Consider the following 57,671-nt stretch of genomic DNA (forward strand, 5'->3'; position numbering starts at 1 on the left):
GTCGAGGAGACTGCGCAGCTCGGAGAGCTTGTTTTCAATCGGGGTGCCTGTCAGCGCGATACGGTGGCGAGCTGGCAGCGCTCGCACGCTTTTCGACGCCCTCGTCCCCGCATTCTTAATCGCCTGAGCTTCGTCGAGCACCACATGGTCCCATTCGATCAAAGACAAGTCGATCACATCGCGCGATGCGATCCCATAGGAGGTGATGGTGACGTCATGCTTCTTGAGAGCCTCACGCAGTTCCTCTCCTTTGTACCGGGCACTGCCGTGGTGGACATATATAGAAAGGTGCGGCACGAACTTCGCGGCTTCGCGTGCCCAGTTGCCCACCACGGAGGTCGGCGCAACAACGAGGGTTGGTCCGGTGCGCTGCCCGCGTTCCTCTTCGACGGCAAGCAGGGTGAGCAGCTGGAGCGTCTTACCGAGCCCCATGTCATCGGCAAGCACGGCACCTAGGTGGTTGCGGGACATGTAGTAGAGCCAATCCACGCCACGACGCTGGTACTCGCGGAGCTCAGCATGCACAGTTCTTGGGATGTCGACGCGCTCCGGCGCCGGGCGGTCCATTCCGCCGACCAGAGACGTAAACCAACGGGAACCAGTGAACTCAAGCGGCGAGTCTGGCCCACTCTCCAGCGCAAGCTGACGCAGCTCCTCCGCGGTTACCGCACCGTGTTCCTCTGACGCTTCGAGTTTCTGGTACTCCTCCTCGAGCTGGTCGGCGCGGGCAGCGAGCGCTTCGGCGTCATCTGCTCCCGCATCAGCTGCGAGCTGCGCAGTCGTCCGGGCTTCTTCTGCTTCACGCTTGGCCCGCGCAAGCGCCGTCCCGTGGAGTTTCTCCATGTACCGCTTCGTGCGCTCGAGGTGCCGTGTATCGGCGAGCACCCACTCGCCACGCAACTTGATCAGCCCAGACTTCGACTCGACGAGCCGCTGCATTTCGTCATCCGTCAGTTCAGTGCCGCCGATGCTGACGCGCCAGTCGTAATTGACCAGCTGGCCGAAGCCAAGCCGGGTCACCGCTGTTGCGTCGTACGGGTTCTTCGCTTCCGAAAGGTGCAGCTTCGATGTTGTCTCTGCAGTTGTCCAGGCGCGTGGCAGCATCACCGCGTAGTTCGCAAGCCGAAGCTTGCTCACCTCAGTCTCCACGAATTGCACAATCTCTTCCGCGGACAGGTACACGTCCCAGTCGCCATCGAGCGCAGAGCCCGGCGTTGTCGCGGCACGCCGGTGCGTCGATGGATCAATCAGGTCGGAGACCCTGATGGCGTCGCGAAGCACGGAGTGGAGCTGCTGCACCGTATAGGCGTCATACTCCGACAGCCGGATGGGCCGCGGCGACTCGTCCCCGGAGCGCACGTTCACCCGAATCGGCCACTGCGTGAGCGCCTCATCGCCCCCATCTTCTGCGTCTGCGGGCTGCTCCACGATGAACACCAGTTGGAAATTCGTCGCAGTGATTGAGCCGTTCCACTGGCTCATCTGTCGCGAAAACGCGCTAGAGCCTCGCCGTAGCGGCGTCCCGTTAAGCAGCGACTGTACAAAATCGTGCCACGGAAACGGGCGCTCACCACGCAGCATAGGGGAGTTACGCAGCTGGGCAGACGCGATCCAGTGCACAAATGTGCGCGAGCAGTCTTCGTCGAGCCGTCGGTTGTTCTCCGTAAGTACTCCCGGCGCAGCCGCAATCATATCCGCGAGCCAACCGCGTTCCTCCACCCCGGTGCCGAGCTGCCACTGCGCGAACCACTGAAAGTCCTGAGACGGCACGTGAATCGATACCCTGCCAGCCTGTACAAACCGCTCAAGCCCGAGAAACATCTGGATGAGCCACAAAAGATCCGGGGCTACCGACGCCCGCTGTTGCTCCGTGAGCCCTTCCGGTGCCGGAACGTCTGGGTCCAGGAGGAAGGACATTGCTCGTAGAAACTGTACTGCCTCATCGGGGGCGAATGCTGCCGTCGGCACCCGGAGCCGCAATAGTTTGCCTTTCGGCGTGCGCAACATGACCTTGCCGCGGTGGCGGAACTTGACCCCTTCGAGCAGTGTGTGGACTGGTTCGGGGAAGGTCCCCTTCGGCACTTCGTCGAGTGTGATGATTTTATGGCCAGCCACCTGCTCGACCCAGACCTGCAAGCCAGAATCTGGCAGCCACAGCCCGTGAAGAAGGAATTTTGGCAAGCCCACCCTTATACCATCCTTGATTTCGCTACATCGACTACGGTTCTAACGGTAATCTTTAAAACTCTACTCGCTTATTTTTTCTATTGCTTTAGGGAGGCAAACATGGCCGATAGCTTCTGGCTTGTCCTTGCCATAGTGTTGTACTTCGGTGTCATGGTTGCCATCGGGTTTTATTCGTGGATCCAGACGAGCAAGTATGACGACTACGTTCTTGGCGACCGTGGACTGCACCCATTCGTAGCAGGCCTATCCGCGGGCGCATCAGATATGTCGGGCTGGCTGCTGATGGGGCTGCCGGGCGCATTGTTCGTTTCCGGCATGAGCGAGCTGTGGATCGTTATTGGACTCTTGGCCGGGTCGTGGGCGAACTGGAAGTTTGTCGCACCACGCCTCCGCGCTTATACGGAAGTATCAAATAACTCGATTACCTTGCCGTCCTTCTTCGAGAACCGCACCCGTGACTCCTCACACGTCCTGCGGTTCGTCGCCGCCGTGATCATTATTTTCTTCTTCACGTTCTACGTTTCGTCAGGCATGGTCTCGGGTGGCCGTTACTTCGAATCCACTTTCCACGGTGACTACCTCACAGGCGTACTCATCGTCGGTTCGATTACTGTGCTGTACACGTTCATCGGCGGCTTCCTCGCTGTGAGCTATACCGACGTTGTCCAAGGGGTCTTGATGTTCTTGGCGCTGGTCACGGTGCCACTGATGGCACTGATCTCGCTCGATACCCCCTCTGATATCTTCTCGTTCGCTTCCCACAACGCCTACGGCCCGTGGGAGGCCGGCAACCCGGACTACTTCAACATGATCGCCGGTGTCTCGTTGGCAACCATCATCGGCAACTTGGCGTGGGGCTTCGGCTACCTGGGACAGCCACATATTGTTACCCGCTTCATGGCGCTGCGCTCCCCGGCTGAGGCAGCCAGCGCACGCCGGACCGGAATCAGCTGGGTCACCATCTGCTTTGCAGGTGCGGTGTTCACCGCGCTCGTATCGACGGTCTTCTTCGCCGAAACACCGCACAGTGTCACTGACCAAAGCGGCTTCGAAACCATCTTCTTGGACCTGGCCCGCATCCTCTTCCACCCACTCATTGCAGGTATCGTCCTTACAGCGGTGCTCGCGGCGATTATGTCCACAATGTCCTCCCAACTATTGATCACCTCCTCCGCGCTTATTGAGGACATCTATCGGGCCGTGGCGAAGCAGCGTCCGAGCCAGACGGCGCTGCTGGTGCTCTCGCGCACGATGGTGGTCTTGGTTGCAGCGGTCGCGATGGTACTGGCAATCAACCCATCGGACACGATCCTGGGCCTGGTCGCGTTCGCGTGGGCAGGCTTCGGCGCAAGCTTCGGTCCCGTTGTAATTGCATCGTTGTACTGGCGTCGTCTCACTGCCCCGGGCGCCATCGCTGGCATGATCGTCGGTGCAATCACGGTATTCGTGTGGGGCTCCTCCGACACGCTGTCCGGCATCATCTACGAAATCGTTCCGGGTATCGCATTCGCGACGATCGCGCTTGTCGCTGTCTCCTTGCTGACCAAGCCGAAGCAGGGCGTCGAAGACGAGTTTGACCATGCTCTTGCAGTGACAAACTTTGCGCTGACCACTCCGGACGCAACGTTCGCTGACGCGCTCAAGGCGACTGCGGGAACCGAAGGGGCCTCCCACGCGTCTAACTAGACGTGCGTGTTTACCTCACTCTGTTACTTATCCTGACCATCGCGTACGCCCCGTTTCCAACGGGGTTTTCGCGTATCGACGCCCCCACGACCCGCCAACGCGTTACTATCATCGGCTACGAGCGGGACAACTTCGGACCAGGCTGGCAGCGCCATGCCACCGGATGTACGACTCGCGAGCATGCCATGGCGTACGCGTTTGAGCAGCCTAATTGCAACGTTCCCCACCGGCAGTGGGAGCCGGTTGACGCTATCGATCCGTACACCCGCGAACGCATCAGACCTAAGGATGTGGAGCTCGACCACCTCTTCCCCCTCTCCGCAGCATGGGACATGGGTGCTTTCGCCTGGAGCGACGAGCAGCGACTCCGGTTCGCGAATGACCCCCACAACCTCATCGTGACCTCGAGCAAGGCGAACCAACAAAAGTCAGACATGCTTCCGAGCGAGTGGATGCCTCCATCGATCCCGCAGCAATGCGCATACGCACGGCAGCTGGCACGCGTTGCAAACATGTACGACCTGCGCGTAACCACCAATGACCTTCGCACAATGCGCCGTGCATGCAAGGGATGGCGAGGCGTCGCCGCCCACCTCATTGGAATTGGTATGTTCCCTACCACCAATTCGCCTAGGTGATGGTGGACGTATCAAGTACAGTGGTTGCCTATGACTACTCTGTTAACTTTCCTTCACGTCGCAGCCGCCATCTTGCTGCTGGGCCCGATCGTCGTATCCACCTCGATGTTCCCGCGCCAGGCCGCCGAGGCACAGGCGGGCGATGCGGCCGCTGCCGGTCGCGCGTCGATCCTGTACCGCATCTCGCGCACTTACGGCATCGCGTCCTCACTCGTTCCGCTGCTCGGTGTCGCCATCCTCTTCGGCGACTGGGCTGCGTACAAGACGAACTACTTCCTGCACACCTCTATCGTGTTGGCAGTCATCGCCTGGGCACTGCTGCTTTTCGTGGTCATCCCGACCCAGCGCAAGATGGTCGGTACACTCGGTGAGCTGGAGCCAGCCGAGGCCGACCCAGCCGATGTCACCGCGAACTTTGAAAAGTCGAAAGCTAAGGCTTCCGCGTTCGCTGGTGTCTTTAACCTTTTGTGGTTCATCGTGTTGGTGCTGATGTTCTTGCCAGCACCAACTATGTAGTCACTAAAACTTTATCGACGACGCCAGGCTAAGCAGCGCCAACACGATCGGAACAACGATCGCGGCAATCTCACCCGGTGTCATATCGCTGGAGCTTTCGGACTTCGACGAGGAGTCCCGCTCCGAGCTCTTATCAGAGGACAGCAGCCGGTCGTAGAGACCGGCTTCATTTATTCCGGCAGCTCCAAAAACCAGGTCCGACGCCTCGGACTGGCTGACTGCCTTTCCTTGAGCGATTGGTGCTCCCCAGAGCCAGTCTTTCCCGTCAATCTTTATGCCATTGATCCGAGTGTAGGTGGAGTTTTCGAACGCAGGACCTATAGAAATGACACCAGCGAATTTCTTTGCCCCGTCCTGTTCTTCGATCCAGATCGGTCCACCGGAATCGCCTGACTTTGGTGACCGTATCGTGGCAGAAAACCCGCCTCCACCACGCGCAGCGCGGTGGAACTTCCCGCACGTGACATCGTTTGTCCCCGTATGGGATGTTTCCCCGTGGTAGCACGTCTTCGCACCCCGCTTGATGGAAGTGGCATCCGCTTTGATGTCACCTGAGTAGATGTTCTCGCCCATCGTGACGCCCCGGTCCCACTCGATCCAGGCGAAGTCGTTCGAGTACTGCCGGTCGTAGCCTGGTGAAATACGCAATGTCCCAATGTCTTTCGACAACGGACGGCTCGTTTTTCGGTCGACCAACAAGATCCTGTCGCCATCGCGTCCACAGTGCGCTGCGGTGTAGCTGACTCCGGCTTCGTGGTCGTTAAAGCCTAGCGTGCATGAACTATATCCAGTGCTAATAGCATCACCCTGGGTCGGCTGGATTGGTGCCGCGGTAGCGCTTGGCACGAGGACTGCAGTCGAGCATGCTGCGACGGCCAGCGAAGATATGAATTTCCTTGTCAACATACTTCTATACTGGCACAGTTCTGCAGGAATGCTAATGAGCTAGCTGTAATTCACTACGCCTGGTAGGAACCCTGCGAGTGCACTGAACCCGTCAGTCACAGCGCCACGAACCGCATCAGCAGCCGGGCCAACGGCCGAGCCCGAAGCCGGCATCATGAGGTTCTGCGCATACAGGCCCAACAAGCGTGACTCAGCGACGCGAGGCCCATCAGTAGCGTGCACGCCAACGACCAGGTCGCGCGAGCCCAGCAGCGGTACCTTTTGTGCAACCCACTGCGAAGAAACAACGCCAACAAATCCGCGGCCCGGAATCCACAGCGGGCCACCGGAGTCGCCGGGACGGGTCATCGGCGCTTCGACGAAGAACGTATTTCCTTCTGCTCCGCCGAAGCGACCGCACGTGGGGGCGCCCGTCGGCCGGTTCGAGGTTTGCCCGAAGTAGCACACGCGCTCACCGACGGCGATTGTGTTTGGGTTTACCCACGCGTCACCGGAGAACCGGTTGCCACCGATCTGCACCGGCGCGTCCCACTGGATAGCGGCCCAGTCATTGCCAAGGCGGCCGTCGTACGCCTTCGAACGATACAGGGTGCCGAGCTGTGGCGAAGCAACCCTCGCGTTGTGGTCCACGATGCGCACACGCGCACCGTCCGGTCCACAGTGCGCCGCAACCAGGCTTCGCCTGCGAGACGGTTCATTAAATCCGACGGTGCAGTAACCGCCGCCTTCAACCATCACGGCTCCGCCCTGCTCTACGCGCTGCAGGTTCTGTGCCTGCGCAGTCGGCAAGTTCGTTACGACGCCCACTCCGAGCGCAAGCGCCCACCCCAGCGTGAGCAAACGGCGATTCAACTTCATGCCTGTGCAGTCTACTGCACAACCAAGCAATGAAAAACGCACCCGTCGAGTAGTCATTACTCAGCAGGTGCGCTCAGGATCAAGGGCGCTTAGTCCCAGCTGCGGTCATGCCCGCGGCCACCGCGGCGATCGTCACGGTCGTAACCGCCACGTCCCCGCCCGCGGCCACCGCGGCGATCATCGCGGTCGTAACCGCCACGCCCGCGCCCGCGTCCACCGCGGCGATCATCGCGGTCGTATCCACCGCGCCCGCGCCCGCCGCGTCCGCGCGGAGGTGCACCGTGATCACGCTGAATATTGATCAGCTGACCGGAAATACGGGTATCCGTCAAACGATCAAGGACCGCGCTGTCCAGGTTCTTCGGCAGCTCAACCAGGGTGAAGTCCCCACCGATAGTGATGCGACCAAAGTCCTTGGAGCTCAAGCCCCCCTCGTTGGCGAGCGCACCAACGATTGCACCCGGGCGAACATGCTGGCGCTTGCCAACATCCAGGCGGTAGGTGTCGAAGTTCTCCGAATCGTGGTCGAAGCGGCTGCGGCCTCCACGACGGTCATCACGGTCACGCCCGCGGCCACGGCGGTCGTCGCGATCCCACCGATCACGGTCCCGCCGATCGCGACGGTCCTTCGGCGGCTCCTTCATCAGGAACTCGTCACCCTCCAAAGCCTGCGTTGCCAAAGCAGCGGCGATGTCGTCCATCGGCACGTTGTTGGCTGCGGAGTATTCGCGGACCATGGACCTAAACACCTGCACCTCGCTCGCCTCGAGCGACTCGGTGATGGAGTCCATAAACTTCGTCTTGCGGCTCTCGTTGACCTCGTCGACCGTCGGCAGATCCATCTCTTCGATGGTCGCGTTGGTTACGCGCTCGATGGAGCGCAGCATGCGACGCTCACGTGGAGTGACAAAGAGGATCGCCTCACCTGTACGGCCTGCACGCCCGGTGCGGCCAATGCGGTGCACGTATGACTCGGTGTCATTCGGGATGTCGTAGTTCAGCACGTGGCTGATGCGCTCAACGTCCAGGCCACGAGCAGCGACATCGGTAGCGACCAGGATGTCAAGGCGGCCGTCGCGAAGCTGATCAACGGTACGCTCACGCTGCTGCTGAGCGATGTCACCGTTGATCGCAGCTGCGGAGAACCCGCGGGCACGCAACTTCTCAGCCAGCTCCTCAGTCTCCTGCTTCGTACGCACGAAGACAATCATTGCCTCAAACTCAGTGACTTCAAGGATTCGGGTGATCGCATCGAGCTTGTTGCGGTGCGCCGTGAACAGGTAACGCTGGGTGATGTTCGTATTGGTGCGCGTCTTCGACTTCACCGTGACTTCAGTCGGGTTGTCGAGGTACTGCTTCGAGATACGGCGAATAGCGTTCGGCATCGTCGCAGAGAACAGCGCAACCTGCTTCTCTTCCGGTGTGTCCTCCAAGATGCGTTCCACGTCTTCCTGGAAGCCCATGTTCAGCATCTCGTCTGCCTCATCGAGGACAAGGAAGCGCAGGTTGGAAATGTCCAACGAACCCTTCTCCAAGTGATCGATGACGCGGCCCGGAGTACCCACGATGATCTGGGCACCGCGGCGCAGACCGGACAACTGGATACCGTATGCCTGGCCACCGTAAATCGGAAGCACGGAGATCCCGCCAAGGTGGTCTGCAAACGACTGGAAGGAGTCTGATACCTGCAGCGCAAGCTCACGTGTAGGCGCGAGGATCAGTGCCTGCGGGTAGCGCTCCTTGCGGTTGATCCGCGAAAGGATCGGCAGCGCAAACGCGGCCGTCTTACCGGTACCCGTTTGCGCGAGGCCGACAACGTCGCGGCCTTCCATCAACAGTGGAATGGTTTCAGCCTGAATCGCGGATGGCTGCTCAAAGCCAACCTTCTTCACGGCATCCACGACTTCTTCAGGCAGATTCAGGTTCTCGAACCCGTTCACTGGCTCTTCAGCGGTCTCGTCTGCCTCTGTGGCCTCGTCCGCCTCGCTCCCAGCGAGGTCCGCCACGTCGCCACCGACGACGTCGGCAAGGCTCAAAATCTGCTCAGTCTCATTAGTTTCGGCATTGGCTGCGTCTTGCGCAGCGCCGGTTTCCTCAGAAACTCCCGCATCCCTGGTGTCCTCACGTGCAGCATCCGCTGCGACATCCTGCGGGTTTTCCTGATTTTCCGACACATTCATATCCGGCTCTTTCTCGCCGCCGGTGGCGTTTTCGGAAGTGATCATTGTTTCCCCACAGTACGCCACCCTGCAGTGATTTTCCTATTCGCCACTGGCAATGTCATCCGCGCCACGAGTCCGCCACCAACTTCAGCGCTTCGCGCCTCGAGCTCCAACTCCCCGTGGTGCGCACGCGCAATCGTATCAACCAGCGCCAGCCCTAGTCCGTGCCCCGGACGCGCACCAGCAACGCGCGCATTCGCCCTGCTAAATGGCTCTACGAGCTGGCTGACTGTGGCAGGGTCCAACACGTCCCCATCATTGACGACGCCCACTTCGACCCCATCACCGGATCCAGTCCGGCAAACACGCACCTGCACAGTCCCGTCCACGCCGTGGATACGAGCATTCTCGATGAGGTTTTGGATCGCGTGGCGCAATAGCACGACATCGCCGAGGACGTGAATGTCTGGCTCGATGGTGGCGTCGATACCTTCGTCGATCGAGGCGACAGTGGTAATGAGCTCTGAGATGTCAATGTCGCGCGCCTCGAGTACTTTGGCCTCGGCCTGGCTGAAGTTCAGCAGCGACGTGACCATCTCCGCAGACGACGCATTCACGGTGCGGATGTCGCGGATGGCGTCGCGTAGCTCCTCTGCAGGTGCATTCGGGTCTAGTAGCGCGACATCTGCGATGGTCTGAATGGTAGCGATCGGGGTTTTCAGCTCATGGGACGCGTTTGATGCAAAGCGTTGCCGTGCCGCGATGGAGTGCGCGAGGGACTCCAGCATCGAGTCGAGTGCGTGCGCGAGGTCAGCGACATCGTCAGCGGGGCCTTCGTAGTCGAACCGCTGATCAAGATCGCCGGCAGAGACCAGACGTGCAGTCGCCGCGATGGTACGTACGGGTTTGAGCAACACACCCGCGACGAACCAACCGATGGCGCCGGCGAGCGCCGTCAGCACGCACAGCGCGACGAGCGAGGCGCCGAGCATCACGTTGAGCACCTCGTGTGAGATGGGCACGGACCCATCAATAAATGCTCCGTCACTGCCGGGAACGCCCCCGACGCCCTCGATGACAGCTTGCACAGGTACCGGAGTCAGGCGCAGATAGAGGTACACCACCGCGGTCAGGCTCAGCCCTGCGGTAAAAACCGTTGCCACGAACAACCACGACGTACGCGCACGAAGTGAAAGCCTCATTGGTACGGCTCCTCCGCAACGTAGTAGCCAGCGCCGGGCATTGTTTGCACAATCCAAGGCTGCCCCAGCTTGCGCCGCAAGTGCGAGATAGTGACCCGAATCGAATTGGAGAACGGGTCCGCGTTCGCGTCCCATGCCTCTTCTAAGAGCTGCTCCGCGGAAATAACGTGCCCCTGTGCTCGCATCAGCGTTTCAAGCACCGCGAACTCTTTCGGCGACAACGCAATCGACGCGCCGCTTCGGTGGACTTGGTGAGTGCCTCTGTCGAGGATGACGTCGCCGCACGTGAGCGTCGAGGTTGTTTCAGGTGCGGCTCGTCGCAACAAGGCTTTGACGCGAGCCAGCAACTCGGGCAGCTCGAACGGCTTGGTCAGATAGTCGTCCGCCCCAATCTCGAAGCCTTGGAGACGATCCTCGAGCGTTGCGGACGCCGTGAGCATCAGCACCCGCGTGTTTGGGTACAGCTCACGGACGGTTGCACAGACGTCGTCGCCGTGAACCTCGGGGATATCTCGGTCGAGCACGATCACATCTATCGGTTGTGATTCCAGGCGGTCGAGCGCGGAGCGGCCGTCGTAACGCACATCAACGAGCATGTCCTCACGGCGCAGTGCTTTGCCTAACGCATCGGCGAGCAGCGTCTCGTCCTCAACGATCAAAATCTTCGGCGGTGCAGCCACAACAGCCCCTTCCACGTTGGAGTTCTTGTATTCTGCTGTGATTCTAATTGGGGCTTCTTACGGGGTCGCAATGTTAACGCTCTCGCAACATCGCCCTGCATAGCGTGAGGAGCATGTCAAAGACTTCCACACCGGATCTGCGAGTTCACGGTATTGATTACGCGCGAGCCGTAGCACTCGCAGCCATGATCTTCGCGCACCTCACCCATCCTGCTGGCGTCACGGGTCAGTTGCTCTACGGCTTCCCCGCGGCAACGTTCGCGTTCCTGGCTGGCATCTCGATGGAGCTGATGGCCCGGCGCGCCCAAGCGGTAGGCGGCGAGGCTGTCGCGCGCTGTCGCCATGGCTTTTATGTTCGTGGGACGCTACTGATTGTGCTGCATGTGCTCCTCGTGCCGTTCGCTGGCGACATCGAGGTTGTGCTCCTTGTCTTTGGCATCTGCTACCTCTGCTTAGCGACGCTTCCCCACTGGCCAACTGCGCGTTTGGGCTTACTGCTTGCGGGGTTGCTCTTTGCTTCGGCTGCAACGACGGCGCTCGGGACAGTTGTTGCACTACCGGCCGCAGTCTTCGGCGCCCCCTACCCTGTCTTTTCGTGGGCGGCACTCATGGTTGCGGGCATGGTGTCGTGGCGTGTCATCCTCCACCACCCATGGCGCCGTTGGGTCGCAGTCATTATCGCGGCGGCGGTGCTGCCTGCGGTGATTGCAGCTCGGCTGCACCTCAACACGGCAGGTGCTGGCCTATTCATCGCCGCGATCGATCCGAATGGGCACACCGGGGGACTCATTTCAGTGATCAGCGAGTGCGCCGTCGCGGCTGGTATCACTGCGCTGTGTCTCATCCTCGCACAGTTTGTTCCGTTTGGTTGTGACATGGGCCGGATGCCTCTGACGGTGTACTGCGCACACGTTGTCACGGCCAACGGCCACAGCGGGGTGGTATACGCAGTACTCACGCTGGCAGTTGCTTTCGCCTTCGCTGTGCTGTGGCGCAGCTTCTACGCCCGTGGACCACTCGAGGCCGCGATGCGCATGGTCGTGGCTCGCGCAACCCGGACCGATCTTCCTCCGCTCCAACACTAAAGAAAAGGAAAACTCATGAAACTGCACACCTCCACTCGTATTCTTAGCTCCTGCGTCGCTGCCACGCTCGTAGCACTCCCGGCAGCACCTGCATTGGCAATGCAGTCCGATACGTTCGCTGAGCCTTCGGCAGAGTCCAACGCAGTAGTCTCCGTCCGCACCGCGGACGATGACCCGGACACTGGCGTGTGCACCGGCACCGCAATTGCGTCCCACTGGGTTATTACTGCGCGCCATTGTATGGACCACCTACCACAAGCTGGCGGGTCCGTGCGTACTGGCCAGGGTGATAACCAGAAGTTTTATGACGTCGATAAGTGGATGACCACCCCGAAAGGCGATATTGCGCTGCTGCACACCTCTGAGGACCTCGGACTCGATGCTTATCCTGAGCTTGCTCGCGATATCCCGGCTGCAGGCAGCGACGCTACTTTCTACGGCTGGTCCTCTGATGGCTCTGGTGCCGGACGCACCCTTCCGTACGCAGACGCTACCGTCGACGGCCCAACCCCGATGATTCTGTTTGACGGCACCGACGGCGTCGAAGCCACCATGAAAGGTGGGGCAGCAACCCAGCCCGGTGATTCCGGCGGCGCGCTCTTCAGCGAAGGCAAAGTCGCAGCCATCGCGTCCGCATCACTATTCATGGATCCAGACAACCCGGACTCCGCTGAGGAGGGAGTGAGCCCGAAGGTCGCGTTTGCGCCGGTTGCTTCGCAGGCGGACTGGATCCGTGAGCAAATCTCCGCCAAGGAAGACTCGGCCGAAACGACCGCCACAGAAAATGACGGCGGTACGCCGACGTGGATGCTCATCACTGCCGGTGCCGCCGTCGTTATCGCACTGGTAGTTGCCGCAGTTGCACGCTCACGGAAGCGTGATGCTGATACTGCACAGTAGCGCTGCCTGAAAACGCGACCGAACTCACAGAATTACCTGTGAATAATTTACAGAGCAGCGTAATTAAACGTTATGATGTCTGCCATGACTTCCCGCTCGTCGAAGCCCAAGGGGCTTACACACCGCCATATCCACTTCATCGCCCTCGGCTCGGCGATCGGCACCGGGCTCTTCTACGGCTCCGCCGGCGCGATTCAGGCCGCCGGCCCCTCGGTGCTCCTCGTATACTTACTCGGAGGGGCCGTCGTCTACTTTATGTTGCGCGCCCTGGGCGAGATGAGTGTGCAGCACCCGGTTCGTGGGTCGTTCGCGGTGTACACCAGGGAGCACCTTGGTGGCCTGGGCGGATACATTACCGGGTGGATGTTCGCATTCGAGATGATGATCGTCTGCCTTGCGGACTTGACTGCCATCGGCATTTATATGAAGTTCTGGTTCCCCGACACCCCAGCATGGGTATGGATTACCACTACTCTGTTGGTCATTGGTGCGGCGAACCTCGCATCCGTGCGCTGGTTCGGCGAGCTGGAGTTCGCATTCACGCTCATTAAGGTCGTCGCCGTAATGGCGATGATCGTCGGCGGTGCTGCCATCCTCGCATTTGGTTTGGGTACCGACCCAGATACGACCGGAATCTCTAACCTCTGGAACGACGGTGGCTTCTTCCCGAACGGCATCGAAGGCATGATCGCAGCGTTCATCCTCGTGCTCTTCGCATTCGGCGGAACTGAGATCATCGGCGTCGCCGGCACCGAAGCAGACGATCCGGACCGCTCGATCCCGAAGGCCGTCAACACCGTACCGCTGCGCATCCTGCTGTTCTATGTCCTCGCCATCCTGGTTATCTTGATGCTCAACCCGTGGCGTGCAATGACTGGTGAAGAAAGCCCCTTCGTTCAGATCTTTGACACACTTGGCGTGAACTGGGCCGCTGCACTGCTCAACTTGGTGGTCATCACTGCTGCCCTTTCTGCAATTAATGCAGACCTGTTCGGCACTGGGCGCGTTCTTACTGGCCTGGCGAAGGAAGGCCTAGCCCCGAAGATCATGAAGCGCACCATCCGCGACATCCCAGTAATGACGACCATTACCCTGTTGCTCGTACTCATCATCGGCGTGGTGCTCAACGCGCTCTATCCGAACATCTTCGAGACCATCGCAGCGCTGGCCACCTTCGCAACCGTGTTTGTGTGGCTGATGATCCTGCTGGCACACGTCGCATCTCGCCGCAACATGTCCGCGGCAGAGCGCGAGACCTTGAGCTTCCCTGTACCGTTCTGGCCCTACGGGCAGTGGTTCGCGATCATTTTCATCTTGTTCACATTCGGCATCATGGTGTGGCTGCCGCAGTATCACATGGCGCTCGCCGTAGGCGTTGCATTCGTGGTCATCATGACTGTGCTCTACTTTGTCACCGGGCGCCCAAAGGCAGTTGCGGCAGCGCACGTTACTTACGAGATGAAGTAGCACATATTTTCGAATAAAAATATCCATTGTCTGCTGTGCACGCTATCCTATGCCTACACATTCCAAGTTTTAGCCAGAAGGAGACGCGATGCGCCTGTCTACGGTTACTTCCGAGCCCACGTTGACCTCTATCGAGATCTGCGCTGGCGCTGGAGGCCAAGCACTTGGGCTCGAGCAAGCAGGTTTCCAGCATCTAGCCGTGGTGGAAATCGACAACTGGGCAGCAGAGACACTGCGAGCCAATCGCGGCTGTGACCATCCCCATCCGTGGCCAGTACACGAAATGGATGTACATGACTTCGACGGCACCGTATGGCGCGATCAGGTCGATCTCTTTGCAGGTGGCGTTCCGTGTCCGCCCTTTTCCATCGCGGGAAAACAGCTCGGCGCAGACGACGAGCGTGATCTGTTCCCGCAAGCCCTACGACTGGTAGGAGAAATCAATCCAAAAGCCGTCATGCTGGAGAACGTCCGAGGCCTTGGCCAAAAGCGGTTTGATTCCTACCGCAATGAAATTGTCAGTGAGCTCGATCGGATGGGTTACACCACCTACTGGTCACTGTTTCAATCGGCAGACTTCGGTGTCCCCCAACTGCGCCCACGGTTCATTTTGGTAGCCCTGAAACACGAGTTTGCCGAGTACTTCGAATGGCCGACCCCGAATATGCATCACACATCCGTTGGTAGCGCACTTCGCCACCTAATGGGAGAAAATGGCTGGCCGGGAGCGGACGCATGGGCAGATCGAGCCGATACGGTAGCACCGACGCTCGTTGGCGGATCAAAGAAGCACGGTGGACCAGACGTTGGCCCGACTCGAGCAAAGGCAGCATGGAAGAAGCTCGGCGTCCGAGGAACTTCGATCGCAGACAGCGCACCAGGCCCCGACTTCCCTGTCGATGACCCGGACAACCTTCCCCGCCTTACCGTGCGGATGGGCGGCGTTATCCAAGGGTTCCCTGAAGATTGGGATTGGCAAGGTGGCAAGACCGCCCAATGGCGCCAAGTCGGCAATGCATTTCCGCCACCGGTTGCGGCTGCAATCGGAACCGCAATCAAGGACGCACTACTTTCCTGCAATGCCGTAACGAAAGCCCCCGAGGTGGCCCCACAACTGGCGCTTCAAACGCACGCATAGGATCTGCCCATGACACACAACCTTGATGGCGATTTTTCCCATGAACTCGCCGAGCTCTTCCGTAACGAGTTTCCCGACGGCGAAGCAATGGGAAGAATATTTCGACAAACTTTCGACCAGGCCTATGACGGCCAGCACACGGGCCGGTTCGACCCAGCGCAGCTGAGCAAGACAGAACTTGCCCACATTGGATCGTTGGTTGAAATTAACATTCGCCGAGGGTTTGACGGCACTATCATGGACGGCGACAAGATGGATTTCAAGATCCTCGGCCATGAAGTTGACTGTAAATACTCCAAAAACCCCTACGGCTGGATGATCCCGATGGAAGCAGTTGGCCACCACGCCATGCTCTGCCACGCAAATGAGGTTACTTCCACTTTCCGAGTAGGCTTCGTCAAAATCACCGACGACATCCTCACCGCAGGTGGAAACCGTGACCGCAAGCGAACCATCATGGCAGCAGCACGCAACAAAATTGCGTGGGCCTGGTTCGATCACCCGTACCCGAATAACGTGCTCCTCCATGCGGATGAGGAAACTGTCGCCAAAATTATGGAATTGCCTTCTGGGCAACAGCGCCTCGACATGTTGTTTCGCTCAATCCAGCAGGTGCTCATTCCGCGCGGCATCATTTACACTGTCGCTCAGCAGAAAGACCCAATGAAGCGCATTCGATACAACGGCGGATCAAGGTCACGCCTCCAGGAGGAAGGCATCTTGATCCTTGGGGACTACCGGCGCCACCAAGCTATCGCAGAGGCCCTCTGCCTTCCGATTTGCAAGAATGGCGATAGCCTCGCCGTACGAGTAACTCCAGCTGAACCGCATTTTGTTGGTCCTGCAGTAGATATCGAAGGTCAAACTTGGCGAATCGCCACGGGCGCCGACTCACTCCATCGTGCGCCACGCCTCCCCTTTTAATACCCCAAAGCCATCAATGCCCGGTTATGCCCGCCTATTTCCGTTATCTTGGTTACATATTTCGATTGGTATTCCCATTGTGGTGGAAAATCTGCAATGATGGGTAGCGGAACATAGTTTTACTGGATTCAGGAGAGATCACATGACTATCACCAATCCGTCTACCCCGTCGAACAACATCACGCCAGGCAACAAGATTGTCTTGATTGGTGCTGGTGATGTCGGCGTCGCGTTCGCATACGCAATCCTCAACCAGGGTATTTGCGACCACCTCGCAATTATCGACCTGAACGAGAAGAAGACGTGGGGTGAGGTCGAGGACCTCAACCACGCAATGCCGTACTCAGGCCACAACACCAAGATCACGGTCGGCACCTACGAGGACTGCCGCGACGCAGCGCTCATCGTCAACTGTGCAGGTGTTGCACAGCGCGACGGCGAAACCCGCCTTGAGCTCGTGGGCCGCAATGTGAAGATCTTCGAGTCCATCAACAAGGAAGTGATGGCCAACGGCTTCAACGGCATCTACCTGGTTGCAACCAACCCTGTCGATGTCCTGACCTACGCCACCTGGAAGCAGACCGGTCTTTCCTCCGCACAGGTCGTGGGTTCCGGCACCATCCTGGACACCGCACGCTGGCGCTGCAACCTCGGCAAGTACTTCGGTGTTTCCGCAAGCTCTGTCCACTCCTACATCATCGGTGAGCACGGCGACACCGAGCTGCCTGTCGTGGCATCCGGCTCCGTCGCTGGCGTTTCGCTACGTCGTCGTCTGGAGAAGGAAGCAGAAACCGATCCGAAGATCTACGAGCGCATCGACGAGATGTTCGTCGCAACCCGCGATGCCGCCTACAAGATCATCGAAGCCAAGGGCTCCACGTCCTTCGGTATCGGTGCTGGCCTTGCACGCATCACCCGCGCAATCCTGATGAACGAGGACGTCGTACTGCCAGTCTCTGCTCTCCTTGAAGGCCAGTACGGTCAGGAAGACATCTACATCGGCACCCCGGCTGTTATCAACCGCAACGGTGTCCGCGAGGTTGTCGAGCTGCACCTTGAAGATAGCGAGAAGGAAAAGTTCGATCACTCCGCCAACACCCTTCGTGGCGTGATGGTCGAAGCTGGCCTCACCGAGGCATAAGCCTTTCCCATACCCTTCGATTGCGCCCGCCGGACACACCCCGGCGGGCGTTTTGTCTGCGTTAGTCCTCCGCCCGGAGGTGCCTCGTTACGTCCAGAGCATCATCGCCGCGTGCAAGAGCGTCAAACGTGGCGCAGCAGGCGTCGAAAAGCTTGACGACGTCCTCTTCGTCTACATCTGCGGCGTCAAGCACTAGCGCGTTCGGGTCATCATCTTCCTCGGCAGGCGCGAGCGTCACACACTGCCCACCAGCCTGGATATCACCTAACGCGACCTGGGCCGCGAGTAGCGACACGCCAGTAACCGCGGTGGCCCCGATTTCTGCCAGCGGTGCGCACCGTTGCACATCTACCTGTCCCAACGTTTCCGGTGCTGCACAGACAGTGATCGCCACCGGGGTGTCCTGCAGCACCACATCGGAGGCTTCTCGGTCGAGTAGAAGGCTGGATTCAGACACAACGATGTGCTCAAGTGCGTCGAAGTACTCGGGGTAGCGCCGTGAAAACTCGGCGAGGTTTGTCAACGGGCCCGTGCAAATCAAGCATAGGTCCCGTGTACCTCGTGCGCACGCGTCGGCCCACAACAGGTCCCAGTCATTCGCGACGTAGCGATCTGGGACTTGGGCGTCACCCAGGCCAGCATCGCGCGTCGGTTGGTGTTTTGGCACGTCACAACCTGCTGCGACCGCAACAGCGGGCAGGCCGCAGCGTGCCAGCACCCACGCAGCATGCTGGGCACATTGCGCAGCTGAGGCGCTACCGCTTGAGGTTGTCACGCACTCCAATTCAGCCCGTCCATGATGGTGCGCAGCAACGACATATGCCAACGCAAGCGTGTCCTCGACCCCTGGGACGCAGTCAACAATTATTCGCACCGTGCTCCTTTACGCAGTGGACCTGTGCAGAGATTCCTTACTGTACATTGCCCAGAGCAATAGAGCGACCAGAGCAACTACTCCGCAGGCGCCAAACGCGATAGCAAAGCCGAACACCTCCGCCAGAAAGCCGATCACAATCGGTGCCGCAATCTGGCCGGAGTCCTGCACCATCTGATAGGTAGAAATCACTTTGCCACCCGAGCGGTCGTTGCCGATGATGTCAGCTAGCGTCGCCTGCGAGGCAGGACTCATCAGCCCACCGCCAACACCCGCGCACACTGAGACCAGCAACAGCACCCACACAGTCGTGGCAAGTCCGAGTGTGCCCGTGAATATTGCCGAGACCGCAAGACCTGCGAGAATGCAAGGACGACGTCCGATCCGGTCAGCCAGCCGACCAGAAAACTGCAGCGTGACACCCGTGCCCAGCGCGAACGCAGTCAACGCAAGTCCGGATGCCGCGCCACCATTTGCAAATATCGCCGCAGCGAACAGCGGAAGGACCGAAACGCGCGCACCAAAGTTGACAAAACCATTTGTAAAGGCAACAGCGAGCAACGCACGGTACGTGGGTTGCTTCCAGGCTCGGCGCAGGGGCATTGGCGGCTGCTGTATTTTCGGCGCCTCTGGCTTGTGTTGCCGAGACGTAGCAACCCACACGATAGTTGCCGCAAGAGCGACACCAACACCGTAGACTGCGAACGGAATTCGGTATCCAAGGAAACTGAGGCCAGCGCCGATGATTGGCCCGAAGATGTTGCCAAGCAAGAATGACGATGCATAAAGTGCATTCGCTCGCCCACGGATGCCAGGAGGAATCACGCGAACGATGAAGGCCTGTGCTGAGAGCGTAAACATCGTGGATCCAAAGCCAGCGATAAAGCGCAACGCCAAAATATGCCAGTACGCCTGAGCAAACGCCACGGCAAAGGTTGCAGTCGCAACAATGCTCAGCCCGGTGAGGTACACCGGCCGCGATCCGAGCTTATCCACCAGAGCGCCAGCGCCTGGCGCACCAAGCAAGCGAGCTGCCGCAAACGCGGAGATCACCGCTGCAGCGGCCGCCATGGACACGTTGAAGCTGGCGGCGAACTGTGGCAACACCGGGGCGATGAACCCGTAGCCGAGCGCAATGATAAACGCTGCGGTGCACAGCACCCATATCACTGATGGCAGCTTTGGTGACGCGCCGCCCTTATATGTTTGTTCCGTCATACCAGCGACAACACTAGTCTTTCTTCGCGTTCGCGTCCCATTACGCAATAACATTAGCACTGTTGTTCGAATACATGGCCAATTTCGCTACTCCATGTCTAGCTGCTCTCGTACGCTTCGAAGCATGTTCTACGAATCAACGATTGCTCAAGAAATTATTCATCGCTTTGACGACACCGTCCAAGCCCTCAGCGCCACAGTCAAGCACCCTCGCTCTCTTGCACGACCAACTGGCTCGTGGCGCCCGCCGGTCATCGCATTGCCGCGAGTCATAGACAAGCAACACATCAACCTTGCGCTTACGCGGCGGAGAGTCGGCCCGCGGGCTCAGGCGATGGTGCAAGGTTACGGAGCGTCTGCACGTCCCGCGTACATCATCGAAGCACGATTCACCGCCCAGTCGGGTGCGCCGGTCAACCCCGCGGTAGCTGAGGGTTGGATGCGCGCGCTCTACCCCGACGCGACGGAGGACATGCTTCATCTTCTGCCACACCCATACGCGGCAACGTATGTCTGGCTAGTCGACGGCCACTTCGATCCCGTCCGCTCTCCTTCATCCCTGTTCGCTGGACTGAACGTAGCGTAACCGGTTGGCTACTGCCCTGGTTCGTCGTCAAGCGGAAGCATCTGACTCTCCCAGTCTTCAGCCTGGTCAGCAACCAGATTCAAGACATCAAAAAGCCTGTCGATGTCGGTGAAGCTACCCAAGTTAAGTTCTTCGGGATCTGCTTCCTCATCGTCTCCAGGAACCACAAACTGCACGTGGGCAGTGGCTGTGGCGTCGATAACTTCGACCTCCACGTGGACTTCAGCCTCTGTACCAACTTCTGCGAAGACGAGTTGATGGTTTTCGGCGTCCGGAAAGAATTCAAGCCCGGCGATACGTTCATCTGCAGCCTCGAGCAGGCTGCGGAACACGGTAACCACCTCGTCAGTGGCTATATGCTCAGCGACAGCGGACACAGCATCTTCGGCAGAAAATATAACTGCGACCAATGCTGCTTCAAAGTCCTCATCGTCTTCATCAACGTCAGCAGCCGCGATATACACGTTCGCCGCTGGCAGTTGCTCGTCGATAACAACGAACTGGATCTCAATCTCGGGGGTGATAGGAACAAACATCGTGTCGTCGTGCACACGAGACTCAATACCTTCACGGTCTAGAGCCGCGGCAATGTCTTCTAAAAAGCTCACGAAGAATCCTCTACTCTTCCTCATCGTGGTTGTCACCGGCGGACGATGCCAAGCCTACTGTTCTGGCCCCATGATGCGCATCCACGCTTCGCGGCCCTGCCAGCTACGCATGTCAAAAGCCTCCCATGCCCGGCGTTTGTGACGTTTTGGGTCGTACACGATTGACGGATGTTCGTTGATGATTGCGGTCGCGCGCCCGGGGTGGTCGTCGCCACGAAAATCGTAGCGGGGCCAGTTCGGCCCTGGTTCGCCGGTATGAAAGAACGACCCCCAGTTGCGCTGCATCACTTCAACTACTGCTTCAAACGCAACGGTGGAGCCAAATCGGTCGATCTTCGATGAGCGTGTACCTTCCCGATCGCCAAACACCGCCATCAGGTCGGCTGTGTGCATTGCCCCCAACCCGAGCCGCCGCATTGTCGCCGATGCATATTCAAAGCGGTACATCCAAGTCGGAGCCACCTTACGGTGCTCCCCTGCAGCGATCACCGACGGTCCCCAGAACACGGCGTCTGCGAGAAACTCGGCGAAGTCCGTACGCTGGCTCACGTCGCTATACGCCTGGATGACCGCTGTCGCGTTCTGCGCGTCATATGCCTCGAGCAAGCGGCGTGCTGCACGCTGACGGGCTTTCGTCCGCTGATACAGAGCCTTTGCAAAGCTGGCCTCATCCGCATTGGTCCCGATGATCAACGGCACCGACGCCTGTTGCCCGGCGCGGAACATGTCCAGCGGGTGAGCTGGCAGCGTGGTGCCATCGACCGTCGGCATGAAGCTCAAATTCAGTTCGCGCAGCTCGCGGCCAGTAAACAGCATGGACTGCCCCACTCTAACCAGTTCCTCGGCCGGTACCTCCCGGAGGTGCTCGAGGGTAGATAGTCGCGATAGCCCCATGCCGTCAAGAAGTGTCGACGTCCACATCGCGGCCTGTGCCTTCGTATGAACGGAAGAAAGCGGAGTGGACTGGGCGATTGCCCGGTGGAACAACCCCCGAGCTGCCGGAGCGCACATCATATGGATTACTGAAGCTGCCCCGGCTGACTCGCCCATGATGGTTACGTTATTCGGATCCCCTCCGAAGGCCGCGATGTTTTCGTGCACCCACTGCAGCGCGAGGATCTGGTCCAAAATGGCGGGGTTGGCAGCGCAGTCCTCGCCGATACTGCGCAGATCCAAGTACCCAAGCACCCCGAGGCGAAAGTTTAAGGAGACATAGACGATATCGGTGGCATTAGCCAGAAAGTGCCCCTGGAGTACTTTCTCATGACTCGATCCGCTTACGAACGATCCACCGTGAAAATAGATGACGACGGGGAGTACGTCGTCCGTATCAGGCCGAACGATGTCTGCGTGTAGGCAGTCCTCGGTGCCGATTACTGTGTCTTTCCACCCGAAATTCGTCTGCATCGCAGGTGGCCGATAGTTGGTTGTGGTGCGCACACCTGACCACGAAGGCGCAGGCTGTGGGGCCCGAAATCGGTTCTCACCGCCCATATCTGCACCGTAGGGTACCCCGCGCCAAGTGCGAACCCCGGTTTGTGGATCAATAGTGCCAGCAACGATTCCCGAGGTGGTCTGCACCTGGAGGTGCTCCTGCGGATTGTTGCTGTTGAGATGCATGCCTTTTAGCCTAGCCCGGAATTCTGTCTATTCTCGTGGAGTTTCTAAGGCGGGTACGATGAACGCTCGTACCAATAATTAATAAGGAGAAAAACACACAGCATGTTAGAAAAGTTCCGCAAAGACAAGCACGAAGACGACGAACCTGTAGTCGAAATTATTGAAGACGCCCGTGCTGAAGACTTAAGCTCCCTCGAGGAGAAAGCAGGCCCAGCAGGCCGAGCGTTTATCGCAGCAGTAGATAAGGCTGTCCATCTTCAGTCCGGTGCCATTCGGGCTTACGTGAACTGGCTTCGCCGTCAACACCCGGAGCAAAGTCCTGCGGAAATCCAGCACACGATGGACAAGCATTTTAAAAACGTAGTCTCCGCAACAGGTGCAGGCGTGGGCGCAGCAGCCGCGGTTCCTGGCGTAGGGCTCGTCACCGGCGCAGCAGCCGTTGCTGGCGAATCGGTAGTCTTCTTAGACCTCGCCGCGTTTTACACCCTCTCTTCCATGTACTTGCGCGACGTCAATATCGAAGACAAAGAGCGCCGACGCGCAGGCGTGCTCACGGTCATGATGGGCGCCCAGGGCGTTGCGATTGTTGACACGTTGCTCGGCGCGGACCGAGCTCGGCCGAGGGAGTTGGCGTCGAAAAATGTCCTGACGCGCTTTGCTGGCCCGGGCCTCGCCGAAGTCAATGGCATCCTGTCTCGTGTGGCCATGAAGTCGTTTACGAAGCGGTTCCGCCGAGCATGGATTGGCAAGATGCTGCCTCTGGGGCTCGGCGCGATCGCGGGCACCGCCGCCAACCGCAAGCTTGCCGACCACCTGATGGATAACATCGCCGTCGCCCTCGGCACTCCTCCCTCCCAATTCTTGAGCCCTCTTCCGGAAAAGCCTGACCAGGAGGAGGCTGGCCTCAGTGCGAATCCAAAGAACCTTCTGCGCTGGGTACTCCGACTCTTTGGTGACGACGACAAAGTACGCGACACCAATCAGCAAGAAATTACCAAATAGCTTCGGCTCCGAAGTTCATTCCCGCCTCCCCCAAAACTGAGGCGGGAATCACGCACTTCCATCTTTCGCCTACCCCCGGTAGCACCTCTGCTTTAGTTGGAGATCCACACCCTGCACCGCCGCCGAAACACAGCGCCCCCTCAAATACGCGAGCCTGCTTTGGCCCCACCTTCTTGGTCCCCCCGAGACTGCACACGAGCGCTTCTCGACAGCTGCCACCGTGAATACTGCTCGACGCCCACTCTGCACTTCCCCACGCACCAGGCCAAAGTCGACGTGCCCGCCCCACCTCTTCAAGAGTTCGAAATCAATCAATCACGAGCAAGCAACCGTTCAAATACTTGTTGTCGAATGAGGACGTATCATTGATAACGGTTCTCATGAGACCCTTCTCACTCAAAACGGAAGATATGCCCATTTGTGGTCTATCAACCGCTAAAGGGGGTAGATCTCACAAGTACGAGGGCTTTTCGGGAATGTAAGGTAGCACTACCTAATCCCAGACAATTAAAGTCGTTGAAAAGTTACATACAACCCAAGAAGAGAGGCGAGCACCTGCCGTGAGCAGCGAAGATACGTTCGGCCAGAACGACTGGCTGGTTGAGGAGATGTTCCAGCAGTACAAACAGGATCCCAACTCCGTTGACGCGGAGTGGCGCGATCTTTTCGAGAAGAAGGGCACCCCGCCGACGGTGACAAACACCCCGGCGCCAAAAGGTTCCTCGAAGACTGCGACGAGCGTCACCAGCTCCACGAGCGCTCCTACCCAGGACGGCCGTCAAACCCAGGTAGACCGCGCAGCCGCCGAAGCAGCTCCAAAGCGCACCAAGAAGCCGACCGCTTCCCCGTTGGACAAGCTCGATAGTGTCAAGGTCACTCCAGGCGAGGAACAGCTCAAGGGTGCGTTCCGCGCTATCGCGAAGAACATGAACGAATCGCTCGAGGTGCCAACCGCCACCACCGTGCGCGATATGCCGGTCAAGCTCATGTTTGAAAACCGCACGTTGATCAATGAGCACCTCAAGCGCACTCGCGGCGGCAAGGTTTCGTTCACGCATATCCTTGGCTACGCAATCATTCAGTCCACCAAGCTCCACCCGGACATGAATAAGAACTACAAGGAGGACGGCAAGAAGTCCTTCGCAGTTCAGCCTGAGCACATCAACCTGGGTCTAGCAATCGACCTGCCGCAGAAGGACGGGTCCCGCTCCCTGGTCGTCGCTGCGATTAAGGAGTGCGAGAACAAGTCGTTTGCGGAGTTCGTCGAAAGCTACGAAGACATTGTGCGTCGCGCGCGCGACGGCAAGCTCACGATGGACGACTTCTCTGGCGTAACCATTCAGCTGACCAACCCGGGTGGCATCGGTACCCGCCACTCGATTCCGCGTCTGACAAAGGGCCAGGGCACCATCGTTGGTGTCGGCGCAATGGACTACCCTGCAGAGTTTGCAGGTGCCAGCGAGGACCGTTTGGCGGAGCTGGGCGTCGGCAAGCTTGTGACACTGACCTCCACCTATGACCACCGCGTCATCCAGGGTGCAGAGTCTGGCGAGTTCCTGCGCGATATTTCGCAGCTCCTCGTCGACGATAAGTTCTGGGATTCCATCTTCGAGTCCCTCGAGATCCCGTTCCTCCCGATGCGCTGGGCGAAGGACCTGCCGAATTCCGGCGTGAACAAGGACACCCGTGTCATGCAGCTCATCGAGGCGTACCGCTCCCGCGGCCACCTCATTGCTGACACGAACCCGCTTCGTTGGCGCCAGCCGGGCCTGCAGCAACCGGACTCCCGTGACCTGCTGATGGAAACCCACGGCCTGACGCTGTGGGACCTCGACCGCACGTTCCACGTAGGTGGTTTCGGGGGCAAGGAAACAATGACGTTGCGCGAGGTGCTTAGTCGCCTACGTGCTGCCTACACCCTGCACGTCGGTGCTGAATACACCCATATTCTCGACCGCGATGAGCGTGAGTGGCTGCTCGAGCGCATCGAGGCTGGCATGCCGAAGCCGACGAATGCTGAGCAAAAGTACATCCTGCAGAAGCTCAATGCTGCTGAAGCATTTGAGAACTTCCTCCAGACGAAGTACCTCGGCCAGAAGCGCTTCTCCCTCGAGGGTGCGGAAACACTCATCCCATTGATGGACGCGGTGATTGATACCGCCGCTGGCCAAGGCCTCGACGAAGCTGTCATCGGCATGCCACACCGTGGTCGCCTGAACGTGCTGTTTAACATCGTGGGCAAGCCTGTCGCTACGATCTTCAACGAGTTCGAGGGCAACATGCAGTCCGCACAGCAGGGTGGCTCTGGCGACGTGAAGTACCACCTCGGCTTCGAGGGCAAGCACATCCAGATGTTCGGCGACGGCGAGATCAAGGTCTCGCTGGCCGCGAACCCGTCACACCTCGAGGCTGTTGACCCAGTGCTCGTCGGTATTGCCCGCGCAAAGGCGGACACGCTGCGTGAAAACGGTGTTCGCGACGACAATCCAGTGGTTCCGATTATGCTGCACGGCGACGCCGCATTCGCTGGCCTCGGCATCGTACAGGAGACGCTGAACCTGTCTCGCCTCCCTGGCTACTCCGTTGGTGGCACCGTCCACATCGTTGTGAACAACCAGATTGGTTTCACCACTACCCCTGACTCTGGCCGCTCCTCCTACTACGCCACCGACCTGGCCAAGGGCTTCAACTGCCCAGTGTTCCACGTCAACGGCGACGACCCGGAGGCAGCCGCCTGGGTTGCTCACCTGGCAACCGAATACCGCCGCGCCTTCGGCAAGGACGTCTTCATCGACCTCATCTGCTACCGTCTGCGCGGCCACAACGAGGCAGACGACCCGACCGTGACGCAGCCAGTGATGTACGACCGCATCCACTCCCACGACTCGGTGCGTACCCGCTACACCAAGGACCTCATCGGCCGTGGCGACCTCACGCAGGAAGAAGCCAAGATCGCGGCACAGGACTTCCACGATCAGCTTGACGCAGTCTTCTCTGACGTCAAGTCCGCTGAGGGCAAGCCAAGCGAGCAGACCGGCATCACGGACTCGCAGAAGCTCACTCGTGGCCTGGACACCTCGATCAGCGAGGATACGTTCAAGCGCCTTACGGATTCGTACGGCAAGCTGCCTGAGGAATTCGAGCCGAACAAGCGCCTGAACAACGTGCTCAAGAAGCGCGGTGGTTCCTTCGAAAACGGCGACATCGACTGGGGCTGGGGCGAGCTGCTCGCTTTCGGTTCCCTTGCAGAGCAGGGCAAGTTTGTCCGCCTTGCAGGTGAGGACTCACAGCGCGGTACGTTCACGCAGCGCCACGCGGTGCTCTACGACCCGAATAACGGCACTCCGTACAACCCACTCGACGCAAACGCGGAAGAACAAGACAACGGCGGACGCTTCGAGGTGTTCAACTCTGCACTGACCGAATATGCAGGTATGGGCTTCGAGTACGGCTACACCCTTGGCAACAAGGACGCTGTCGTCGCATGGGAGGCACAGTTCGGCGACTTCGCCAATGGCGCACAGACCATCATCGACGAGTACTTGTCCTCCAGCGAGACCAAGTGGGGCGAGCTTTCCAGCATGATTGCCCTCCTGCCGCACGGCTACGAAGGCCAGGGCCCGGACCACTCCTCCGCCCGTATCGAGCGCTTCCTCCAGCTGGTCGCCGAGGGCTCGATGACGATTGCCCAGCCGTCTACCCCGGCAAACCATTTCCACCTGCTGCGTCGTCAGGCGCTCGGTGAGATGAAGCGCCCGCTCGTCGTCTTCACCCCGAAGTCGATGCTGCGTAACAAGGCGGCGGTCTCGCAGCCTGCAGACTTCATCGAGGTGGACAAGTTCCAGTCAGTTATCGACGACCCCGAGTTCGTACAGCGTGGCAACGTCAAGGTTGACGGCGCAGATCACGACAAGGTCACCACGATCTTGCTGTGTTCCGGCAAGATCTACTACGAACTGGAGAAGCGTCGTAAGAAGGATAAGCGCGACGATGTCGCCATCATCCGTATCGAGATGCTGCACCCGATTCCATTCAACCGCATCCGGGATGCGTTCGAGAACTACCCGAACGCGAAGGAAATTCGCTGGGTTCAGGATGAGCCCGCTAACCAAGGCGCATGGCCGTTCTACAACGAGCACCTGCGCACACTGATTCCGGATATGCCTGAAATGGTCCGCGTCTCTCGCCGTGCGCAGTCGACCACTGCAACCGGCGTGGCGAAGGTCCACCAGGAAGAGGAGAAGACTCTGCTGGATGAGGCGTTTGCGAAGTAAGTAGCGCTTACACGCAATGGCGCCCCAACCGCTTACTGCGGTTGGGGCGCTTCCCTTTTGCGGATTCACTCATTTGGCTTGCGCCTAGGGAGTAGTAGTCGCTTCGGCTTCCCCGCCGTTGGCATCTGGGTTTTCAACGTTGATGCTGGCGTATTCACGGAGCCAATCCGCAGTAACAACGCGCGGTTCTTTGCCCTGCGCGACTTCCTCGCTCATCTCTTCCAATTGCGCTGTGCTGAGCACGCGCGTCATCGCGTTGATGCGCCTGACTTCCTTGCGAGCAAACTTTGATTTGTAGAACAGCGGGATGACGCTGTTAGGAAGGTGCTCGAGCTCCACGTGCGATGCACAGCCCTGCGCAGGGGAAGGGTCAACCGATTGGATGTTGCCGGGCAGCGCACCCGCGAGGAGAGCGAACGTCGCTTCTGACGGATCCGCACCGTCGAGACGATCGTGCGCTATATCGTTGTCGAGCTCTTTCGCTCCGTGTGCGTCTAGTGCTTGCAACAGAACACCAGAGCACGCAACGACCATATCGACGTCTTCTTCTTGCAGCAGTTCGGCTGCATTTCGGGAGTACACGTCATTGAACGGGACTACTCCGGCAGGGTGCCCCATCGCTGTAATGATCTCGTAGTAGATCTCCCCCAGCACTACCTGTTCAGGTTCTGAGGTATCAATCCCGATTTTGACGATGTTGCCGCGGGATTCGCCGTTGACAAACTTCACCGGTGAAAGCGAGTCATCTGTGCAGCCAGTCAACCCGCCAACAAGGCTCGTTGCCAGTGCCGCAGCAATCAGTGTACGGAGAGGACGCAGGGACACCATAAATACCTTCTTCGTAGTGTGCTCAGACGAGCCTGGAAAACAGAGCTAGTCTAGCGCGCTGCGTTGTCTTCGGAGGCGTCGCTATCGGTGGACGACGGCTCAGTTGGCCGTCCAGTGTCGCGCTGTGGGCGCATTGCGGCGATCATGTCGCGGGCTCGACGCGCAGCGTCAGGTGCACACAGCACATCGTATCGACGCGCGACGATGCTTGTCGCTGAGGCGAAGTCACGCTTGCCACCTGTAAACGCGTAAGCGATAGCTGCGAAAATTGCTCCGAACACGCCACCCATCGCGACGCACGAGGCGAAGATGCCCCACCCACCTTCTTCCGCGAACAGCGAGAAAATGATGCCGATGAACATGCCCATCCACAGGCCCGATAGTGCGCCGCCACCAAGTACCTTGCCCCACGTGAGGCGGCCCGTAATACTCTCAACCTGCATCAAGTCCACACCGACAATTGTGAGCTTCTCTACCGGAAATTCCTTGTCCGACAGCGTGTCAACAGCTTCTTGCGCCTCCTGGTAGGTATTAAAACTGCCTACCGGCCACCCTGTTGGCACTTCGCGCGCTACCAGGCGGTTGTTATTGAGTTGGGCCATTCGTTGTCACTCCTCTGCTCGTATGAACATCCAGCTTCTCTGACTATACTGAAGCCCGTTATGGCAAACGCAGAACTCATTTCAGAATCCCAGGTCCGCGAAGCGCTTGCTCGCGTTGACGATCCCGAAATTGGAAAACCCATTACCGAACTCGGGATGGTGGAGTCCGTACGTATCGACGGCCCCAACGTCACCGTCGGCATTTACCTCACCATCACGGGCTGCCCGATGCGTGACACCATCGAGAGCAACGTCCGCGCAGTCGTAGAGGAAATCGACGGCGTGGAGAACGTGACAGTCACGCTTCACACTATGAGCGCGGAGCAGCGTCGCGAAATGGCTTCGAAGCTGCGTGCACAGCAGCCCGGGCCCGACATCCCTTTCGCTGCCCCGTCGTCACGCACCCGGGTGTTCGCGGTAGCTTCAGGCAAAGGTGGCGTCGGCAAGTCCTCGATGACAGTGAACTTGGCCACTGCAATGGCAGCACAGGGCCTCAGCGTCGGAATTGTCGACGCCGACATTTACGGGCACTCCGTCCCTGGTCTCCTCGGCTCTTCCGACATGGGGCCGACTGTGGTCGAAGACATGATCATGCCGCCGATCGCACACGACGTCCGCCACATCTCTGTGGGGCAATTTGTGGAGGGCAATGCCCCTGTGGTGTGGCGTGGACCGATGCTCACCCGCGCAATCCAACAGTTCCTGTCTGATGTGTACTGGGGCGATCTTGACGTACTCTTCCTTGACCTTCCACCGGGGACCGGCGATGTGGCGATCACAGTGGCGCAACTGATTCCAAATGCCGAACTGCTCATTGTTACCACTCCGCAAGCAGCCGCAGCTGAGGTCGCTGAGCGTGCCGGCACAATTTCTCAGCAGACTGAGCAGCGAATTGCTGGCGTCATCGAGAACATGGCCGGGATGGTCATGCCTGACGGCTCCGTCATGAATATCTTTGGTGAAGGTGGTGGCCAGCAGGTTGCGGAGCGCCTGACCGCGCTCACAGATAGTGACGTGCCGCTGCTAGGTTCCATCCCGTTGGATCCGAAGCTACGAGAAAACGGTGACACCGGAACCCCTGTCGTCACAGCAGAACCAGACTCCCCTGCCGCTGCGGCGATCCAGGAGATCGTCACCAAGCTGAAGATTCGCCGTAACTCACTTGCTGGCAAGTCCCTCAACCTTGGTGTGAAGCACACTGACGAATAGATCGGTGGAAACTAGGTAACGTCAGCCCAGGAGAATCCCCCTCCACTGGGCTGCCCCCCGTCCTCCGGCCCTTTCTTTGCTCTGGACTGTGGCTTTGATGGTTGGCGAGCCGGAGGCGCATCGTCTTCCATCATTTTGCGCGGATCAAAACTTTCGAGAAATTCCTCGTCATCTTCGAAGAAAAACTTCGCCATCGCGCGCTTTGGCCCCATAGACGCGTACTGCGACACCGTATCCAGTGGCTTGCGTAGCTCCTCAAACTCCTCGAGCTCACCGTTGAGCTCCCGCTTCGCGTTGTTGATCGCCTTGCGCGCAGCGTAAATGGCTGCGCGGACATCCTCGATAACGCTTGGGAGCCGCTCCGGACCAATCACAATGAGGCCGATGATCAGGATGAAAAAGACTTCACCCCAGCCAATACTGGAAAACACGGATCACATCCTACTCTCGGTGCCGCAGCGCCCGAAGCGTGGCGTCAACGGCGGCCACAATCGGTGATCGTTCCTTGTGATGAGCATCTTCACCGCAAGGCTCGGCAGGTTGCATCTCGTGGCACAGGCCGCTGAGCTTCGCCACCAGCGAATCTGGGGCTCGCAGGTCGTCATCCTTGCAGGCCTTTACACGTGCGGACGCTCGCCGCTGCACAAGAACATCTTGGAAGCACTCTGGGCACTCCAACATATGTTTCATAGCGCGACGGCTTGCAGAGCGCGAAAGTTCACCGTCTGCGAAAGCTGCAATTGCTTCAGGGTTCAAATGCTCAGTGGAACAAAACGCTCGCATCGGTAACGCTCCTTTCGCATCCGTAGTCAACCACTATCTCGCGCCCTAGCGTAGTCGAATTAACTCTTCGGTGGCGACGTCATGCCGCGCCTGCTCCTCGAGCGATTCACGCAGCTGAGTTCTACCGCGATGGATGCGTGAACGGACGGTACCCATCTTGACTCCAAGCGTCTCAGCGATTTCTTCGTACGTCATACCGACGACATCGCAAAGCACCACGGCAACGCGGAAGTCCGGACTCAATTCATCGAGTGCGTGCTGCAGGGCAGGATCGAGGTGCGCGACGTTATACGCCTGCTCCGGAGTCATATCAGTGCCGGGAACGCGCTCATAGTCTTCCGGGAGTGCTTCCATCCGGATCTTCGCCCGGTGGCGCACCATATCAAGGAACAGATTCGTTGTAATCCGATGAAGCCAGCCACCGAACGCACCCGGTTGGTAACTCTTTAAGTTACGGAACACGCGGATGAAGGTTTCTTGCGTAAGATCTTCCGCGTCGTGCTGGTTACCTGAAAGACGGTACGCAAGGCGATACACACTGTCGGCGTGCTCTGCGACGAGCTCAGCCCACGAAGGCATCGCCCCCACCCCGGCATCAAATGCAGCCGTACCGCGCAAATCTTCGGGCGCGACGGAATCATGTTGGGCGGCAGCATCATCAGGTTGCATGCTTCATATTGTGGCAGATTGAAATCGCATTCACCAAAGGAAAATCCGTAAAGGTTACTGCATGCGCGTAGCGCACACGCTGTGAAGACAGTTCTGGTTATGATGTTGGCTGTGAGTGCGACCGCTTTTGATCAGTTGACGAATTACATCCATCAGTCTTTCACTGATGCCGAGCAACAGCCGTTCCCTGCTGCTTTCCGCGAAGCGTTGAAGTACGCCAGCGTAGAAGCGCAGGAGAACGGAGTCCGTGCGCCGTCGGTCATCGTCGGCACGTTACTTTCGACGCTCGCTGCAGCCTGCCCAAGTGGTCAGTCGCAAGGCGCAGTCGCCATCACTCCGGCTGCGGGCGTCGTCGGGCTCCACCTGCTGCGTGGTCTTCCAGAGCGCGCATCGCTTACCTGCATCGAACCCGAGGTCACGCTACAAACCGGCGCAAAGGAGGCATTCCGTGCCGCCGAGTACCCAACTTCCCGCACACGTTTCCTCACCGCGCGCCCGCTTGAGGTTATGGGCAGGCTTGCGAACGACGCCTACCACCTCGTTTACGCGGATGTCTCGCCGATCGAGTTCACCGCGGTTATTGATGCCGCGTGGCCGCTCCTCAGCGAGGGCGGCACGCTGATTCTCGCCGACTCTCTGCTGGACGGTACTGTCAGCGATTCGACACGCAGGGACCGCGAAACCGAGGCAGCACGAGAGGCAGATAGGTATGTGAGCAGCCTCGCCGCCGACCACGGAGCGCTCGTAGCTCGCCTGCCTCTCGACGGTGGCCTGACCATCATTACGAAGCGCTAGCTCTACGTACGCACGAACAAGGCCCGCTCGAACTTCGCTGAGCTTCGAGCGGGCCTTGCCTATGAGTGTCAGTTATTCCTGCACCACCTGATTTTTGCCGACGACCACTACGCCGTTGTCCGAAACAGTGTAGCGTTTGCGGTCCTTTTCAAGGTCGACGCCAATAATTTCACCGTCAGCTACGTAGACGTTCTTATCGAGGATGCAGTGGCGGACCACCGCCCCTTTACCGATGCGCACACCTGGCATCAGCACAGAACCTTCAACGGTCGCGCCTTCCTCAACACGCACATCCGTGGAAAGCACTGAATTGCGTACGGTAGCGCCCGAGATGATTGATCCCGACGCCACCATCGACTCCTGTGCGATACCGCCCACGACGAACTTCGCTGGTGGAAGGTTGCCGTCCTCTGTGGAGTGAATCGGCCACGCCGAGTTGTACAAGTTGAACACTGGGTACGAAGAGATGAGGTCCATGTGCGCCTCGTAGAAAGAATCAATCGTACCGACATCTCGCCAGTATCCCTTGTCGCGCTTTGTCGCGCCGGGTACTTCGTTCTGCGAGAAGTCGTACACGTTTGCTTCGCCCTTGCGCACGAAGTACGGGATGATGTCGCCACCCATATCGTGATCAGAGTCCTCGTTCTGCTCGTCCTCGAGCAGCGCTTGAATCAGTGGTTCCGTAGAGAATACGTAGTTACCCATCGAAGCGAACGTCATATCCGGATCGTCCGGGGTTCCTGGTGGATCCGCGGGCTTCTCCAAAAACTCGGTGATGGTGCCGTCCTCTTCGGACTGGATGCAGCCGAACGCCGTAGCTTCTGATCGAGGCACGCGGATACCGGCCACCGTTGCAGCCTTGCCTGACTTGATGTGGTTCTCCACCATCTGCGAAGGATCCATCCGGTAGACGTGGTCTGCACCAAAGACCAGCACGTAATCCGGCTTATCGTCGTAAATGAGGTTGAGCGACTGCACAATCGCGTCTGCAGAGCCGTTGTACCAGCGCTTGCCACGACGTTGCTGCGCCGGCACCGATGCGATGTACTGCGGAGTCGGGCCAGATACGTTCCAAGCCGTCGCCACGTGCCGGTCCAGCGAGTGCGACTTGTACTGTGTCAACACTGCGATTCGCATGTACCCAGCGTTGACCAAGTTCGACAGAACAAAATCAATTAATCGATAGTTGCCTCCAAAAGGAACGGCCGGTTTAGCTCGGTCCGCGGTCAACGGAAACAGGCGCTTCCCTTCGCCACCGGCAAGGACAATTGCAAGTACTCTAGGCTGACTTCTCACGCTTCCGAGCCTATTGAAAACTTCGTGACCTTGCAGCCTTTTGCCTCCTAAAGTGGGCAGCGCTACATTTCAGTTTTTGCTTTCCTGCACCGACGTGAATTCGTCACTATGCTCGGGCGGTATGAGAGTCGGAATGATGACCAAAGAGTATCCTCCCGAGATTTACGGGGGAGCCGGAGTCCACGTCACAGAGCTCACTCGCTTTATGCGGGAGATCGTTGACGTCGATGTTCACTGCATGGGCACTCCCCGCGACATGAAGGACGTTTACGTCCACGGGGTTGACCCTGCCCTTGAAAACGCGAACGGTGCCATCAAGACCTTATCGACGGGCCTTCGGATCGCCCACGCCGCCAACAATGTTGACGTGGCTCACTCCCATACGTGGTACGCCGGGCTCGGTGGCCACCTCACAGGCCTCCTCTACGACATTCCGCACGTTGTCACTGCGCACTCTCTCGAGCCTGACCGCCCTTGGAAGCGCGAGCAGCTCGGCGGTGGCTACAACGTTTCCTCGTGGAGCGAGAAGAACGCTTTCGAGAATGCGGACGCAGTCATTGCCGTTTCCGCGGGTATGAAAGAAGCCATCCTTCGTGCCTACCCGAGCATCCCGGCGGACAAGATTCACGTCGTACTCAACGGCATCGATCCGGCAAAGTGGTACCCCACCGAGGGAACCGTCCTGACAGACCTCGGTGTAGACCCGGCGAAGCCGATCGTCGCGTTCGTCGGTCGAATCACGCGCCAAAAGGGCGTCGCGCACCTCCTCAAGGCGGCGTCGCACTTTGAGGAAGACGTCCAGCTCGTGCTGTGCGCAGGTGCGCCTGATACACCGGAGATCGCCGCAGAGACGAAGGGGCTCGTCGAAAAGCTACAATCTGAGCGCGATGGTGTGTTCTGGGTACAGGACATGTTGCCGGCAGAAAAGATCCGCGAAGTCTACTCCGCAGCCGACGTCTTTGTGTGCCCGTCAATCTACGAGCCGCTTGGCATCGTGAACTTGGAGGCCATGGCATGCGAAACCGCTGTTGTGGCATCTCGCGTGGGTGGCATCCCGGAGGTCGTCGTGGATGGTGAGACGGGTGTGCTCGTTGACTACGACAAAACGCAGCCGGAAGCCTTCGAGCGGAATCTCGCCGAGGCAGTCAACCGGGTGGCTGGTGACAAGGATCTCTCCCGAAGGCTGGGCCAAGCTGGCCTGACGCGCGCCCGCAATGACTTCTCGTGGAAGACAATTGCGCAAGACACCGTCAAGATCTACGAACAACTCACGAAATAACGCAGGGGTGAACACCACTTAACGATGAGTACTTTCCGACCAGAACTTCACGTCACCGCAGACAGTGGCATCCTCGAGGGGCCAGCTGGTGCCATTTTCGACGGGCGCGAAGGAGAAAACAATTGGCATATTTTCTACCAATACCGCCCCACACCCGAAGCCCCGAGCCGCTGGGGCCACAACGTCAGCGACGGCGACCCGTTTAGCTGGGTCGAATGCAACGATGCCATCGTCCCCGCCGGTGGCGAATCCGCGGTTCGAGCAGGTGCCGTAATTGGTGCGCCGGAAGGCATCTACCTGTACTTCACTTCAGCAACTGCTGCTGGCAACACCATCCAGCTCGCCCACGCGCCTGAGCTGGAAGGGCTGTGCGATGAACTCCTCGAAGATACAAACGCCACACCTGGCGTGCAGCGACTTGGCGATATCGTCGAGGACACGCCTGAGTACAACAACTTCCGCTCGCCCTGCGTCGTTCCTGACTGGAAAGATGACGAGCGCGAGGAGCACGATGGCTGGCTCATGCTGGCGATCACGGGCAGCGTCGATACGCCGAAGCCAGTCGTGCTTCGCTCTATCGATGGCGTTGAGTGGCGCTTCGAAGGACCTCTCACTTTTGATGGCGACCCCGGAATCGACCTCGATGAGACGCTGGTAGCGCCACGTATTTGCAGGCTCCGCGATGAAGTTGATTCCAAGATCTACGACGTCTTCTTCTTCACGCTTGAGCGCGGTGGCAAAGACCGTTCGGCCTACATCATCGGCAAGCTGGAGAACAACACGTTCCGGGTAACCACACCTGCACAGGCGCTCGATTTCGGGCACGATTTCACTCGCCCCCGCAACACCAACTACCTCCCGGTTGCGATGGACCCGGCGCAGCGCTACCAAGGCACCTATCTCTTTGGCTTTATGACGCCCTCTGGCCGCCAAGGGTCCCCGACGAAAGAGCCGAACTGGGAAACCGAAGGCTGGGCAAATACGCTCACACTGCCACGCTATGTCACGCTCCAGGATGGTCACCTGTACCAGGTACCTGCGCCAGGGCTCCCCGAGGCGGTGAGCACGACGCGCGGCGCCCATTTGTGGACTGCGCTATGCGAGATCTCCGCAGGTGGCAGTGTCGTCGCTGAGATTGTCGACGGTAATGGTGAGGTCGCAGCTCGGGTCACCCATGCTGGCGACAAGCTCACCGTCGATCGATTCGATGGCCAAGTTGCGGAAGCCGAAATCGGCGAGGACGAGGAAGATACCATCACGGTTATCGTGGACGGTTCGACGCTCGAGGTCTATGCCGACGGCGGTGCAGTAGTGATGTCCTCGCGCATCTGGCCGGAGAACGGATGCATCGGCATCCGCTCCCGCGCAAAGGGCGACGCCAGCATCTTGAACGAGTGGCGTCGTAGTCGCTAGGTGCTTCCTGAGCGGAACGGCTTACGCCTTGCGCAGGCGCACGAGCTGTGCATGCGCGGTTACGGTCATGTGATCCGGCAGGGCGTCAAGACGACGCGCCAACTCGCCCCGCTCAATGTGGCGGGCGGATGGGCTCATTCCGACCTGGGCCGCGATAGATTCGCGGTCCAAACGCATCGGGAAGACAAGTTCCTTTGGGTCTTCGGCCAGCTCCAGGTGGCCCTCTGACTGCTCGACGAGGCGGTCCAGCTTGCCGGGCTCGACGCCTAAGATACCGAGGGGTTCACGCAGCTCATCGAGGTGGCCTTGATCCGCAATGAGCGCTACAACCTGGCCGTCATCCGCAAGCACGCGAGCGAATTCTGCTGGGTTACGCGGGGCAAACACCACGGTAATCGCGTGGATGCTCCCGGTCGCAATTGGAAGCTGTTGCCACACATCGGCCACAATCGAGCCGATTCGCGGATGTGCCTTTGCAAGATACTTCGCAGCTGGAACCGAGATATCAAGTCCGACGCCGCGCGCGCCAACCACGGAGTCCAGGGTGTGCGACAGGTAGTAGCCGGTCCCCGCGCCAACCTCGAGGATCGCCGGGTGGTCTTCCTCAGGCGCGCTGAGGTCAAGCACGTGTTCTACGTGCTCCGTCATCGCTTCAACGAACGGGGCGAAGTGCCCCTGCGACAAAAATGACTCGCGGGAGAGGACCATCTCCAACGAGTCACCGACATGTTGCAGACCTTTTCCGCTCGCCAGCGTAACGTAGCCCTGCTTCGCCACATCGTACGAGTGGCCACTTTCGGAAACGAGGCGTGAAAACTCCTCTTCACCACAAAGAGGGGTAAGGTCTATAGGATCTGCCAGCACATCAATTATGTCTTTGAGCATGCTGGATATATTACCTTAAGTTTAGAGAATTCTTATCCTACGGCTTCAATCAGCAGATTTCCGAGCTCAGTTGCCTCTTCCTTGCTCATCTCGATGACCAGGCGGCCGCCCCCGTCGGACGGAATTCTCATGACAATCTTCCGGCTTTCTTCTGCGGCTTCCATTGGTCCATTACCGGTGCGCGGCTTCATTGCTGCCATCTGTCGCTTCTCCTTCAGTCAAAACGTTTGTATCCAATACTACGCTGTTTTCGGTTAGCTGACTGATAGTCGGAGCAAAGCCGTACTTTTCACCGAGTGCGGTAAGCAGGTCATCGACCTGGTCCATCCGGTAGCCACGGTGCACCACTTCAAGGTGCACGTCTCCAATGTTGCCCTCCTCAACTGCGAGCCGGTTCGCGGACTTGACGTCCTCGGTCTCCATCATGGGTGGCAGCTGTTCGCCGCGCCCAAACAGCTGGCTAAAGAGCAAGAAACCAAGCACGCAAAAAACGGCAATGGCGATAATCAGGATGATCCAAGAAAGCATGTCATCATACTAGCGTTCAGCGCTCAGAATTTCGCACCAGGGCGGCCGTTGCCTCGTCTTCTGTTCGGAACCTAGCTGTCCGGATACCAACGCCCTGTCGAGAATTGTCGACGCCACCACGTCCGCCATCGGCCCCAGCTCCTCAAGCGGGCGGTTGCGGTGTACGCGAGTTCCAAGATCCGCTTCCGCAATAGCATTGCGTCCATACCTGGCGAAGGTGTCGATGAGCAGCCCCGACTCAACGCCGTATCCCGCCACGAACGGCAGGCGCAGCGCTGTATCTCGCCGTATTGCATATTCGCCGGCCAGTGGCTGACCAATATCACTCAATGCTGGGAAAAACCGTCGTAGCAAAGGCTTTGCAGTCAGTTCCGTGACACGCCCGCCGCCAGAAGGCCGCCCGTCCAGGGATCTTTTGTAACGAGCTTTCACAAGGTGGATCTCCGGGGTCTTGAAGGGCTCGATGAGTACATCAATCCACCACGGCTCGAGGGAGGTGACGTCGGCGTCGATAAACACGACGAACTCTCCGCGCGCGGCCTTCACACCGCGCCACAGTGCTTCACCCTTGCCTTCCTGCGGTTCAATCGCGCTGACCTCGCGCCAGTTCACCACACGAGCCCCCGCCCTGGCGGCAAGCGTCGCGGTGTCGTCGTGTGAATCCGAGTCGATGACCAGTACTTCCCCATCGCGCCGAACTGCATCTGCAACGCAGCAGCGTCGCACAACGTGTCCGACGGTTGCGGCCTCGTTCAGCGCCGGGATGACCACACTGACGCGCACTACGCAAGCCCCCGCACGGTATTGATCGGTGGCATATGTCCCTGGATGGCGGCGGTCATTCGGATCACGTCGAGGGTTTCGGCGACTTCGTGGACGCGAAAGGCTGCGACACCGCGTGCGGCGGACCACGCTGTCGCTGCGAGCGTCCCTGCGACTCGCTCGCCAACTGCACGGTCGAGCGTCTCGCCGACGAAGTCTTTGTTGCTCAGCGCCATGAGCACTGGCCACCCTGTTGCGACGAGCTCGTCGACTCGGCGCAGCAACTCCAGTCCGTGGAAGGTGTTCTTGCCGAAGTCGTGCGTTGGGTCGATCATCACGAGATCTTCGGGCACGCCGCAAGCAACGGCGCGCTCGGCGAGCGCTGTGGTTTCCCGGATGACGTCGGCGACGACATCGTCGTAGTGGACGCGGTGTGGGCGTGTGCGAGGTACCGCACCGCCGGTGTGGGAGCAGACGTACCCAACGCGATGCGCTCCGGCGACCTCGACGAGCTCGGGATCGTAGCCAGCCCAGGTGTCGTTGATTAGGTCGGCACCCGCCTCGATTGCGGTCTGTGCGACGTCGGCGCGCCAGGTGTCCACGCTGATGCGTATTGACGGGTGCCGGAGGCGGATGCCCCGGATGACAGGGACGACGCGTTCGATCTCCTCTGCGGGGTCGACTTCGTCGCCGGGACCTGCTTTTACCCCGCCCACGTCGACAATCGACGCTCCCTGCGCGATCACCGTATCGGCTCGATCCAGCGCTTGCTCTATCGCGAACGTTGCTCCTTTGTCGTAAAACGAATCTGGCGTCCGGTTGATGATCGCCATTACCTCTGCGATGCGGCCAGGCATCTGTTAGACGTCCTCGTTGTGAGCATCTCGCAGGCGCGCGTCTGTCATCACCTTATGTGCGTGCACGATGTGCGCGATCGCGTCGTCGACGGAATCGGTGACGTAGAACAGGGATTCATCGCCCGGCGAGATGAGGCCGCGGCCGAGCAGCTGCTCCTCAATCCACGCAACCAGGCCGGACCAGAACTCGGTGCCCATGAGCACTATCGGGAAGTTCGTAACCTTTTGGGTTTGCACCATCACGAGCGTTTCGAACAGCTCGTCCATGGTCCCGTACCCGCCCGGCAGCGCGATGAACGCCTGCGAGTACTTCAAGAACATTGTCTTGCGCGCGAAGAAGTAGCGGAAGTTCAGGCCGAGGTCGACCCAATCGTTAAGCGTTTGTTCGAACGGCAACTCAATGCCGAGCCCCACCGAGATGCCGTCGGCATCGTGGGCACCGCGGTTCGGCCCCTCCATCAAGCCTGGACCGCCACCAGTGATGACCGCGTATCCCGCCTCGACGAGCGCCTTGCCTACCTCGCATGACAGCGCATACTCTTCCGTGCCTTCGTTGAGGCGCGCGGAGCCAAACACAGTGACCGCCTTCGGCAAGTCGCTCAGTGCGTCGAAGCCTGCGACAAACTCAGACTGGATTCGCATCACACGCCACGGGTCCGCGTGTTTCCAGTCGTGGTCGCTGTAGCCCAAGGACTCCAGGAGGCGACGGTCGTGCGTCGTCGGCTGTTCGGTGTCTTCGCTTCGCAGCATGATTGGGCCGCGCAGTTTTCGCTCCTTGTCCGGTCGCGGTGACTTGTGAGGTGCCATGGGTCCTTCCTTCCTCAAAACACGTTGAGTTCGACTCTGCCAAAAACTTATATGCTAGGCCAACCCCTCCCCCGCTTGTCGTCCGAGTCCGGCCCTTTGTGACTGTGCGTTTAAGATGACAAGCATGTTACAAGGAGCGCAGGCCACAGGTATTGCCAATATTTCGCTGGACGGTACGGTACTCGACACCTGGTACCCTTCCCCTTCACTTATCGACGACCCCTCCGGCCTCACTTCCGGATCCCGCAGAGTCAGCGCGCACGAACTTGGGGACGCATTCCTCAGCCTGGTGGGCATGGACTCGGACCGGCTCGTCGAGCACGTGCCGGTGCGCACCACAATCGCGGACCTGTCCCAACCCCCTGTGGATGCCCACGACGTATATCTTCGGCTCCACCTGCTCTCCCACCGCCTGGTGCGCCCCTTCGAAGTCAACATGGAAGACTGCCTCGAACACCTCGAGCCGGTGGTATGGACGAATAAGGGTCCATGCTTGGCGGATAACTTCGAATTCGTGCGAACTCGCCTGCGTAGCAGGGGCAACATCCACGTCTACGGCATCGAGCGGCTTCCCCGCATGGTCGACTACGTGGTGCCGACTGGGGTCTCAATTTCTGAGGCGGAGCGCGTCCGCCTCGGGGCCTACTTGGCTCCGGGAACGTCCGTGATCCGTGAGGGCTACGTCTCGCACAACTCCGGCGCTCTTGGACCGGCAAAGATTGAGGGGCGACTCTCCTCCGCTGTCACGGTTGGTGAAGGTACCGAGGTGGCGTTGTCGGCGGTGCTGATGGCTGCGCGCGGCAGCGGACATAACCGAATCCCGCTACGAGTCGGACGCAATTGCACGCTTCACCCCGCATCGGGTGTAATCGGGGTGGATCTCGGGGACAACTGTGAGATCGGTGTCAATGTGATGCTGGAGCCGTCGACAATTATCTACGACACAAGAAATGAGACACATATTCCAGCAAGTGAGATTGCTGGTCAGAGTGATATCAGCATCCACCAAGAGCCGGCAAGCACCACGCCCGTACTGCGCGCGCGAAGCAGCTAACGCTCTACTTTTACGGGCCGAATTCGCAGTGCACGGGGCGACACAACTGCGAATGATAGGCATGAAAGTACATGAGTGTTTAAGGTAATTGCCATGTCTTTGAAAGCTTCACCGGTTGTTACCCCAACTCGGGCGTCGACATCGTTACAGCGCGGACTGAAGACCCGGCACCTGACCATGATGGGCCTCGGCTCAGCAATTGGCGCCGGGCTCTTCCTTGGCACTGGTGTGGGTATCGCCGCAGCAGGCCCCGCTGTCATCATTGCGTACATGATCGCTGGCGCAATCACCGTGTGCATCATGCAGATGCTCGCGGAGATGGTTGCCGCGCGCCCTTCTTCGGGCACGTTTTCTACCTACGCGGAACAGGCCTTCGGTCCGTGGGCAGGCTTTGCCATCGGCTGGCTCTACTGGTTCATGATGATCATGATCATGGCCGTCGAGATCACCGGCGCTTCCGCCATCATCGCATCATGGCTCGCGGTGTCTCCGTGGATCCCGGCGCTGACAGCGATTGTTATCTTCACGGCGATTAACTTCGCCGCAGTGCGAAACCTCGGCGAATTCGAGTTCTGGTTTGCCCTGATTAAGGTCACCGTGATTTGTCTCTTCCTCGCCCTCGGCGTGGCGTTGTGGCTGGGGCTCCTGCCGGGAACGTCGTTCGTCGGCACAACGAACATTGCCGAGTTCGGGTTCATGCCGAACGGCTGGGGTGGCGTCGCCACGGCACTGCTCGCAGTTGCGTTCGCATTCGGCGGTATTGAGCTGGTCACCATCGCGGCGGCCGAATCCGAAGACCCCGAGGTTGCCGTGCACTCCGCGATCCGCTCCATCATCTGGAGAATCGGCATCTTCTACATCGGATCCGTGTTGCTCATCGTCTTGCTGCTGCCATACGAAGACATCGGTGGGGCGAACGACGCTTCCGAGTCCCCGTTTACCGCCGTGCTGCACTTGGCAAACATTCCGGGCGCGGTAGGCATTATGGAAGCCGTCATCGTCATCGCGCTGCTCTCCGCGTGCAACACACAGATCTACGGTTCTTCCAGGTTCCTCCACAACCTGGCCCTGCGCGGCGACGCCCCCGAGGCTTTCGCACGCACCGACCACCGCGGCGTACCGATGCGCGCCGTCGTGCTCTCCGTGTTCTTCGGCTTCGTAGCTGTCGCACTACAGTACTGGAATCCCCCTGGGCTGCTCGCATTCCTGCTCAACGCGGTAGGCGGCTGCCTGATCGTGTTGTGGTTCGCCATCACATTCTCGTTCATGCGCATTCACCCGCAGCTAGTGAAGCGCAACGAGATCACGCACGTTCGCATGTGGGCTCCAGGAGTCTTGCCGTGGGCAACGGTTGTACTGGCGGGAGCCATCGTGGTGCTCATGCTGACCAACCCTGACGGCCGCTTCCAAATGTTCGCGGTAGCAGTCGTCGTGGGCATCATTTCAATCGCTGGTGTCCTCTGGACCCGCACCGACACTTTCCAACAACGCGCTAAGGACGCCGCCGAGAGGAACATCCGATGACAACTCAACGCAACACTGAATCCGACGACGCCACGCTGGGCACCGGCCTCAAATCGCGTCACCTGACCCTGATGGGTCTGGGCATGGCGGTAGGCGCCGGTCTCTTCCTCGGAGTAGGCGTCGGCATCCGGGCCGCAGGCCCCGCCATCTTGGTCGCATACGCGATCGCAGGCCTGATTGTTATCTCGGTTATGCGCATGCTCGGCGAGATGGCTGCAGCCCGCCCGTCTTCCGGCTCGTTCGCGACGTACGGGCGCCAGGCGTTCGGCCACTGGGCCGGCTTCCTGTTGGGCTGGCTCTACTGGTTCCTCCTCATCATGGTTGGTGGCGCCGAGATCACCGGCGCAGCCGCAATTATGTCTGGCTGGTTTGGCGTCCCCCAATGGGTTCCAGCGCTGGTCACAGTGGTATTCTTCGCTGTCATCAACCTCGCGCAGGTGAAAGGCTTTGGCGAGTTTGAGTACTGGTTCGCCATGATTAAGGTCGCCGTCATTATCCTCTTCTTGGCCATCGGCGCCGCGCTCTTCCTCGGCATCCTCCCCGGCCACGACTTCGTCGGCCTGGACAACGTCCGGGAGTCGGGCTTCATGCCGAACGGCTTCGCCGGCGTCGCCGCTGGGCTGCTCGCCGTGGCGTTCGCCTTCGGCGGTATCGAGGTTGTCACCATCGCGGCGGCAGAGTCGGAGAACCCCGCACAGGCCGTCAAGCGCGCGGTCAACTCCATTATCTGGCGCATCGCGCTCTTCTACATCGGAAGCATCATCGTCATCATCTTGCTGATCCCATATGCTCAAATCGACGGTGCCGACTCCGCAGCAGATTCACCATTTACCCAGGTGCTCAGCATGGCAAACATCCCAGGCGTGGTCGGGTTCATGGAGGCCGTCATCGTGCTGGCGTTGCTCTCCGCGTTCAATGCCCAGATTTACGGCACGTCTCGCCTCGCCTACCAACAGGCGCTCGAAGGCGACGCGCCGCGCTGGCTTCGCGCCACGAACAAGAACGCCGTCCCAATGAACTCCGTATTGGTGTCGATGTTCTTCGCCTTCGCCGCAGTCGGCTTGCAGTGGTGGAACCCACCAGGGCTGCTCGACTTCCTCATGAACGCCGTCGGTGGCTGCCTCATGGTCACGTGGGTAATGATCACGCTGAGCTACATCCGACTGCACCCGCAGATCAAGAACTCCGCAGTGCAGGTACGCGGAGCGACCTGGGTTCCGTGGGCAACGCTGATTGCCCTCGTGGGACTCACCATCCTCATGCTTTTCGACGCCTCCACCAGAGGCCAAATTATCGCGGTCCTCATCGTCTCCGCGGTATTGATCGGCGCATCTTTCCTGGTGCGCCCATCCAAGGAAAGCGTCTAACGGGCAAGCACAACTAGGAAGACGCGGACGTTTTCGGAGCTGTTTTCGGCTTCGAAAACGTCCAAATTTTATTAATGATGTAGTTCACCGGTGTCGCGATCAGCGTCGCCAGGCCCTGCGACCAGTAGGACTTCGTGCGAAGACCGGTGGAGTCGTCGAAAATGCTGTCCGGCAAACCAATTGGGGAGTTCGGGTTCATAAACAACGTCAAGAACACCAGCGAAACAACGAATGCCATCACGCCGGTGGTGAGGAACGGGAAAAACCCGCGGATCCACGAACGCCGCTGCGGGCCCCGGAAGGTCCACGACCTGTTGAGCTGGTAGTTCCATGTGTTCGCCACGAGAAACGCCACGGTAGCAAGCACGTGATACCAGCGGACGTTAAAGCGGGTGCCGAAAAGGTTGAAGAAGATGTCGCCCTCATGCAGATTGAAGCCGACTTCGATCGCTTTCTTGGTGAGGTAGAACACCAAAAGATTGACCAGGACGCCGGAGCCTCCCACAATGCCGAAGCGCAAAAACTCGCGCAGGCTTCGAAGCGCACGCATCCCACGATGCTCTGTTGGAGTGGTCACGTGTTACTCCGAGAGTCGCTGTGCGGCCTCAGCGATGGCCTCGTCGGAAGCCGTGAGGCCAACTCGAACATGCTGCGAGCCGCCAGGGCCGTAAAAGTCCCCTGGCGCAACGAGGATTCCACGCTGCGCGAACCAGTCGAGCGTCTGGCGGGCATCTGCGCCTTCCCTGCGTGTCCACAGGTACAGCCCGGCCTCGGAATGCTCAACGCTGCACCCTGCCGCGAGCAGCGCGCGCAAGAGTGTCACCCGACGGTTGGCGTAGCGAAGCCGCTGGAGTGTTTCGTGCTGATCGTCGCGGAGTGCAGCCAGCGTTGCTGCTTGGATTGGTCCTGGCACCATCATTCCGGTGTGCTTGCGCAACAGCAGAAGTTCTTGCACCAGCTTCTCGTCACCAGCGATGAAACCGACTCTGTAGGAGGCCATATTCGATGTCTTTGACAGCGAATGCAAGACCAAGAGGTTGGTGTTGTCACCACCGCTGACCGCCGGGTCAAGCAAAGATACTGGCGCACGCTCTTCGTCCCACGCCAGACCCATATAGCACTCATCTGAAACGATGATCGCGCCGGTGTCCCGCGCGTAGTCAACCCATACGCGCATCTCCTCTGCGGAGAGGACGCGACCGGTTGGGTTGCTCGGGGTGTTTAAGAATACTAGGGACGCACCATCGACTGGAACGTCAGATCGCACGACCTTGCATCCCGCTATGATCGCGGCCACCTCGTAGGTTGGGTACGCGATCTCCGGGATCACCACTATGCCACCGCGCAGGTTGAGCAGGGTTGGAAGCCACGCGACAGCCTCCTTTGTGCCGATGACGGGAAGCACAGCGTCTGTGTGCAGGTCCTGAATGTTGTATCGGCGCTCCAGCGAGTCGGCAATCGCTTGGCGTAGTTCCGCCGACCCCTGCGTCGGCGGGTAGCCAGGCGCAGCGGCATGCTCAGCCAGGGCAAGCTGGATGGAAGGGTCGACTGAATCTACCGGTGTCCCGACCGAGAGGTCAATGAGTCCGCCGGGATAGCTGGCTGCCTTCTGCTTGACATCGAGGATGGTATCCCAAGGGAACTCCGGTAACTGCTCCCCTAAGCCGGCGCGATAGTGCGTGCTCATGCAGGTTTAACCGTCCTGGTTCTGCGGTGGCAGCGCCTCCACGAATGGGTGGTCGAAATCCTGTGGTCCAAGCTTTGTCGCCCCGCCTGGCGATCCGAGCTCGTCGAAAAAGCCGACGTTTGCGTCGTAGTACTCGGCCCATTCCTCCGGGGTGTCATCCTCGTAAAAGATGGCCTCTACCGGGCAAGCTGGCTCACATGCACCGCAGTCGACGCACTCGTCTGGGTGAATGTAGAGCATGCGCTTGCCCTCATAGATGCAGTCGACTGGGCATTCTTCGACGCAGCTGCGGTCCATTACGTCCACGCATGGTTGAGCAATCACATAAGTCATGCGTTCCAGTATGTCACTTTCGACCGAAAAGGGGCCAAACGCCCCCACCCAAACCCGCAAAAAGGAGCAGCAACGTCAGCGGGCTCGCGGGGAGCACGACCGCTCCCCGCGCCGGGAGAGCAATAAGCAGAACAAAGAAACCTACCACCCAAACAACGAGTGGAACGAGCTTGACCAGCAGATGATCTGACCACAGCGCCGCAGTCTTCGTGAGCACCGCATTAAAGAGCGCAGCGATGACTACCGTAAACGGCACCGCGATTCCAACAATACGTGTGTCCAAGTTGACAGCTTCTAACAAAAGTGAAATGAGCGCGCCGACAGAAAGCCAGATGAGACCTGCTGCTTTCTCGCCGCGGGCAATGTCCGCCTTGCAACGGGTTTCAGTCATCGCTCAAGTCCGCTGAGCACATCCGACGTATCGACGACCGCTTCGCCACCGCCCAGTTGGAAATGCTCCCACGGCTGAATCGGCTGCACAATCAAGTTGGACAGCGCGTAGTACATCACTGGCCCCTTGCCCAGCACCGCGTGCGGGTTCGTCGCGCTGGTCCGCCCGTCCGCAACCCAGATTTGTGTCGCATGCGCCGCCATCGCAGCGATCTTGGCGCTGTACGCCTCACCGTCCAGGCGCACCGAAACATCGACGCTGTCCACGCCGTCGAGCTCGCCAGGCTTTGGCAAGCGCCAGCCTTCAGGCGCGACCTCAGGCAAAAGCGCGTCGGTTTCCTCCCTCTTGCGCACTGCCCACAGGATGCGCGGGATATCAAACTCCTCAGCGGCCTCGTGCACGATCTCGTGCGCACGAATATGATCCGGGTGCCCGTACCCACCGTCGGGGCCGTAGGTCAAAACGAGGTGTGGACGCTCCCGGCGCAGTACTTCCAGCAACGCGTCGACTGCGCGACGCCCGCTATTGACAAATGCACGTGGGTTCTTGCTGGCCTCCGACCCCGCCATCCCACTGTCACGGAAACATCCTGCTCCGCCGAGAAACTCGCCACGAACACCTATTGCCTGGAGCGCGCCGTGCAGCTCCGCAATGCGGAACCCGCCTAGCTGATCACCATGGTCATTCGTCAGCAGTTGATATGGCTCTCCAATGACCTCGCCTTCCTCCCCTAACGTGCAGGTCACCACTAGTACGTCCGCGCCGCGTCGCGCGAGGTCAAACAGCGTTCCTGCCATGGTGATGGACTCGTCGTCGGGGTGCGCGTGCACGGCGAGCACCCGGTAGCCCTGTAGGTCACGGGAGTTGTGCATGATTAATCCGATCTCCTTCGTTTCGTTTCGGTTGCAGGCGCCACGAAGCGGCCGTCGATAAGCCTGCTTTCCAGTTATTCAAATCTGCATCCGCCCCGATGATGCCCTCCCCGAGGGCGATAATACGACGCTCGCGCGCAATCGGCATCCATAGTGCCTCTTGCTCGAGCACCTCATTGACCGCCTCGGTGGCCTGCTTAAGCCCGTACGAACCGGCCAAGATTTCTTTCGCAAGCCCCACCGACTGAGGTTCACAAAAACCGGCGAGGTTGCCTGCACGAGGGGCGCCCGCGACGCAGTCCAAGCGACTCGCAGCATCCGGCAAATTTTCCGGATCGTGTTGCCACGCCACCAAAACATCAACGGTATTTTCCTCGAGACCTGAGCGAATCAGCGAACCGAAATCCGTCGCGACAACTCGTGCCGACACTCCACGATCGTGCAGCATGTCCGCCATCGATCGAGCCGCTGCTACCGCTGCAGGATCTGCAAGATCGGCACCAATGCGTATCGCACCGTGAGCCGCAACGTGTTGATACACCGCGTGCGGCTCATGCGTGCTCACTTGACCGTGCTTTGCAACCGAAACATCAGCCGTGCGGTCCAACGCAATGCTTGCAAGCAGCGGAACGTCGATCAGCGAACGAAGCTCCGAACGAACCTCAGGCGACATCCCAGACGTCGCAGAAAGCACAGCGCCTAGCACCCGTGGCGTATCGAGCACCCGCGTCTGCACACCCGGTACCAGGCTGAGCACGCGCCCGGTCGTCTCGCTAGGAACTCGATCCACAAACACGAGTTGGCCCGTGCGCAGCTGATCTGCAATCTGGGTGGTCCCGCGTACCGCGTGCAGCGTCAAAATATCTATCTTGGCAGGATTAGCCGCCCAAAACCTATCATTGCGGTTCAGCGTAATCGTTCCACGACCGCGGTCTACCCCGCGCACCATGTACCGGCCAGCAGAAACCGGAATCGTGTCGCGCAGCGCCACCCCGAAATCAGAGCCGTCGGCTGCGAACACATGCGCCGGCAGCAAGTGGTCGAAAAGGCCACGCCAATCCGCGACAGGCTCAGCGAAGTCAACGTCGACGACCTTGCCCGTCGCGCCACTGACACGCACGGCATCGATCGCGCGATACCCGGCCGGGTTTCGCACTCCTGGCGTGTCCCGCATCCCCCGCCACAGGTACACAAAGTCCGCACCGGTCACCGGCGTGCCATCAGACCATTGCGCGGTCTCGCGAATGATGTAGCGCACCGTCATTGCACGGGGCGATTCTGAGAGCACCGTCGCCCCATTGAGCAGTGCGGAATTTCTCACCCCATCATGAAATGCGCTGGGAAGCACCAGATTCGCCACACTCTTCACAACCGCAGATTCATCAGCGATAAGGTGCGGGTTCAGCCCGTTTCGGAGCGAATCCACACCAACCTCCACCTGGGAGCGCACGCGAGTCTTGCCCTCCGGTCGAGCGGAAGTAGTCGTGGAATCCTCTTGCTCATACATCTCACGAGCAGCAACATCGTTCGGATCAACGAGAGGCGGCGGACCAGGCGACGCGGCGCATGCAGAAAGCGCAACCACGCCAGAGCACGCAAACAGCGCCACGCCGACTCGCAGTGATCGCGAGCGACGTGGCGCTGAAAAGATGTGCGGATTCATCGCAGTAAATACTACCGCACCAGTGCGTAACTACTTATTGCGCTGCTTTGCACGTGAACGGGCACGGCCACGCTCCGTGGAGTCGAGAATGATCTTGCGCACTCGCATCGCCTCCGGAGCGACCTCAACGCACTCATCCTCGTCGCAGAACTCAATTGCCTCATCCAAGGACAGCGTACGGGCCTTCGCCAACGTGACGGTCGCGTCGGCGGTTGCGGAGCGCATGTTCGTCAGCTTCTTTTCCTTCGTGATGTTGATGTCCATATCCTCATCACGGTTGTTCGCACCAACGACCATTCCCTCGTAGGTCTCTGCACCAGGCTCCACGAAGAAATCGCCACGGTCCGCGAGCTGCGTCAGCGCGTACGCGGTGACCTGGCCAGAGCGGTCAGCGACCAGCGAACCGGTCGGACGGCCCTTGATCTCGCCCGCCCATGGGCGGTGCTCAATCGAGTAGGAGTTCGCAATGCCAGCGCCACGGGTCTCGGTCAGGAACGTCGTGCGGAAGCCAATCAGGCCACGAGCCGGAACGTCGAACTCCATGCGAACCCAATCGCCGGAGCCCGTGTTGCCCATCGCCGTCATCTGGCCCTTGCGGGCCGCCATCAGCTGGGTAACAGCACCCTGGTGTTCGGAGGGGACGTCGATAACCATGTGGTCGTACGGCTCGTACACCTTGCCGTCGATCTCCTTGGTCACGACCTGCGGCTTACCAACGGTCAGCTCAAAGCCTTCACGACGCATCGTTTCAATCAGCACGGTCAGGGCCATCTCGCCGCGACCTTGCACTTCCCAGGTGTCCGGACGCTCGGTCGGCAACACCTTGATGGAGACGTTACCGATGAGCTCCTGGTCCAGGCGCGCCTTGACCATGCGGGCGGTCAGCTTATCGCCACCGTTGCGCCCAGCCATCGGCGAGGTGTTCACACCGATCGTCATAGAAATTGCGGGATCGTCAATCTTGATGCGTTCGAGCGGCTCAATGTGGTCGACGTCGCACAGCGTGTCACCAATCATGATTTCGTCGATGCCCGACACTGCAGCGATGTCACCCGCGACGACGCCGTCCTTCGCCGGAACTCGGTCGAGCCCCTCGGTGACCAGCAGCTCGGCAATCTTCACGTTCTTCACGTGCTGCTCACCCTCGGCGTCATAGTGCACCCAAGCAACAGTGTCGCCCTTCTTGACGGTGCCCTTGTACACGCGAATCAGCGCGATACGGCCCAGGAACGAAGAGGAGTCAAGGTTCGTGACCTGCGCCTGCAGCGGTGCATCGATCTCAGCGGAAGGCTCCGGCAGCACGTCGTAGATGACGTTGAACAACGGGAGCAGATCATCATTGTCAGGCAGATTACCGTTGCCTGGGTTCTCGAGCGAAGCCCGGCCAGCGCGACCCGACGTGTACAGCACAGGGAGCTCGAGCAGGTTCTCCGCGGCCTCTGCTGCCTCCGGATCCTCCAGCCCCGCACCAAGCTCGAGCAGCAGGTCCTGGGCCTCTTCAACGACTTCGTCAATGCGGGCATCCGGGCGGTCGGTCTTATTTACGCAGATGATGACCGGCTTCTTCGCTTCCAACGCCTTGCCCAGCACGAAACGAGTCTGCGGCAGCGGGCCTTCGGAGGCGTCGATAAGCAAGACAACGCCGTCAACCATGGACAGGCCACGCTCGACCTCACCACCGAAGTCGGCGTGACCCGGCGTATCGATCACATTAATAACAAGGTCTGTACCGTTCTTGCCCTTCCCCTTGCGGCGGATAGCGGTATTCTTCGCCAAAATGGTGATGCCACGCTCGGACTCGAGCTCGCCGGAATCCATCACGCGGTCACCGTGTTCGCCGTGGTCAGAGAATACGCCGGACTGCTCCAGCATTGCGTTGACCAATGTAGTCTTGCCGTGGTCAACGTGAGCGACAATCGCTACGTTTCGAAATTCAGGATGCGACACTGAAACCGGTGCTCCTTCGCATAGGTGGAAATAACGGTTAAATGCTACTCGCAAAGCACAAAACATGCACCTTGTAGCCCGCTCCCCACTTGACCCTGTTACAAAAGTGACTATTGTGACTAGGGTTATGGCTTTTCGACGGCCACCCTACCTGTCATGCGAAGGAAAGTTAGGTCACCACGTGCGCCCCTCCCACTTCACGCGTCGCGCCGCGATCCGCCTTACTACGCTCTGCGCTGCGTGCGCCCTCGTTACTGCACCACTCGCGAGCGCTCAACAGCCCAGCATCCCGTCATCTCTCTCATCCGCGGTTGATGGACTCGGACGCCCCACGAACAACACCGTTGCTCGCGTCAACCAATTCGCAGATCAGCCCTTCGTACCGCCACAGGTAGCTAACGCACTGCGCACCGCCGTAAACTTCTTCGCCGGTACAGGCGAACTTGGCGGCCCGCCACTGCCAAAAGACGCACCGGCGTTTACGCAGTTCTACTGGCCGACGGTCTCTAGTAACTGCATCGGTCCAGGCCTGCACTCCACGGCCTCCGCACTCGTTGTACCTGGACCCGCACCCGCACCAGCCCCAGGCGCCAAAGCTGGGGAAGCCACATTCGTGTTTACCGCCCTCGGTACTCCACCAGCGGCAGAGCGTCAAGGCCTCATGAACGCGTACTGGATCAACCTCAACTCGGGCAAGACCGGTGTAACGCCGCTTGCGAATAATCAGATAAACCCAACAGGACCAACCACCCTGTCCGCAACCGCAAAAACAGGGCCCGGCAAAGTCCTCGCAGTGATCAATGGTGCCGCGCGCACCGAAAACAATGTCTGTCACTTCGCCCCAACAGCAGCACAGTTCAACGTAAGGTAGCCAGCCTATGACCGTCGATCTTCATCCAGTGAAGCAGGAAACCTTCGACATCTCCGCGAAGGTCAACACCGATCCGAAGGGGTTCCTGCGCCAGGTGGATGTCTTCACGACGACCAACTTCGGCCTCTACATGGCCCGAGGCGCAAACCACCCACGGTTTGGATACTTGGAAAGCTGGCTGCTTCCATCGCTTGGTCTCCGCGCAAACATCTTCCACTTCCGCCAAGGCATCGATGTACAACAAGATTTCTACTTCGACGTCGCAGATATCACCGAAACAGATGGCGTCTGGCAGACGCGCGACCTCTACGTCGACCTAGTGTCCCTGACCGGACGTCCGATCGAAGTCCTTGACATCGACGAGCTTGCCGCGGCGACGTCCGCAGGGCTTATCACTGCAGAAGAAGCTGAACGCGCCATGGAAGTGACCCTCAACGCCGTCGAGGGAATTACCCGCCACGGCGACGACGCGATGCGGTGGCTCTCCAGCCTCGGCATCGACCTCACTTGGGCAGAGCGCGTCACGCTCACCCCGGCTGACTAACGCCGCTCAATAGTCACGTCGAAGTAAACGGCACCTCGCCTAGCTCTGTGCTCCTGCTCCTGGGCCGCCCACATATCCCAAAACGGCGCATACCCTGGGTCACGCTGCAACGCCCGCGAACGACGCAGCGACTCTGCCGCCTCTACCCACAGCGTGTTCACACAGCCACGCGCCCGCGCCGCCGCGATCGACGCCTCGGTCACTGCACCAACGCCCTCAATAATAAGGTCGCCTTCTGGGTCAAGGCTGACCCACTCCCCGCGGCGTTGACACTCCCAGTCCCAACGCCAGTATCCCGGCTCATTGAGCGAAAGTACATCCCGCTCCACAATTCTGGATCCTTCTTCAAGCCCGCTCCAGCCAGGATAAAACTCATCGCAATGCACCACTCGAACGCTGAGCGCAGCACCAATTTGTTCAGCCAATGTGGTTTTGCCGGCGCCGGAGGGGCCGTCGATAAGCAGTGTGTAAGCCATGAGCTACGAGACGCTCCACACTGGCCGGAAGTACCCAGTGGCAACTGAAAGCCCCAGCGCGACGCACGCGACAGCGATGCATACAACCATGACAACCCAATCGCGCCTGGTAAGCCGCGACTCTCGAGCCCACGTACGCTTTTGCGGGCCGCCGAATGCGCGAGCCTCCATCGCGGTAGCAAGCTTGCCTGCCCTGCGCAGAGACATCACCAGCAAGCCGAAGGCCAACGAAAACCAATACTTCACGCGTCCCGTATCAGCAATGCCACGGGCACGGCGCGCCATTCGCATCGCCTCAACATCCTCACGAAGCAGCGTCAACATACGAAACGCAGCGACTGATCCCAGAACGAAGCGCTCTGGCAGCTTCAACACCTGGGACAGCCCATCGCCAAGATCCGTTGGATCCACGTGCGCAGACAACACAATGACGGGCAGCGCAATGGCAAACACGCGAAGCACCATTGATAATGCGAGCGAAATGGACAGCTCCGTCACATGGATGAGACCCCACTCAAGGTAGGTTTCCCCACCTGACTGGCCGTATAGCGCCATCGGGATACCCGCGAGCGGGGCAACAACAAGAATTGGTAACGCGCGTTTGAAAAACGTCCTAAATGACAGCCCGCACAGCGGCACGACTGCCAGCGTAAACGCAATGGCGACAACTGCAGAAACCCAATCGATCGTCACCATAAGCGGTGTAGTCAGCAACGCCAATCCCAGAATCCGCGTTACCGGATTCACCCCATTGAGCACGTTCATTCCCGCACCCCGCCTTCCGCATTCATCTCGTTGCGCAGCTCCTCCATATGGTCGCCCAACGAACTGACGAAGGCCTCATCGTGAGTAATTGAGATGATGGTTTTCCCCTCGTCGGCCAACTCACGGATCAACGAAACTACCTCTACAAAGGTTTTGTCATCCTGCCCAAAGGTCGGCTCATCAAGAATGAGGAGCTCAGGGGCATTCACTAGCGCAGTCGCTACCGAAAGCCTGCGCTTCTCTCCTCCTGAAAGTGTAAAGGGATTTGCTGCTACTACGTGTTCAAGCTTCAGTCGTTGCAACAGCTCATCGACGCGGTGTGCCGACGCACCCGACAACGCAACTTCATCGCGCACATTCGCGGTCACGAACTGATGCTCCGGTTCCTGGAACACATAGCCAATCCGTTGGGCCAAGTCCTTCGACTTCCAGCGGTGCGACGGTGTAGTCAGCCCGCTTCGAATCCGCGGCGAGTACTCCAAAGTGCCACTGAGTGGCGCGACGAGCCCAGCGAGCGCTTGCACTAGCGTCGTCTTTCCAACACCGTTCTTGCCTGTAATCACGGTAGAAAAGCCCTCTGGTACCGCGATGTTGCGGGGTGAACCGAATGCAACCCGGAGATTCTCAGTACGCAGCGCGCTTACCGCGCTGGCAGGGACCTTCAACGCTGGCGGCAACTGCGGTGGCATTGGGAGCTGATCCGGGCCGCTGCGCTGTAGCCCATCCGCGGTGAGGTGGTAGAACGTGTCCACGAAGCCTACCCAGTGTGCAGGTCGGTGCTCCACCACAATCAAGGTCGCCCCTGTGCGGCGACACACGGCATCGACTGCCCGCACAACATCGTCGCGCCCTTCCGGGTCAAGGTTTGCCGTCGGCTCATCCAGCAGAATGATGTCAGCGCCCATGGCCAATACTCCCGCCAATGTGAGTCGCTGCTTCTGCCCACCAGAAAGGTGCGCGGTGTTGTGGTCCAACGGCACATCCAGGCCCACTGCATCCAGCGCAGCTCGCACACGGGGCCAGATTTCCTCTGGCGGAATCCCCATATTCTCGGCACCAAACGCAACGTCGTCGCCAACGCGAGTCAAAATCGTTTGTGCCTCTGGGTCCTGCATCACCATGCCAACCGTGCCGTTGACACTCACGGAGCCAAGAACTTGGCCTTCCTCACCATCTGCCGCCAACCCAGCTAAAACGGCAAGCAGCGTTGACTTGCCAGCGCCAGAGTCTCCCGTGAGCAGCACGCGCTCCCCACGAGAGACGGTCAAGTCCACCCCGGTAAACGCAGGCTTCGGGCGAGTCGCGTGTTTATAGCCCAGGCCCTGTGCCTGGATGACCTGGTCCCCCGTAGCCACCGAGGCTACACCTCCTGTTGGAACCGCTCGCGTCCTGCACCGAAGCGGTCAAGCGCACCAGTCTTAGCCAGAGCATCAACCAAGAGTTTTGCAACAATACCAGCAAGCAACGCGCCCGATACCAGCATGCAGCTGAGGTAAATCACGTTGAACGCCAGGCCCATCGCGAAGTTGGCAGACAGGAACAGCTCAAGCACGAACGCGCCCACTGCGCTGCCCATACCGGCAAGCACCGCCACAGTCGTCGAAAACTTCTTGTAGGCGAAGATCAGGAACACGATCTCTGCACCGAGACCCTGTGCCAATCCTGAATACAGCGTCTCGATCCCCCACTGGCTTCCGATGACCGCGGACACAGACGCCGCCAGCACTTCCACGAACACCGCAGCGCCAGGCTTGCGAATTACCAACCCACCAAGCGTGCCACCGAGGAACCAGATACCGGTGAACAGGCCACCAAGACCCGGGGTGAGCGCATCAAAGGCCTTAAATCCTGCGTACCCGACGCTGTTCCACATCCAAAAAATGAGCCCGCATGCCACCCCCAAAACGGCTGCAGTAACAATATCAATGACACGCCACGAATGGCTTCCACGCGTATTCATACGCTTACATTCCTTCCTAAACGCCGGCATTACCCGGATCAGGTTCAACGGTTCGCTTGTGCATCTCAGCCTTCGCTTTTCTCTCCAACGAAGACACCCGTGTATGAAGTTGTGACAATACTGTACATTCCCTAAACGCTACGCCACAATCGCAGTATTCATCGCTGCGATTGTGGCGTAGCGCACGTAACAAATCAGCAGGTGGGACCTACTCTCCTACTCCCAATTCAATGTTGAGGCCAGGCACCGAATTAATCAGGTTCTGTGTGTACGGATCCTGAGGGTTATCGAAGATGTCATCGGCCCGGCCCTGCTCCACTGCCTTACCCTGCCGCATCACCACAATGTCATCAGCAGTCTGGCGAACCACCGCTAGGTCGTGAGTGATGAACAGATATGAAAGGCGCATCTCCTCCTGCAGCTGAGTCAGCAACTGGAGAATCTGGTTTTGAACGAGCACGTCCAACGCCGAAACAGCCTCGTCGAGGACAATCACTTCCGGACCCAATGCCATCGCGCGTGCAATTGCGATGCGCTGGCGCTGGCCACCGGATAGCTCATTCGGGTATCGACGCATCGCCGATCGCGGCATCTGCACCAAATCAAGCAACTCGGCGACTCGCGCCTCGCGCTCCTTTCGGCTACCGACCTTGTGCAGCGTCAACGGTTCCTCAATGCAGCGGTAAATGGAATACATCGGGTCCAGCGAACCATATGGATTCTGGAACACCACCTGCATCTTGCGGCGCATTTCAAACAACTCGCGCCCCTTGAGCTTCGCGATATCTTGTCCTTCAAACAAGACACGGCCACTCGTTGGCTCCAAGAGGCGAAGCGCCATGTTCGCCACCGTGGACTTACCGGAGCCGGACTCACCGACGAGCGCAAGCGTCGTGCCGCGGCGAACGTCGAACGTGACGTCGTCTACAGCACGAAGCACCTTTTGCTTGCCCTTCTGCCCGCGGACGTCGAACTCTTTCACCAAGTTCTGCACGCTCAGCACCACTTCTTCGGAGTCGTGGTGACCCGAGGCGAGTTCCTCGCTTGACTCAATGCCCTGAGCTTTCGCGCTCTGGATACGAGCGGATGCCAAGGAAGGTGCGGCAGTAACGAGGCGCTTCGTGTACGGGTGCTGCGGGTTGCGCAGAATCTGCAGGCTCGGCCCCTTCTCAACGATGCGTCCGCGGTGCATGACTAGCAGGTGATCCGCGCGCTCGGCGGCCAGTCCCAAGTCGTGCGTGATGAACAGCAGCGCTGTGCCGAGTTCCTCCGTCAGCGTCTCCAGGTGGTCGAGAATCTTCTTCTGCACCGTCACATCCAACGCGGATGTTGGCTCGTCGGCAATCAACAACTCTGGGCGTGCCGCGAGACCGATAGCGATGAGCGCACGCTGTCGCATACCACCCGAGAACTCGTGCGGGTACTGTTTGGCGCGGCGTTCGGCCTCTGGAAGTCCCGCTTCCTCGAGCAGTTGGACGACGCGCGCGTGGCGTTCAGAGCCCTCCACCACATGGTTTGCGCGAAGGGACTCCTCTACCTGTGTGCCAATCCTCCACACTGGGTTGAGGTTGCTCATCGGGTCCTGCGGTACAAGCCCTATTTTGTTACCCCGGACCTTCTGCCACCCCTTCTCATCAAGCTCGGTGAGCTCTTCACCGTTGAGCTTGATGGAACCATTGGTGACCTTGCCTGTTCCGGGCAACAATCCCAGGATGGACATCGCTGCAGTGGACTTTCCCGATCCGGACTCACCCACGATAGCGATCGACTGACCTGGGTACACCGTCAAGTCAAAGTCACGCACCGCTTCGACAACACCGGTAGTCGACTCG

55 protein-coding genes and 1 riboswitch (2 of these 56 running past the window's edge) are annotated in these 57,671 nt (G+C 59.3%); of the genes, 21 read left to right on the forward strand and 34 right to left on the reverse strand.

Annotated features, from left to right (window positions below; genetic code table 11):
• Positions 1-2,181: the 5' portion of a DEAD/DEAH box helicase gene (locus tag BJP05_RS06205; protein WP_070363541.1), read on the reverse strand. Its footprint begins 945 nt before the window's first position; 2,181 of the gene's 3,126 nt are visible here — the first part of the coding sequence; its start codon is at positions 2,179-2,181; its stop codon lies beyond the left edge, outside the window.
• Positions 2,182-2,286: 105 nt separating this feature from the next.
• Between BJP05_RS06205 and putP the strand changes: the two genes are divergently transcribed.
• The 3 genes from putP to BJP05_RS06220 are packed head-to-tail and all read left to right on the forward strand — an operon-like array spanning position 2,287 to position 5,027.
• Positions 2,287-3,873, forward strand: coding sequence for a sodium/proline symporter PutP (gene putP, locus BJP05_RS06210; RefSeq protein ID WP_070362651.1), 1,587 nt, complete (start codon positions 2,287-2,289; stop codon positions 3,871-3,873).
• Positions 3,874-3,875: 2 nt separating this feature from the next.
• The gene (locus BJP05_RS06215; RefSeq protein ID WP_070362652.1) at positions 3,876-4,511 is read left to right on the forward strand and encodes an HNH endonuclease family protein; all 636 of its coding nucleotides are present in this window, start codon (positions 3,876-3,878) and stop codon (positions 4,509-4,511) included.
• A 30-nt stretch (positions 4,512-4,541) separates the two neighbouring features.
• Positions 4,542-5,027, forward strand: a complete 486-nt coding sequence (locus BJP05_RS06220; protein WP_070362653.1) for a DUF2269 family protein — start codon at positions 4,542-4,544, stop codon at positions 5,025-5,027.
• 3 nt (positions 5,028-5,030) lie between these two features.
• Here the strand turns inward: BJP05_RS06220 and BJP05_RS06225 are convergent, their stop codons facing one another.
• The 5 genes from BJP05_RS06225 to BJP05_RS06245 all read right to left on the reverse strand — a co-directional run bounded on the left by BJP05_RS06225 (position 5,031) and on the right by BJP05_RS06245 (position 10,835).
• Positions 5,031-5,933, reverse strand: coding sequence for a trypsin-like serine protease (locus tag BJP05_RS06225; protein WP_083290979.1), 903 nt, complete (start codon positions 5,931-5,933; stop codon positions 5,031-5,033).
• A gap of 39 nt (positions 5,934-5,972) precedes the next feature.
• A complete protein-coding gene (locus BJP05_RS06230; RefSeq protein WP_070362655.1) occupies positions 5,973-6,791 on the reverse strand; it encodes a trypsin-like serine protease in 819 nt (272 codons plus the stop codon).
• A gap of 89 nt (positions 6,792-6,880) precedes the next feature.
• Complete coding sequence (locus BJP05_RS06235) at positions 6,881-9,016, reverse strand: DEAD/DEAH box helicase (RefSeq protein ID WP_070362656.1); 2,136 nt, start codon at positions 9,014-9,016, stop codon at positions 6,881-6,883.
• The gene (locus BJP05_RS06240) at positions 9,013-10,155 is read right to left on the reverse strand and encodes a HAMP domain-containing sensor histidine kinase (RefSeq protein WP_070362657.1); all 1,143 of its coding nucleotides are present in this window, start codon (positions 10,153-10,155) and stop codon (positions 9,013-9,015) included. Before BJP05_RS06240 ends, BJP05_RS06235 begins: the two co-directional genes overlap by 4 nt.
• Positions 10,152-10,835, reverse strand: a complete 684-nt coding sequence (locus BJP05_RS06245; RefSeq protein ID WP_070362658.1) for a response regulator transcription factor — start codon at positions 10,833-10,835, stop codon at positions 10,152-10,154. The genes BJP05_RS06240 and BJP05_RS06245 overlap by 4 nt, the downstream gene beginning before the upstream one ends.
• 113 nt (positions 10,836-10,948) lie before the next feature.
• Here BJP05_RS06245 and BJP05_RS06250 point away from each other — a divergent pair, with 113 nt between their 5' ends.
• From BJP05_RS06250 to BJP05_RS06275, 6 genes are all read left to right on the forward strand, one after another.
• Positions 10,949-11,920 carry a hypothetical protein gene (locus BJP05_RS06250; RefSeq protein WP_070362659.1) on the forward strand — a complete coding sequence of 324 codons (972 nt, stop codon included), beginning with the start codon at positions 10,949-10,951 and terminating at the stop codon, positions 11,918-11,920.
• Positions 11,921-11,935: 15 nt separating this feature from the next.
• Entirely contained in the window at positions 11,936-12,820 is an 885-nt protein-coding gene (locus BJP05_RS06255) for a trypsin-like serine protease (RefSeq protein WP_070362660.1), read from the forward strand.
• Positions 12,821-12,904: 84 nt separating this feature from the next.
• On the forward strand, positions 12,905-14,287 hold the full coding sequence (locus BJP05_RS06260) for an amino acid permease (protein WP_205634828.1): 1,383 nt from the start codon (positions 12,905-12,907) through the stop codon (positions 14,285-14,287).
• An 88-nt stretch (positions 14,288-14,375) separates the two neighbouring features.
• Positions 14,376-15,425: a DNA cytosine methyltransferase gene (locus BJP05_RS06265; protein WP_070362661.1), complete on the forward strand. Its 1,050-nt coding sequence runs from the start codon at positions 14,376-14,378 to the stop codon at positions 15,423-15,425.
• Positions 15,426-15,434: 9 nt separating this feature from the next.
• Positions 15,435-16,349: a NaeI family type II restriction endonuclease gene (locus BJP05_RS06270; protein ID WP_070362662.1), complete on the forward strand. Its 915-nt coding sequence runs from the start codon at positions 15,435-15,437 to the stop codon at positions 16,347-16,349.
• Between the two features lie 142 nt (positions 16,350-16,491).
• Positions 16,492-17,490, forward strand: a complete 999-nt coding sequence (locus BJP05_RS06275; protein WP_070362663.1) for an L-lactate dehydrogenase — start codon at positions 16,492-16,494, stop codon at positions 17,488-17,490.
• A 61-nt stretch (positions 17,491-17,551) separates the two neighbouring features.
• On the opposite strand, the gene BJP05_RS06280 is transcribed toward BJP05_RS06275, so the two are convergent.
• Both BJP05_RS06280 and BJP05_RS06285 read right to left on the reverse strand, forming a co-directional pair.
• The gene (locus BJP05_RS06280) at positions 17,552-18,364 is read right to left on the reverse strand and encodes a nucleoside hydrolase (RefSeq protein ID WP_084028589.1); all 813 of its coding nucleotides are present in this window, start codon (positions 18,362-18,364) and stop codon (positions 17,552-17,554) included.
• A 9-nt stretch (positions 18,365-18,373) separates the two neighbouring features.
• Positions 18,374-19,582: an MFS transporter gene (locus tag BJP05_RS06285; protein WP_070362665.1), complete on the reverse strand. Its 1,209-nt coding sequence runs from the start codon at positions 19,580-19,582 to the stop codon at positions 18,374-18,376.
• A gap of 124 nt (positions 19,583-19,706) precedes the next feature.
• Between BJP05_RS06285 and BJP05_RS06290 the strand changes: the two genes are divergently transcribed.
• Positions 19,707-20,168 carry a hypothetical protein gene (locus BJP05_RS06290; RefSeq protein WP_070362666.1) on the forward strand — a complete coding sequence of 154 codons (462 nt, stop codon included), beginning with the start codon at positions 19,707-19,709 and terminating at the stop codon, positions 20,166-20,168.
• 8 nt (positions 20,169-20,176) lie between these two features.
• On the opposite strand, the gene BJP05_RS06295 is transcribed toward BJP05_RS06290, so the two are convergent.
• Positions 20,177-20,776 carry a hypothetical protein gene (locus BJP05_RS06295; RefSeq protein ID WP_070362667.1) on the reverse strand — a complete coding sequence of 200 codons (600 nt, stop codon included), beginning with the start codon at positions 20,774-20,776 and terminating at the stop codon, positions 20,177-20,179.
• A gap of 54 nt (positions 20,777-20,830) precedes the next feature.
• Positions 20,831-22,396 (reverse strand): carboxylesterase/lipase family protein, encoded by a 1,566-nt coding sequence (locus BJP05_RS06300; RefSeq protein ID WP_070362668.1) that lies wholly within the window; start codon positions 22,394-22,396, stop codon positions 20,831-20,833.
• A 102-nt stretch (positions 22,397-22,498) separates the two neighbouring features.
• Here BJP05_RS06300 and BJP05_RS06305 point away from each other — a divergent pair, with 102 nt between their 5' ends.
• The gene (locus tag BJP05_RS06305; RefSeq protein WP_070362669.1) at positions 22,499-23,398 is read left to right on the forward strand and encodes a hypothetical protein; all 900 of its coding nucleotides are present in this window, start codon (positions 22,499-22,501) and stop codon (positions 23,396-23,398) included.
• Positions 23,399-23,958: 560 nt separating this feature from the next.
• Entirely contained in the window at positions 23,959-27,672 is a 3,714-nt protein-coding gene (locus tag BJP05_RS06310) for a multifunctional oxoglutarate decarboxylase/oxoglutarate dehydrogenase thiamine pyrophosphate-binding subunit/dihydrolipoyllysine-residue succinyltransferase subunit (protein ID WP_070362670.1), read from the forward strand.
• 84 nt (positions 27,673-27,756) lie between these two features.
• Here BJP05_RS06310 and BJP05_RS06315 read toward each other — a convergent pair whose 3' ends face one another.
• A complete protein-coding gene (locus BJP05_RS06315; RefSeq protein ID WP_145945252.1) occupies positions 27,757-28,497 on the reverse strand; it encodes a hypothetical protein in 741 nt (246 codons plus the stop codon).
• A 53-nt stretch (positions 28,498-28,550) separates the two neighbouring features.
• On the reverse strand, positions 28,551-29,102 hold the full coding sequence (locus BJP05_RS06320) for a general stress protein (protein ID WP_070362672.1): 552 nt from the start codon (positions 29,100-29,102) through the stop codon (positions 28,551-28,553).
• Between the two features lie 60 nt (positions 29,103-29,162).
• On the opposite strand from BJP05_RS06320, the gene BJP05_RS06325 reads away from it, so the two are divergent.
• Positions 29,163-30,311 (forward strand): Mrp/NBP35 family ATP-binding protein, encoded by a 1,149-nt coding sequence (locus tag BJP05_RS06325; protein WP_070362673.1) that lies wholly within the window; start codon positions 29,163-29,165, stop codon positions 30,309-30,311.
• A gap of 11 nt (positions 30,312-30,322) precedes the next feature.
• Here BJP05_RS06325 and tatB read toward each other — a convergent pair whose 3' ends face one another.
• From tatB to sigE, 3 genes are read right to left on the reverse strand one after another with little or no spacing between them, the layout of a single operon-like run.
• Positions 30,323-30,742 carry a Sec-independent protein translocase protein TatB gene (gene tatB / locus BJP05_RS06330; RefSeq protein WP_070362674.1) on the reverse strand — a complete coding sequence of 140 codons (420 nt, stop codon included), beginning with the start codon at positions 30,740-30,742 and terminating at the stop codon, positions 30,323-30,325.
• A 10-nt stretch (positions 30,743-30,752) separates the two neighbouring features.
• Entirely contained in the window at positions 30,753-31,094 is a 342-nt protein-coding gene (locus BJP05_RS11540) for a zf-HC2 domain-containing protein (protein WP_070362675.1), read from the reverse strand.
• A 45-nt stretch (positions 31,095-31,139) separates the two neighbouring features.
• Positions 31,140-31,763 (reverse strand): RNA polymerase sigma factor SigE, encoded by a 624-nt coding sequence (gene sigE, locus BJP05_RS06340; RefSeq protein ID WP_070362676.1) that lies wholly within the window; start codon positions 31,761-31,763, stop codon positions 31,140-31,142.
• 102 nt (positions 31,764-31,865) lie between these two features.
• On the opposite strand from sigE, the gene BJP05_RS06345 reads away from it, so the two are divergent.
• Positions 31,866-32,558 carry an O-methyltransferase gene (locus BJP05_RS06345; RefSeq protein WP_070363543.1) on the forward strand — a complete coding sequence of 231 codons (693 nt, stop codon included), beginning with the start codon at positions 31,866-31,868 and terminating at the stop codon, positions 32,556-32,558.
• A 72-nt stretch (positions 32,559-32,630) separates the two neighbouring features.
• On the opposite strand, the gene glgC is transcribed toward BJP05_RS06345, so the two are convergent.
• Positions 32,631-33,854: a glucose-1-phosphate adenylyltransferase gene (gene glgC, locus BJP05_RS06350; RefSeq protein ID WP_070362677.1), complete on the reverse strand. Its 1,224-nt coding sequence runs from the start codon at positions 33,852-33,854 to the stop codon at positions 32,631-32,633.
• Positions 33,855-33,975: 121 nt separating this feature from the next.
• On the opposite strand from glgC, the gene glgA reads away from it, so the two are divergent.
• The gene (glgA, locus tag BJP05_RS06355; RefSeq protein WP_070362678.1) at positions 33,976-35,133 is read left to right on the forward strand and encodes a glycogen synthase; all 1,158 of its coding nucleotides are present in this window, start codon (positions 33,976-33,978) and stop codon (positions 35,131-35,133) included.
• 24 nt (positions 35,134-35,157) lie between these two features.
• A complete protein-coding gene (locus BJP05_RS06360; RefSeq protein WP_070362679.1) occupies positions 35,158-36,546 on the forward strand; it encodes a GH32 C-terminal domain-containing protein in 1,389 nt (462 codons plus the stop codon).
• A gap of 21 nt (positions 36,547-36,567) precedes the next feature.
• Here the strand turns inward: BJP05_RS06360 and BJP05_RS06365 are convergent, their stop codons facing one another.
• The 6 genes from BJP05_RS06365 to BJP05_RS06390 are packed head-to-tail and all read right to left on the reverse strand — an operon-like array spanning position 36,568 to position 40,385.
• The gene (locus BJP05_RS06365; RefSeq protein WP_070362680.1) at positions 36,568-37,431 is read right to left on the reverse strand and encodes a methyltransferase domain-containing protein; all 864 of its coding nucleotides are present in this window, start codon (positions 37,429-37,431) and stop codon (positions 36,568-36,570) included.
• 32 nt (positions 37,432-37,463) lie between these two features.
• Positions 37,464-37,631: a DUF3117 domain-containing protein gene (locus BJP05_RS06370; RefSeq protein WP_070362681.1), complete on the reverse strand. Its 168-nt coding sequence runs from the start codon at positions 37,629-37,631 to the stop codon at positions 37,464-37,466.
• Positions 37,603-37,959 (reverse strand): hypothetical protein, encoded by a 357-nt coding sequence (locus BJP05_RS06375; RefSeq protein WP_070362682.1) that lies wholly within the window; start codon positions 37,957-37,959, stop codon positions 37,603-37,605. The genes BJP05_RS06370 and BJP05_RS06375 overlap by 29 nt, the downstream gene beginning before the upstream one ends.
• A gap of 9 nt (positions 37,960-37,968) precedes the next feature.
• The gene (locus BJP05_RS06380) at positions 37,969-38,742 is read right to left on the reverse strand and encodes a glucosyl-3-phosphoglycerate synthase (RefSeq protein ID WP_070362683.1); all 774 of its coding nucleotides are present in this window, start codon (positions 38,740-38,742) and stop codon (positions 37,969-37,971) included.
• A complete protein-coding gene (gene folP, locus BJP05_RS06385) occupies positions 38,742-39,578 on the reverse strand; it encodes a dihydropteroate synthase (protein ID WP_070362684.1) in 837 nt (278 codons plus the stop codon). The genes BJP05_RS06380 and folP overlap by 1 nt, the downstream gene beginning before the upstream one ends.
• 3 nt (positions 39,579-39,581) lie before the next feature.
• Positions 39,582-40,385, reverse strand: coding sequence for a TIGR00730 family Rossman fold protein (locus tag BJP05_RS06390; RefSeq protein WP_070362685.1), 804 nt, complete (start codon positions 40,383-40,385; stop codon positions 39,582-39,584).
• A gap of 115 nt (positions 40,386-40,500) precedes the next feature.
• Between BJP05_RS06390 and BJP05_RS06395 the strand changes: the two genes are divergently transcribed.
• The 3 genes from BJP05_RS06395 (at position 40,501) to BJP05_RS06405 (ending at position 44,330) form a co-directional block, all read left to right on the forward strand.
• Positions 40,501-41,439 carry a succinyltransferase gene (locus BJP05_RS06395; RefSeq protein ID WP_070362686.1) on the forward strand — a complete coding sequence of 313 codons (939 nt, stop codon included), beginning with the start codon at positions 40,501-40,503 and terminating at the stop codon, positions 41,437-41,439.
• A 93-nt stretch (positions 41,440-41,532) separates the two neighbouring features.
• Complete coding sequence (locus BJP05_RS06400; RefSeq protein WP_084028590.1) at positions 41,533-42,963, forward strand: amino acid permease; 1,431 nt, start codon at positions 41,533-41,535, stop codon at positions 42,961-42,963.
• Positions 42,960-44,330: an amino acid permease gene (locus tag BJP05_RS06405; protein ID WP_070362688.1), complete on the forward strand. Its 1,371-nt coding sequence runs from the start codon at positions 42,960-42,962 to the stop codon at positions 44,328-44,330. Before BJP05_RS06400 ends, BJP05_RS06405 begins: the two co-directional genes overlap by 4 nt.
• A 13-nt stretch (positions 44,331-44,343) precedes the next feature.
• Here BJP05_RS06405 and BJP05_RS06410 read toward each other — a convergent pair whose 3' ends face one another.
• From BJP05_RS06410 to typA, 7 genes are read right to left on the reverse strand one after another with little or no spacing between them, the layout of a single operon-like run.
• Positions 44,344-44,880, reverse strand: coding sequence for a GtrA family protein (locus BJP05_RS06410; RefSeq protein ID WP_070362689.1), 537 nt, complete (start codon positions 44,878-44,880; stop codon positions 44,344-44,346).
• 30 nt (positions 44,881-44,910) lie between these two features.
• Complete coding sequence (dapC, locus tag BJP05_RS06415) at positions 44,911-46,017, reverse strand: succinyldiaminopimelate transaminase (protein WP_070362690.1); 1,107 nt, start codon at positions 46,015-46,017, stop codon at positions 44,911-44,913.
• A gap of 6 nt (positions 46,018-46,023) precedes the next feature.
• The gene (gene fdxA, locus BJP05_RS06420) at positions 46,024-46,350 is read right to left on the reverse strand and encodes a ferredoxin (protein ID WP_070362691.1); all 327 of its coding nucleotides are present in this window, start codon (positions 46,348-46,350) and stop codon (positions 46,024-46,026) included.
• A 13-nt stretch (positions 46,351-46,363) separates the two neighbouring features.
• On the reverse strand, positions 46,364-46,741 hold the full coding sequence (locus tag BJP05_RS06425) for a hypothetical protein (protein WP_070362692.1): 378 nt from the start codon (positions 46,739-46,741) through the stop codon (positions 46,364-46,366).
• Positions 46,738-47,613 (reverse strand): N-acetyl-1-D-myo-inositol-2-amino-2-deoxy-alpha-D-glucopyranoside deacetylase, encoded by an 876-nt coding sequence (mshB, locus tag BJP05_RS06430; RefSeq protein ID WP_070362693.1) that lies wholly within the window; start codon positions 47,611-47,613, stop codon positions 46,738-46,740. The genes BJP05_RS06425 and mshB overlap by 4 nt, the downstream gene beginning before the upstream one ends.
• The gene (locus BJP05_RS06435) at positions 47,597-49,276 is read right to left on the reverse strand and encodes an ABC transporter family substrate-binding protein (protein WP_070362694.1); all 1,680 of its coding nucleotides are present in this window, start codon (positions 49,274-49,276) and stop codon (positions 47,597-47,599) included. Before BJP05_RS06435 ends, mshB begins: the two co-directional genes overlap by 17 nt.
• A gap of 30 nt (positions 49,277-49,306) precedes the next feature.
• Positions 49,307-51,223, reverse strand: a complete 1,917-nt coding sequence (typA, locus tag BJP05_RS06440; RefSeq protein ID WP_070362695.1) for a translational GTPase TypA — start codon at positions 51,221-51,223, stop codon at positions 49,307-49,309.
• A 181-nt stretch (positions 51,224-51,404) separates the two neighbouring features.
• Here typA and BJP05_RS06445 point away from each other — a divergent pair, with 181 nt between their 5' ends.
• On the forward strand, positions 51,405-52,094 hold the full coding sequence (locus BJP05_RS06445; protein ID WP_070362696.1) for a hypothetical protein: 690 nt from the start codon (positions 51,405-51,407) through the stop codon (positions 52,092-52,094).
• Between the two features lie 7 nt (positions 52,095-52,101).
• On the forward strand, positions 52,102-52,638 hold the full coding sequence (locus tag BJP05_RS06450; protein WP_070362697.1) for a DUF402 domain-containing protein: 537 nt from the start codon (positions 52,102-52,104) through the stop codon (positions 52,636-52,638).
• Here BJP05_RS06450 and BJP05_RS06455 read toward each other — a convergent pair.
• The 5 genes from BJP05_RS06455 to BJP05_RS06475 all read right to left on the reverse strand — a co-directional run.
• The gene (locus BJP05_RS06455) at positions 52,635-53,114 is read right to left on the reverse strand and encodes a (d)CMP kinase (RefSeq protein WP_070362698.1); all 480 of its coding nucleotides are present in this window, start codon (positions 53,112-53,114) and stop codon (positions 52,635-52,637) included. The two genes, BJP05_RS06450 and BJP05_RS06455, sit on opposite strands and share 4 nt — an antisense overlap.
• A 3-nt stretch (positions 53,115-53,117) precedes the next feature.
• Entirely contained in the window at positions 53,118-53,879 is a 762-nt protein-coding gene (locus BJP05_RS06460; protein WP_070362699.1) for an energy-coupling factor transporter transmembrane protein EcfT, read from the reverse strand.
• Positions 53,876-55,234, reverse strand: coding sequence for an ABC transporter ATP-binding protein (locus tag BJP05_RS06465; RefSeq protein ID WP_070362700.1), 1,359 nt, complete (start codon positions 55,232-55,234; stop codon positions 53,876-53,878). Before BJP05_RS06465 ends, BJP05_RS06460 begins: the two co-directional genes overlap by 4 nt.
• A 5-nt stretch (positions 55,235-55,239) precedes the next feature.
• Complete coding sequence (locus BJP05_RS06470) at positions 55,240-55,839, reverse strand: ECF transporter S component (protein ID WP_070362701.1); 600 nt, start codon at positions 55,837-55,839, stop codon at positions 55,240-55,242.
• Positions 55,835-55,950: riboswitch (TPP riboswitch) on the reverse strand. (Overlaps the previous gene by 5 nt.)
• Before the next feature lie 97 nt (positions 55,951-56,047).
• Positions 56,048-57,671, reverse strand: partial view of an ABC transporter ATP-binding protein gene (locus tag BJP05_RS06475; RefSeq protein WP_070362702.1) — the 3' portion only. 56 nt of this gene lie beyond the right edge of the window; the window shows 1,624 of its 1,680 coding nt (coding positions 57-1,680); its start codon lies off the right edge, out of view; its stop codon occupies positions 56,048-56,050.

Origin of the sequence: Corynebacterium sp. NML98-0116 (assembly GCF_001767255.1) — a bacterium.
Lineage (GTDB): Bacteria > Actinomycetota > Actinomycetes > Mycobacteriales > Mycobacteriaceae > Corynebacterium > Corynebacterium pseudogenitalium.

Coding starts and splice junctions, on each gene's coding strand:
- BJP05_RS06325 (WP_070362673.1), top strand. CDS start 29,163: ATGGCAAACGCAGAACTCATTTCAGAATCCCAGGTCCGCGAAGCGCTT.
- BJP05_RS06240 (WP_070362657.1), bottom strand. CDS start 10,155: ATGAGGCTTTCACTTCGTGCGCGTACGTCGTGGTTGTTCGTGGCAACG.
- BJP05_RS06455 (WP_070362698.1), bottom strand. CDS start 53,114: ATGGCTTACACACTGCTTATCGACGGCCCCTCCGGCGCCGGCAAAACC.
- BJP05_RS11540 (WP_070362675.1), bottom strand. CDS start 31,094: ATGCGAGCGTTTTGTTCCACTGAGCATTTGAACCCTGAAGCAATTGCA.
- BJP05_RS06460 (WP_070362699.1), bottom strand. CDS start 53,879: ATGAACGTGCTCAATGGGGTGAATCCGGTAACGCGGATTCTGGGATTG.
- putP (WP_070362651.1), top strand. CDS start 2,287: ATGGCCGATAGCTTCTGGCTTGTCCTTGCCATAGTGTTGTACTTCGGT.
- BJP05_RS06390 (WP_070362685.1), bottom strand. CDS start 40,385: ATGGCACCTCACAAGTCACCGCGACCGGACAAGGAGCGAAAACTGCGC.
- BJP05_RS06290 (WP_070362666.1), top strand. CDS start 19,707: ATGTTCTACGAATCAACGATTGCTCAAGAAATTATTCATCGCTTTGAC.
- fdxA (WP_070362691.1), bottom strand. CDS start 46,350: ATGACTTATGTGATTGCTCAACCATGCGTGGACGTAATGGACCGCAGC.
- BJP05_RS06300 (WP_070362668.1), bottom strand. CDS start 22,396: ATGCATCTCAACAGCAACAATCCGCAGGAGCACCTCCAGGTGCAGACC.
- BJP05_RS06450 (WP_070362697.1), top strand. CDS start 52,102: ATGACCGTCGATCTTCATCCAGTGAAGCAGGAAACCTTCGACATCTCC.
- BJP05_RS06250 (WP_070362659.1), top strand. CDS start 10,949: ATGTCAAAGACTTCCACACCGGATCTGCGAGTTCACGGTATTGATTAC.
- BJP05_RS06375 (WP_070362682.1), bottom strand. CDS start 37,959: ATGCTTTCTTGGATCATCCTGATTATCGCCATTGCCGTTTTTTGCGTG.
- BJP05_RS06285 (WP_070362665.1), bottom strand. CDS start 19,582: ATGACGGAACAAACATATAAGGGCGGCGCGTCACCAAAGCTGCCATCA.
- BJP05_RS06435 (WP_070362694.1), bottom strand. CDS start 49,276: ATGAATCCGCACATCTTTTCAGCGCCACGTCGCTCGCGATCACTGCGA.
- dapC (WP_070362690.1), bottom strand. CDS start 46,017: ATGAGCACGCACTATCGCGCCGGCTTAGGGGAGCAGTTACCGGAGTTC.
- BJP05_RS06270 (WP_070362662.1), top strand. CDS start 15,435: ATGACACACAACCTTGATGGCGATTTTTCCCATGAACTCGCCGAGCTC.
- BJP05_RS06345 (WP_070363543.1), top strand. CDS start 31,866: ATGTTGGCTGTGAGTGCGACCGCTTTTGATCAGTTGACGAATTACATC.
- BJP05_RS06425 (WP_070362692.1), bottom strand. CDS start 46,741: ATGACTGAAACCCGTTGCAAGGCGGACATTGCCCGCGGCGAGAAAGCA.
- sigE (WP_070362676.1), bottom strand. CDS start 31,763: ATGCAACCTGATGATGCTGCCGCCCAACATGATTCCGTCGCGCCCGAA.
- BJP05_RS06225 (WP_083290979.1), bottom strand. CDS start 5,933: ATGTTGACAAGGAAATTCATATCTTCGCTGGCCGTCGCAGCATGCTCG.
- BJP05_RS06365 (WP_070362680.1), bottom strand. CDS start 37,431: ATGCTCAAAGACATAATTGATGTGCTGGCAGATCCTATAGACCTTACC.
- folP (WP_070362684.1), bottom strand. CDS start 39,578: ATGCCTGGCCGCATCGCAGAGGTAATGGCGATCATCAACCGGACGCCA.
- BJP05_RS06400 (WP_084028590.1), top strand. CDS start 41,533: ATGTCTTTGAAAGCTTCACCGGTTGTTACCCCAACTCGGGCGTCGACA.
- BJP05_RS06360 (WP_070362679.1), top strand. CDS start 35,158: ATGAGTACTTTCCGACCAGAACTTCACGTCACCGCAGACAGTGGCATC.
- BJP05_RS06265 (WP_070362661.1), top strand. CDS start 14,376: ATGCGCCTGTCTACGGTTACTTCCGAGCCCACGTTGACCTCTATCGAG.
- BJP05_RS06395 (WP_070362686.1), top strand. CDS start 40,501: ATGACAAGCATGTTACAAGGAGCGCAGGCCACAGGTATTGCCAATATT.
- mshB (WP_070362693.1), bottom strand. CDS start 47,613: ATGCACAACTCCCGTGACCTACAGGGCTACCGGGTGCTCGCCGTGCAC.
- BJP05_RS06410 (WP_070362689.1), bottom strand. CDS start 44,880: ATGCGTGCGCTTCGAAGCCTGCGCGAGTTTTTGCGCTTCGGCATTGTG.
- BJP05_RS06230 (WP_070362655.1), bottom strand. CDS start 6,791: ATGAAGTTGAATCGCCGTTTGCTCACGCTGGGGTGGGCGCTTGCGCTC.
- BJP05_RS06220 (WP_070362653.1), top strand. CDS start 4,542: ATGACTACTCTGTTAACTTTCCTTCACGTCGCAGCCGCCATCTTGCTG.
- BJP05_RS06320 (WP_070362672.1), bottom strand. CDS start 29,102: ATGGCCCAACTCAATAACAACCGCCTGGTAGCGCGCGAAGTGCCAACA.
- BJP05_RS06370 (WP_070362681.1), bottom strand. CDS start 37,631: ATGGCAGCAATGAAGCCGCGCACCGGTAATGGACCAATGGAAGCCGCA.
- BJP05_RS06405 (WP_070362688.1), top strand. CDS start 42,960: ATGACAACTCAACGCAACACTGAATCCGACGACGCCACGCTGGGCACC.
- BJP05_RS06260 (WP_205634828.1), top strand. CDS start 12,905: ATGACTTCCCGCTCGTCGAAGCCCAAGGGGCTTACACACCGCCATATC.
- BJP05_RS06275 (WP_070362663.1), top strand. CDS start 16,492: ATGACTATCACCAATCCGTCTACCCCGTCGAACAACATCACGCCAGGC.
- glgA (WP_070362678.1), top strand. CDS start 33,976: ATGAGAGTCGGAATGATGACCAAAGAGTATCCTCCCGAGATTTACGGG.
- BJP05_RS06305 (WP_070362669.1), top strand. CDS start 22,499: ATGTTAGAAAAGTTCCGCAAAGACAAGCACGAAGACGACGAACCTGTA.
- BJP05_RS06235 (WP_070362656.1), bottom strand. CDS start 9,016: ATGATCACTTCCGAAAACGCCACCGGCGGCGAGAAAGAGCCGGATATG.
- BJP05_RS06255 (WP_070362660.1), top strand. CDS start 11,936: ATGAAACTGCACACCTCCACTCGTATTCTTAGCTCCTGCGTCGCTGCC.
- BJP05_RS06470 (WP_070362701.1), bottom strand. CDS start 55,839: ATGAATACGCGTGGAAGCCATTCGTGGCGTGTCATTGATATTGTTACT.